This is a genomic window from Rathayibacter sp. AY1A7, assembly GCF_002930845.1.
GTDB lineage: Bacteria > Actinomycetota > Actinomycetes > Actinomycetales > Microbacteriaceae > Rathayibacter.
On record NZ_PSTL01000005.1, the window covers coordinates 1 to 56,164 of the forward strand.

The following is a 56,164-nucleotide window of genomic DNA, read 5'->3' on the forward strand; positions in this document are numbered from 1 at the left end:
GCCCCGCCTCCACACCGCGCCAGCGCCCCCCGAACGGGGAATGCGCGGGCGCTCGCCGCTGTTGTCTACCGATGACGGGACGGGGCTCGGCGCCCCGCCCACCGGACAGCTCGGAGGAGCCAGAGGCAGATGGCAGGAACAGGGATGAACAAGGGTCGAGGGGCGCGCGGCAGTGACGACGAGATCGTCTACCGCCGCCACGCGAACGGACGCGGCATGGTCGCTCCCGGATCGCGCGTCTCGGCGACCGCGTACGTGGAGACCGGCGCCTACGTGGAGCCCGGCGCGACCGTGGGCGAGCGCGCCTGGATCGGCGCGGGCAGCTGGGTCGACCGCGACGCCATGATCGGGCACAGCGCCTTCATCGGCGCGAACGTGCACGTCGGGCCCGAGGCGATCATCGGACCGGGGGCGCGGATCGGGAGCTACTCCCGCATCGGACGCTCGGCCGTGATCGCGACCGGCGCCCGCATCGACCGCGACACCGTGGTGCCCGACGGCGCCCGGAAGGGCATCGACGAGGCGAGCGAGAGCGGCCGCCGCGCGGCCTGACCCCCACGACCCTGTTCCGCCGGCTCCCCGGAGCGGCGGAATAGGGTCGTTCCATGTTCGAACTCCACCACCTCAGCGCCCAGGAGCAGTGGGACTGGCTGCAGCGCGGAGAGGTCACGCCTCTCGAGCTCGCCGATCACTACCTCGCCCGGATCGAGCGGTGGAACGGGGAGCTGGGCGCCTTCGCCACGGTGACCGCCGATCGGGCGCGGGAGCGGGCATCAGCGCTCGGCACCGGGCCCGGAACCGCTCCGCTCTGGGGCCTGCCGAGCGGCGACAAGGACCTCTGGCGGCGCGCGGGCGTGCGGACCGCATCCGGATCCCGGCTGCGCGAGCACCACGTGCCCACCGTCTCCGACGAGATCGTCGAGGTGCTCGACGCGGCGGGAGCGGTCAGCCTCGGCAAGACCGCGGCGCCCGAGTTCGGGATGCCCTCCTACACCGAGACGCGGATCGGCCCGCCCGCTGTCACGCCCTGGGACACCCGCCTCGGGGCCGGCGGATCCAGCGGAGGAGCAGCGGTCGCCGTCGCCGCGGGACTGCTGCCGTTCGCCCCCGCCTCGGACGGCGGCGGGTCCATCCGCATCCCCGCCGCGGCCTGCGGCCTGGTGGGACTGAAGCCCTCCCGCGGACGTGTCGCCGCGCTCTCCGGCATCGGCGGGGTCGGCGGCCTGACGGTCGCCGGGCCGATCACCCGCTCGGTCGCCGACGCGGGCCTCCTGCTCGAGGGCATGCTGGAGCGGACGAACGGCCGCCTCCCGCAGCGCTGGTCGCTCGGCGCGCCCGGTGACGGCGATGGCTCGTTCCTCGGCGCCGCGGTGCGCGGAGAGGGGCGCTTCCAGATCGGCGTGCTGACGGACTCGCCCTGGGACGAGGAGTACGAGATCGCTCTCGCTCCGGAGGCGCGCGCCGCGCTGGACGAGGGGATCGCCGCGCTGGCCGCCCTCGGCCACGGGCTCGAGGAGGCGTCGCTGCCCCCGAGCACCCCGTACCCCGCCGCGTTCCGGACGCTGTGGCAGAGCGGCGCGGCGACCCTGCCCGTCGAGGGCGCGGACCTCGATCTGCTGGAGCCGCTGACCCGCTGGCTGGTGGAGGAGGGACGCCGGCGCTCCGCCCGCGAGATCGTCGAGGCGGCGTCCTGGCTCTCGGGCTACGAGCGCGCGGTGATCGCGGCGTTCTCCGGCGTCGACGCGGTCCTGACGCCGTCGCTGGCGATGACGCCGCGCCCCGTCGGCTGGTACGACCTCGAGGATCCCGAGCGCAATTTCGAGCAGCAGTGCCTCTACACGCCGTACACGTCCTTCGTGAACGTGAGCGGCCTCCCCGCGATCACCCTTCCGCTGAGCACCACGGAGGAGGGCCTGCCGATGGGAGTCCAGCTGATCGGGCGACCCGGCGGCGAGGCGACGCTGCTGGCGATCGGCGCACAGCTCGAGCGGCGGGCGCGCTGGCAGAGGCGGCACCCGCCGCAGTGGTGACGGGCGAGGCCGCAGCGGTGACGGGTCCGGGCGCGGCCGCACGGCGGATGGTCAGGTCCGGCTCTGGTCACTGAGGTAAGCCTTGCCTATACTCGAACGCGATGTGCATGTTCGAGGACCGCGACGGCTCCGCGCCGGTCGACGTGAAGCAGTTCCTGATCGCGGGCGACGAGACCGTCGTGCCGTGGATCCAGAGCATCCTCGACACCCTCCCCGCGAACGCCCGCGGCCAGGTCTTCGTCGAGGTCGACGACGCGCGCGGACTGCCGCCGCTCGCCGCCCCCGGACGGGTCTGCGTCACCTGGCTCGGCCGCTCCGAGCGCTCGGGCGCCCCCGGCACCGGTGAGCGCTGCTCCCGCGGAGTCGCGCTCGACCGCGCGGTCCGGGCCTGGGTCGGCGAGATGTCGGTCGTCGACGGCGACTACCCGTGGGCCGACGGCCGCCACGACTTCTGCGCCTGGATCGGCGGGGCCGGCCCCGTCGTCGCCGAGCTCGCCGCCGACGTCGAGGCGCGCCTGCGCACCTCCGCCGAGCACGCCGCGCGCTGACCGTCCGCCGGGCGTCCCGGCTGAGTGTTAGGCAAGGCTTACCTTCTGTGCGAGACTGAGGCGATGCCTCCGACGACCGCCGCCCCCGCCCGACCGGCCTACCGGCCGTACCTCGCGACCGTCGCCGCAGCGACCCGGATCGCCCCGCACTTCATCCGCGTGACCCTCACCGGCACCGGCCTCGACCACGTCGGCTGCACCGGCCCCGACCAGCGCATCAAGCTCGTCGTCCCCACCGCAGCCTCCGACGCCCCCGCCTTCCTCGCCTCCGTCTCGGACCCCGACGGACCCGACGGACTCGACCCCGACTGGTACGGCCGCTGGCGACAGCTCCCCGACGAGCTCCGGAACCCGCTCCGCACCTACACCATCCGCGCCGTCCGCCCCGAGGACGCCGAGGTCGACATCGACTTCGCCGCCCACGGCGACACCGGACCGGCCTCCGCCTGGGTCGAGAGCGCCCGCGCCGGCGACCAGATCGTCATCATCGCGCCCGACACGCGCTCCGACCTCCCCGGCGGCGGAGTCGAGTTCCACCCCGGCGCCGCCACCTCCCTCCTCCTCGCCGGCGACGAGACGGCCGTCCCCGCCATCGCCGCGATCCTCGAGAGCCTCGACGACGACGCCACCGGAGCCGCGTTCCTCGAGGTCCCCACCGCCCACGACCGCCTCCCGCTCCGCCACCCCGCCGGCGTCCACGTCACCTGGATCGTCCGCGCCGACGCGGCAGCCCCCGGAGCGGCCCTCGGCGACGCGGTCCGCGCCTGGGCCACCCGCTTCCTCACCGCCCACCACCGCGGCGTCGACGTCAGCGACATCGACGTCGACCACGAGATGCTCTGGGAGGTCCCCGACGAGAGCACCGACCCCGGCCTCTACGCCTGGATCGCCGGAGAAGCCGGCGCCGTGAAGCTGATCCGCCGCTGCCTCGTCACCGAGCTCGGACTCGACCGGAAGCGCGTGGCGTTCATGGGGTACTGGCGCCTCGGCCGCCAAGAGTCCAACTGACCCGGAGCGCCGCAGGGCGACGTTCTGCGGCGTTGTCGTCGGGCGCGATACCGCCGGTATCGCTTCCTCCTCCGCCTTGCAGAACGTCGCCCTGCGACGCTCCGGGCGCTGCTCGTAGGGGTGCGGCGCGCCGGGGGCGCGACCGCGGGGGACGGCGCGCCGAGGGGGCGACCGCGGGGGACGGCGCGCCAGGGGCGCGGCCGCGGAGGACGATGCTGATCGAGTGGACCTCGCAGAGGGCGCCTCGAGAGTCATTGCCGACGGATTTCGCGCGTGATCGAGCGGTCCTCGGGTGCCCGGCGAGTCGGGCGATCGCGCCCGGACATGCTGATCGAGCAGCCCTCGGAGAGGGAGTATCGAGATCCACCCCGACCGATCTCGCGGCTGATCGAGCAGCTCGCGGGCACAGACCGAGTCGGGCGACCGCGCGCAGACCTGCTGATCGGGCAGCCCTCGGAGAGGGCGTGTCGAGATCCTCCCGGCGAGCGGGTCGGGTACTCCGCGCCGCCCCGGCGTCGAGTCGGCGGCGGCGGGGAGCGGCAGCGGGCTACAGGGTGGGCGAGACGCCCACGAGGCGGCTGGAGAGGGTCCAGAGGTCGTGGGCGAGAGCGCGGTCTCGGGCCTTGGGGTTCAGGGAGCCGTGCGGCGTCAGCTGGTCGAAGTAGGTGCCGCTGGCGGCGCCGACGTCGGGCTCGGAGGCGAGGGTGATCAGCGGCACCGCACCCGCCTCGGCGGAGATGCCGAAGGAGCCGACCGAGAGGCTCGTCATCAGCTTCATCATCGTGCTGTCGGCGCCGAAGCTCGTCGAGACGACGCCCGGGTGGAACGAGTACGCGTCGACCGACGTCGTCAGCAGCCGCTCCGCCAGCTCGCGGATGAAGAGGATCGTCACCAGCTTCGACGTGCCGTACGCCCGCCAGCCGCCGAGCCACGGACCGCGGCGGTTGTCGAGGTCGTCGAGCCTCAGGCGACCGAAGCGGTTCGCGAGGCTCGCCGTGGAGACGACGCGGACGCCGGCCCGCTCCCTCGAGGTCTCGATCATCCGCGGGAGCAGGAGCCGCGTGAGCAGGAACGGCGCGAGATGGTTGCTCTGGATCGTCCGCTCGTGGCCGTCGACCGTCTCGGCGCGGTGGGAGACGAGCCCGCCCGCGTTGTTCGCCAGCACGTCGATCCGCTCGTAGCGCTCGAGGAGGCCGTCGGCCAGGGCGCGGACGTCGTCGAGCCGGTCGAAGTCGGCCAGGAACGCGTCCCCTCCCACGTCGGCGGCGACCGCGCGGGTGCGCTCGGGGTTCCGCCCGACCACGGCCACGCGGGCACCGGCGGACGCCAGCGCTCCCGCCGCGACCCGGCCGATGCCGGAGCTCGCTCCGGTGAGGACGACGACGCGCCCCGTCATGTCAGTGACCACGGAGATATCCGCCCTTCTCGAGACCGGCTTCGATCTCGAATCGATTGCGCAGCGGATCGCGACCTGCCACCGTGTACGCGAACGGGAACCACATCCCGTAGAGCCGCCACTGCTCCTTGTGCACGGCCTCGTGCTCGAGGACGCTGTCGGAGACGTTGGTGCCCGTGAGGTAGCTCGTGCCGACGCAGGACCCTCCGCGGCCGAACGCCCAGGAGGGCAGACCGGTGAAGACGACGAGGCCGTGGCTGCGCCGGATCGGGCCCGTGCTCCACAGCGCGCCCCAGGCGAGTCCGACCGCGCACGCGAAGAGGTAGCCCGGCCGGGTGATCGCCGGATCCAGGGCCACCGTCGCGACGGCTCGACGGAGCGCGCTCACGCGCTGTCGCGTCCGTAGGTCTCGAGCAGCCGCAGCCAGACCTCGCTAATCGTCGGATAGGAGGGGACCGCGTGCCAGAGGCGCGAGAGAGGCACCTCGCCGACGACGGCGATCGTCGCGGAGTGGATCAGCTCGCCGACCTCCTTGCCGACGAAGGTGACGCCGAGGACGACCTTCCGGTCCTCGTCCACGACCATCCTCGCGGTGCCCGTGTAGCCGTCGGCGGCGAGGGCGGCGCCGGCGACCGAGCCGATCTCGTAGTCGACGACGCGGGTTCGGTAGCCGGCCTTCTCGGCGGCCGCGGCGGTGAGGCCGACCGACGCGACCTCGGGGTCGGTGAAGACGACCTGCGGCACGGCCTCGTGGTCCGCGGTCGCGACGTGCGCTCCCCAGGGGGCGTCGTGGACCTCGGCACCGGTGGCGCGCGCGACGATCACGTCGCCGGCCGCACGGGCCTGGTACTTGCCCTGGTGCGTGAGCAGTGCGCGGTGGTTCACCTCGCCGACCCCGTAGAGCCACGGACGCCCGCCGCCGAGGGGAGCACCGTCGCCGCCCAGCACGAGCATCGTGTCGTCGACCGTCAGCGAGGAGCCGGGCTCGAGGCCCACCGTCTCGAGGCCGACGTCGCGGGTGTGCGGGGCGCGGCCGGTCGCGGCGAGCACCTGGTCGGCCTCGATGACGTCGCCGCCCTCGAGCGTCACGGCCACGGTGCCGTCGGACCGGCGCTCGACCGAGACGGGCGAGTCGCCGAGGCGCAGGTCGACGCCGAGCTCCTGGAGCGCCGAGCCGACGAGCTCGCCGGCGAAGGGCTCGAACGGCGCGAGGAGTCCGCTGCGGGCGACGAGCGTGACGGAGGAGCCCATGCCGGCGTAGGCGGTCGCCATCTCGGTCGCGACGACTCCGCCGCCGATGACGACGAGGCGCGGCGGCACCTCCTCGGCCGAGGTGGCCTCGCGGCTCGTCCAGGGGGATGCCGCGCGCAGGCCAGGGATGTCGGGGACGACGGCGGTGGTGCCGGTCGCGACGGCGACGGCGGAGCGGGCGCGGAGCACGCGCACCTCGCCGTCGGGTCCGGTCACGGTCACCTCGCGCTCGCCGCTCAGGCGGCCGTGCCCGCGGACGAGCTCGATGCCGGCGCCCTCGAGCCACTGCACCTGGCCGTGGTCGTCGAAGTGGCTGGTGAAGGAGTCGCGGCGAGCCAGGAGCGCGGGCACGTCGACTCCTCCGCTCACCGCCTGCGCCGCGCCGGGGAGATCACGGGCGGCGCGGAGCGCCATCGGCGGCCGCAGCAGCGCCTTCGAGGGCATGCACGCCCAGTAGGAGCACTCGCCCCCGACGAGCTCGCTCTCGACGACGGCCGCGGTGAGGCCGCCCTGGACCGCGCGGTCCGCGAGGTTCTCGCCCACCGGCCCTGCTCCGATGACGATGACGTCGAACTCGTCCGTCGTGCTGCTCATGCTGTCTCCCTGGGGTTCTCGGAGGCGTCGAGCCCCGTCGTCGGTGGGTGCCCGGCGCTCAATGCGCCGGCACGATCTCGGCCCGCCAGCCGTCGTAGCGGCCGCCGTGGCTCTCGACCGCCTCGATCACCTGGCGGAGGAACGCGGTGGTCGACTCCTCGTCGACCGCGGCGTGGTGGCTCGCGACGAGGACCTGCCTCAGCCTCAGCCGCGAGATCGCGATCTGGAAGCCGGAGGCCACGAGGACGCGCCCGGCCCGTCGTGCGGTGCTGCGGCGGGAGAAGACGGCGAAGTGGTCGACCTCGCGCAGCTCCCACACCTGGTCGCCGTAGCGGAGCCGGATCTCGAGCTGCTGCGCGGCCCGCTCCTGCTGCGCCTCGAGGGAGGAGCCGCCGGGCGCCGTGACGGTGGTGCTCTCGTCGCTCATCGTCCGGTGAACTCCGCCGTCGTGCGCTGGAGGAAGGCCTCGGTGCCGATGCGCGCGTCCTCGGACGCCGCGAGACGCGCGAGCGCCCCGGGGAGCGCGGCCGCGGCCTCGGCGTCGGACGCGGCGACCGCGAGCCGGGCACTGGCCAGGGCGGCCTGCACGGCGAGCGGCGCCTGCGCGGCGATCCGGGCGGCCAGAGCCCAGGCCGCCTCGGCGACCGTACCGTCCGGGACGACCTGCTGCACGAGGCCGATGCGGTGGGCCTCCTCGGCGTCGAAGAGGTCGCCGGTGAGGATCCAGCGCATCGCGTCGCCCCAGCCGACGGCGCGAGGGAAGCGCAGCGTCGCTCCGCCGAAGGGCAGGATGCCGCGGGCGACCTCGATCTGGCCGAAGCGGGTGGACCGCTCGGCGAGGACGACGTCGCTCGCGAGCGCGAGCTCGATGCCGAGCGTGAGGCAGGTGCCCTGGAGGCCGATGACCACCGGCTTGCTCACGGGGCGGGTCCGCAGGCCCCAGGGGTCGAGACCGCCCTCGGGCACGAAGTCCAGGCCGTCGGAGCCCAGGCGGGGCCCGATGTCGGCGAGGTCGAGCCCGGCCGTGAAGTGCCCGCCCTCGGCGAGGACGACGCCGGCGCGCAGCTCCGGGTCGCGGTCGAGCTCGCCGTACGCGGACGCCAGCTCCGCGAGCAGCCGCAGATCGGCGGCGTTGCGCTTCTCGGGCCGGTCCAGCACGATCGCGAGCACGGTCCCGCGCCGCTCGGTGCGCACGCGCGGTCTCTCGTCGCTCATCGTTCCTCCGCTCGGTCGCGTCCGACCATCTTGCCGGGTGCCGCCGACACGCGCTCGGGCTTGCGCGCCGATGGCAGGGCTCTCTCAGGCCCCGCGGGACAGAGCGCCGAGGAGGCGGAGGATCGTGGGCAGGTCGTCCTCGGCCGCGGTCGGCGACGACGGGGCGAACGAGGTGACGCCGGCGCCCGCGAGCGGGAAGCGGGACCGGAGGGCGTCGAGGCTCGCGACGAGGCGCGAGGCGGGCACGCCGAAGGGCACGGGGTCGAACAGCCCGGCGAGGTCGGCGGGGTCGAGCACGTCCAGGTCGAGGTGCACGTAGACGGAGGCGGCACCGGTCGCCTCGACCGCCGCGACGAGCGACTCCGGGTCGAGGGCGTCCGCGGTCAGCACCGCGGCCCCCCGCTCGACCAGCGGCTCGAGCTCGCCGTCGTCGGCGGAGCGGACACCGGCGAGGACGACGCGCTCGTCGGCCACCCGCTCCTCGGCGCCCGCGCTCAGGAGGCCGACGCCGCGGCCCAGCGCGGCCGAGAGGACCATGCCGCAGAAGGCGCCGCTGGGGGAGGACTCGGGAGTGTGCGCGTCCGGGTGGGCGTCGAGCCAGACCAGCGCGACCGGACCCGGTGCCGAGCGCACGGCGTGCCCGATCGCCGCGAACTCGACGCCGCAGTCGCCGCCGATCGTGATCACGGGATCGGTGCGGCCCGAGAGGGCCTCGCGCACCCGCTCGGCGACGGTGGCGACCGAGGCGTAGCGGCGGATGCCGGTGTCCTGGGCGTCGCCCGCCTCGGCGGGGATGTCGAGGGTCGTGGTGGCGGAGGAGGGCAGATCGCCCCGGATCGCCTCGGCTCCGTCGACGAGGCGCATCGCGCGCGTCGACGCCGAGCCCTGCCACTGGGGGACGACGAGGAAGGAGGCCATGTCCCTCACTATGGCACGCGCGCCGGTGCCGGGTGCCTGCGTGCTCAGGCCGCGGGCAGGCCTCCGGGAACGGCTGCTGGGCGGATCGACGGGGGTGCGCCGTCGAGGTCGACCAGGGCCTCGTCGAGTGCGGAGCGGGCGCGGTCGGCGGCGGCGCGGGCCTCGTCCAGAGCGCCGGCCGGATCGCCTGCCGCACGGCGCACCGCGGTATCCAGCTGCCCGAGCGTCTCCTCGGCGAGGATCCGGGGTGCCGCGGTGATGCGCTCGCCGTGCACGGCGGCCAGGAGCAGCACCGACTCGGCGCCGAGCCGGGCCGCGGTGCGCGCCGCCTCGAACAGCAGGAGCTGGCGCTCGGCCTGGGCGCGCGGCTCGCGGTATCCGGAGACGACGGCGTCCAGAGCGGAGTCGGCGTCGAGCAGCAGGACCAGCAGCGCGGCAGGATCGTGGCGGGCGCCGGCCGACCGGGCGTCGTCGGCGTCGAGGAGGAGCGACCGTGCCGCGGCGCACGCGACGGCCACGTCGGCGGCGGAGGCGAGCTGCGCCGAGGTGCGCAGGTCGGAGAGGGTGGCGGCCCGCTCCAGGTCGTCCCGCACGGAGCGCTCGACGCCGCTCAGCTGCACCTCGGCGCGGGTCACGAGCCCGACCAGCGAGTCGACCGCGTCGAGCAGGGCGCCGGGATCGGGGGAGCCGCCGGCGGCGACGTGCTCGACGGCCTCGCGCAGCGGTCGGACCCGGCGCTCGGGAGTGGTCCCGGCGAGGACGGAGACCTCGGAGCGCGCCTGCTGCACGCGCTCCAAGAGGGACGGGCTCGGCGAGGTCACTCCGTGATCGTACGGCCGGAGTGTGACACCGCGTGACACGGCGGTTCGACCGGCGGCGGCGGCGTGCCCAGGATGGAGTCATGACCCGCTCGCTCGCCATCGTCGAGGTCGCCCGCGTGCGACCGGGCCGCGAGGAGTACCACGCCTACGTGCAGATCCTGAACGGCCGCATCCTCGCCCTCGCGCACGAGCGCGGCTGGCGGGCGGAGCGCTTCGCCGCCGAGGAGCTGGGCACGGAGGAGCTGCTGGCGCGCACGGCGGGGGCGGACGCCCTCGTCCTCGCGGGCGGCGAGGACATCGCTCCCGAGCAGTACGGCGCCGACCGCGGCTACCCGGCCGAGGGCCCCCACGCGGAGCGCGCGGATGCCGCCCAGATCGCGCTGGTGCACCGGGCACTGGCCCGCCGGACCCCGCTGCTGGGCATCTGCCGCGGCCTGCAGATCGTCAACGTCGCGCTCGGCGGCACGCTGGTGCAGGACCTGGGTCCGGAGGCGGAGCACGTCAACGCGGCGGCCCCCGCTCACCAGCGCATGCACCGGCACGAGGTCGGGCTCGCGGCGGGCTCCGTGCTCGGCGGGCTCTTCGGGTCCGAGGCGCTCGCGGTGCAGAGCGCGCACCACCAGGCGGTCGACCTGCTCGCTCCGGGGCTGCGGGTCGTCGCCCGGGCGGAGGACGGCGTGATCGAGGCCGTCGAGCACGTCGCGGCCCCCCTCGTGGGCGTGCAGTGGCACCCCGAGGACCCGGACGCTCCCGCCGGTCAGCTGGCGACGCTGCTCGACGGGCTGGCGCTCGCCGCCGCCCGCGGGGAGTTCGCGCTGCCCCTCGCCGCCTGAGCGGCCGGGGCTCCCCGCGGGCGACCGGGCTCAGCGGGCCAGTCGGGCCATCCACGCCTCGATGTCGTCGGCCGAGCGCGGGATGCCGGCCGAGAGGTTCTCGGCGCCGTCGGCGGTGACGAGCACGTCGTCCTCGATCCGGACGCCGATGCCGCGCAGCTCCTCCGGGACCGTGAGGTCGTCGGGCTGGAAGTAGAGGCCGGGCTCGATCGTGAAGACCATGCCCTCCTCGACCAGTCCGTCGAGGTACATCTCGCGCCGTGCCCGGGCGCAGTCGTGCACGTCGAGCCCGAGGTGGTGGCTGGTGCCGTGGACCATGTAGCGGCGGTGCTGCTGGTTGTCGGCCTCGATCGCCTCCTCGGCGCTGACCGGCAGCAGGCCCCAGTCGGCGGTGCGCCGCGCGATGACGGCCATCGCCGCGGCGTGAACCTCGCGGAAGCGGATGCCGGGTCGGACGATCGCGAACGCGGCGTCGGCCGCCTCCCGCACCGTCTCGTGAACCTGGCGCTGGGCGTCCGTGTAGCGGCCGTCCACCGGGAAGGTGCGCGTGATGTCGGCGGTGTAGTAGCTGTCCTGCTCGACGCCGGCGTCCAGCAGCACCAGCTGGCCGGGGCGCACCGGCCCGTCGTTGCGCGTCCAGTGCAGGATGCAGGCGTGGGGGCCCGCCGCGGCGATGGTGTCGTAGCCGACCGCGTTGCCGTCGGCGCGCGCGCGTCCGTTGAAGACGCCCTCGATCAGGCGCTCGCCCTTCTCGTGGGCGATGATGCGCGGCAGGTCGGAGAGGACGTCCTCGAAGCCGCGGCCCGTCGCGCCGACGGCGGCGCGCAGCTCGGCGATCTCGTAGGCGTCCTTGACCAGGCGGAGCTCGGCGATGTCGCGCTCGAGCGCCGCGTCGCGGTCCGCCCGCTCGTCGGCCTCGATCGCGTCGAGACGGCCGGTCACCGCCGGGTCGGCCTCGCGCAGCACGGCGAGGGGGACGCCGTCGTGCGCGTCGAGGACCGCGTCGAGCTCGGCGATCCCGCGGGTGGCGAGGCCGAGATCGCTCGCGACCTGCGCGAGCGACGGACGCGGCCCGATCCAGAACTCGCCGATCTCGGGGTTGGCGTAGAACTCGTCGGAGTCGCGGCCCGCACGCTCGCGGAAGTAGAGCGTCGCGCTGTGGCCGGACCCGGCGGGCTCGAGGACGAGGACCGCGCCGGGCTCGGAGTCGGAGCCCCAGCCGGTGAGCCAGGTGAAGGCCGAGTGCGCACGGAACGGGTAGTCGGTGTCGTTCGCGCGCTGCTTGAGGCGGCCCGCCGGGACGACGATGCGCACGCCGGTGTGCAGCGCGGAGAGGCGCTCGCGGCGGGAGGCGGCGAAGGACGCCTGCTCGCGCGGAGCAGGCAGCGGCTCCTCCCGCTCGGCCCAGCCGGACGCGATGAAGTCGCGGAAGCGGTCGGAGGCGGGGGTCGTCGAGCGGTTCGCGGTGGCGCGGGGGCGCGGGGCGGCGGCGGGGTCGGGCGTCTGAGCGGCGGTCCGCTCCTCCGTGTTCGTCATGACTCCCATTGTCCTCCTCCGCACGGCCGCGGGGGCCGCCACGGGCCGGGCGGGGGAGGAGGACGGGGAGTCGGCGTCGGGGAGGAACGTCAGGACGCGTCCTTCACCATCCCGCGGACCGAGAGCTGGACGACCAGCGGCCGGTGGTCGCTCCCGGCGTCGTCGCGGTCGTCGACGACCTGGTAGCCCGAGACCTCCCAGCGTCCGGAGAAGAGGACGTGGTCGATCGGGGCGCCGAGCGCGGGCGGGACCGAGGACGGCCAGGTGCCCAGGGCGGCGCCGCCCGCGACGGTCCCCGCGTCGCGGCAGCCGCCCAGCGCGGCCGAGCCCGGCAGCCCGGTCCAGTGGTCGACCGTGGAGTTCAGATCGCCGAGGACCACGACGTCCTCCTCCGCGGAGCAGAGCGCGGAGACCGAGAGCAGATCGCTCCGCCACTCCGCGAGGCGCGAGGGGATCGGCGCCATGGTGTGCACCGCGGCGAGGACGGGGCGCTCGGGAGTGTCGGGGCGTGCGACGAGGGACGGTGTCGATCCGGTGACGACCGCGGCGGTGTCGACGCTGTAGCCGCCGAGCGAGGGGGAGAGCAGCAGGGCCGCCCCGTCGTCGGCGCCCGACCCGGCGTAGTGGAGGGTCATCGACATCCCCTGGGCGCTGAGCGCGTTCACGACGTCCTGCGCGTGCGTCTGCGAGACCTCGAGGAGGGCGATGCCGTCGACCGCGCTCTCCCGGGCGAGCGAGGCGATCGTGTCGACGGGCACGCCGTCGTGCAGCACGTTCCAGGTCGCGAGGCGCACGTCGGCGAGGCGGTGGGCGCGCGGAGCGGCGGAGTCGTAGCCCCGCGCTCCCTGCACTCCCGCGAGCACGAGCGCGAAGACGACGCCGAGCGCCGCGAGGGCCAGCGCGAGGCGCCTGACCGGAGCGACGAGGACCGCGATCACGACCAGGACAGCGGCGAGCCCGACGGCCGCCGCGCCCGTCGCGAGCCGGAACGGCACCAGCTGGGCGAAGGGGGCCTCCCGGGCGATCCCGAAGAAGCCGGGTGCCGCGACCACCAGCAGAGCGATCGCCACGATCACCGCCACCGCGGTCTTCACCAGTCTCGTCCCCATCGCCGCCCAGGCTACTAGGGCATCGGAGGGCTCGCAGGCGGCGCGTCTACGATGAGCGCATGCATGTCGACGGGGGCCGTTACGACCTCCACACCCACTCCGTCGTCTCCGACGGCACCGAGGCTCCGGCCGTCCTGGTGCGGGCCGCGGCTGCGGCCGGGCTCGCCGGAGTGGCGCTCACCGACCACGACACGACCGGCGGCTGGGCCGAGGCGCTCGCCGCGGCCGAGGAGGCGGGCATCGACCTGCTGCCCGGCATGGAGCTCTCCTCCCGCGTCGGCTGGGCCAGCGTCCACGTCCTCGCATACCTCGTCGATCCGGCGGATCCGGGGCTCGTGGCCGAGACCGCGCGCATCCGCTCAGCCCGCACGCACCGCGCGGAGGCGATCGTCACCGCGATCGCGGCCGACTACGACCTCACCTGGGACGACGTCCTCGCCCAGACCAGCCCGGGCACGACCATCGGGCGTCCGCACATCGCCGACGCGCTCGTCGCCCGCGGCCTGGCCACCGACCGCTCCGCGGCCTTCGCGGGGATCCTCGACTGGCGCGGCGGCTACTACCGCCCGCACTACGCGCCCGACCCGGTCGACGCCGTGCGCCTGGTCCGCGCGGCGGGCGGGGTCCCGGTCATCGCGCACCCGGCCGCGAGCGCCCGCGGGATCGCGGTCGAGTCGATCCTCCCGCAGCTCGTCGACGCCGGCCTGTTCGGCCTCGAGGTCGAGCACCGCGAGAACACGGCCGACGGCCAGCGCCGCCTGCGCGAGCTCGCCGAGCAGTACTCGCTCGTCACCACGGGCTCGAGCGACTACCACGGCACGGGCAAGCCCAACCGCCTGGGCGAGAACACGACCGCGCGCGCGACCGTCGACGCGATCCGCTCCTCCGCCCGCTGAGTCGCGGAGAGCCGCTGACAGGCGGAGAGCCGCCGGATCACCGTGACCGCTGAGGGGCGGAGAGCCGCTGAGTCGCGTGGGGACACCGCTGAGTCGCGGGAGAGCCGCTGAGACGCCGAGAGCCCGCCCTCCCGCGACGGATCGCGGGGGGACGGGCTCGGGGCGCGGAGGCTCAGGCCTGCGCGTCGGGGCGCGGCGAGCGGCGGCGCGACCGGGTGCGGCGGCGCGGCTCGCTGTTGCCGTCGTGGTGCTCCTTGCTCTCGCTCGAGGGAGCGGGGCCGGTCTGCTGCGGAGCGGTCGAGTCGGCGGAGTCGGAGCGGGTGCGGCGACGCGGCGGCCGGTCGCCCCGCTCGGAGCGCTCGCCGCGGTCGGAGCGCTCGCCCCGGTCCGGGCGCGCGTCGGCCTTCGCCTCGGCGGGGATCGGGGTCGGCTTCAGCCGTCCCTTGGTCCCCGCGGGGATGTCGAGGTCGGTGTAGAGGTGCGGCGACGACGAGTAGGTCTCGACCGGGTCGGGCTGGCCGAACTCCAGCGCCCGGTTGATGAGGGCCCACTTGTGCAGGTCCTCCCAGTCGACGAAGGTCACCGCGATGCCGGTCTTGCCCGCGCGCCCGGTGCGGCCGACGCGGTGCAGGTAGGTCTGGTCGTCGTCCGGGATCGTGTGGTTGATCACGTGGGTGACGTCGTTCACGTCGATGCCGCGCGCGGCGACGTCGGTGGCGATCAGGATGTCCTTCTTGCCGGCCTTGAACGCCGCCATCGCGCGCTCGCGCTGCTCCTGGTTGAGGTCTCCGTGCACGGCTGCCGCGTTGAAGCCGCGGTCGTTGAGCTCCTCGACGATGCGGGCCGCGGCGCGCTTCGTGCGGGTGAAGATGACGGTCTTGCCGCGGCCCTCGGACTGCAGGATGCGCGCGATGACCTCGTCCTTGTCGAGCGAGTGCGCCCGGTAGACGATGTGCTTGATGTTCGCCTGCGTGATGCCCTCGTCGGGGTCGGTCGCGCGGATGTGGATGGGCTTGTTCATGAAGCGGCGCGCGAGCGCGACGATCGCGCCCGGCATCGTCGCCGAGAAGAGCATGGTGTGGCGGGTGGGCGGCGTCTGCGCGAACAGCTTCTCGATGTCCGAGAGGAAGCCCAGGTCGAGCATCTTGTCGGCCTCGTCGAGGACCATCACCTGCACGTTGGCGAGCGAGAGCAGGCGCTGCCCGGCGAGGTCGAGGAGGCGGCCGGGGGTGCCGACGACGATCTGCGCGCCGGCCTTCAGCTGCTCGATCTGGCCCTCGTAGGCCTTGCCGCCGTAGATCGAGACGATCTTGGTCGGCCGGTTGGAGGCGGCCAGCTCGATGTCCTCGGTGACCTGCACGGCGAGCTCGCGGGTCGGGACGACGATGAGCGCCTTGACGCCCGGCTCCGGGTCGGTGCCGAGGGCCTGGATGAGGGGGAGGCCGAAGCCGAAGGTCTTGCCGGTGCCGGTCTTGGCCTGGCCGATGATGTCCTGCTTCTGCAGGGCCAGGGGGATCGTCTGCTCCTGGATGGGGAACGGCTCGAGGATGCCCTTGGCGGCGAGTGCGGCGACGATGTCGTCGTCGATGTTCAGATCGGAGAAAGTCACGGAGTGAAGCGCCTGTCGTGTCGAACGGTCTACGCCCCTGTACGACTCCGGGCGCAGGGTCACCGATCCAGCGCCGGTGACATCCCGGCGAGTCTACTGCTCCCGGCCCCGCCGGCCCCGGAACCCCGCTCCTCCGGCGCCCTATGCTGAGGAAATGGCTGCCTGGTTCCGACGTCGACGTCCCCTGCTCGAGGTGCCCCGCCTGACGCCCCGCGGGGAGTCGAGCCAGAAGCGCGACCGCGTCGACCTCGCCGACCTCACCCCCGAGGTGCTGCCCTACCTCGGCCAGGTCGCCTACCTCCAGCTCGCGGTGTTCGAGGTGCTGGCGCGCGCCGTCGCCGAGACCGACGACCTCGCGGACAAGGAGGCCATCTCCTCCGCCGCCGGCACGGCGCTCGCGAAGCACCACGCCGTCGTCGCCGAGCTGCGCCGCCGCGACGTGGAGCCCGGCGAGGCCATGGCGCCGTTCCGCCCAGCGATCGACACCTTCGAGCGGCTCACCCGCGGGGCGGACCTCCACGAGACGCTGCTCTCGGCGTACATCACGGCGGGTCTGCTCGACGACTTCTTCATCCGCCTCACCGGCGGGCTGCCCACCGACGTGGGGCCGCGCATCGCGCAGACGCTCGGCGCGGACACGGGCGTCGACGGCGTGATCGCGATCCTCCGCCGCGAGATCGCCGCGGACGAGCGCCTGGGCTCGCGCCTGGCCGTCTGGGGCCGCCGCCTGGTGGGCGACACCCTCCTCGTGGCGCGCTCCGCGCTGATGGGCTCGGGCAACCACGACTCCGACGAGTCGCGGATCGAGCCGGTGTTCACCGAGCTCATCGCCTCGCACACGCGCCGGATGGACGCGCTGGGGCTCACGGCCTGACGGTTCCCGGCGTCGCACTGCGCCGGAATCCGGAACGACGGAGGCGCGGAAGTCCGAGGACTCCCGCGCCTCCGGCTCGGATCAGGGGGCGACGCGTCCCGAGAGCATCGCCTGCAGGGAGGCCTCGTCGCGGCGGGCGCGGCTGCGCCCGAGCGAGAGGCCGATCGGGACGACGACCACGGCGGTCGCGACGAGGGACAGGACCCAGATCAGGCCGCCGTCCCACGGCAGGCCCGCCCAGGTCAGTGCGACCCAGACGACTGCGGCGACGAGGCCGCCGATCGCCGGGACCAGCACGGAGCCGTGCAGGTGCCGGTGCGGCAGCCCGTAGCGCGCGGCGAGACCGATCAGGACCCCGAACAGGGTGATGAAGAGGAGCTCCACGACGTGTCCGCCCGGGACGCTCTAGGCGACGAAGCCGACGCGGCGCGACTCCTCGGAGCCGACCTCGACGAAGGCGATGGTGGCGGTCGGGACGATGTAGATCTTGCCCTTCTCGTCGCGGAGGCGGAGGACGGCGGTGCCGGCCTCGAGAGCGGTGGTCACCGTCTTCTCGACCTCGGTCACGGACATCGACGACTCGAAGTTGAGCTCGCGCGGGGTGTTGACCATTCCAATACGGATTTCCACCAGCAGTGCCTTTCGGGAGGGGACGAGGGTGTCAGGATACGGGACCGCGCTCGGACGACCGCGCCGGTTTCGCGGTGAGCGGAGCGGGCGGCCGGGGCTCCCGGCGGGGACGGGCGGGAGTGTCGGACCCGGTGGCTACCGTGGTCGTGTGACCGCTCCCGCGACCCCCGCTCCCTCCACCGCAGCCTCCGTCGGCGAGGCGCTCCCGGGCGAGCCCGCGGTCGTGCTGGACGACTCCCAGCGCGCGGTGCTCGCGCTGCCCGAGGGCCGCAGCGCCGCCGTGCTCGGGGCGCCGGGGACGGGCAAGACCACGACGGTCGTCGAGCTGGTCGCCGAGCGCGTCCTCGAGCGGGGGTACCCGCCCGAGTCGGTCGTGGTGCTCGCGGCCAGCCGCACCGCCGCCACCGCCCTGCGCGACGTACTCGCCCTGCGGCTGGGAGTGCCGACCCGGGGCCCGCTCGCCCGGACCGCGACCTCGCTCGCGTTCGAGGCGGTCACCTCCGCCGCCAAGGAGCGCGGCCTCGAGCGGCCGACCCTCCTGACCGGCGGCGAGCAGGACGCCCTCCTCTCGGAGCTCGTCGAGGGCCACCTCGAGGAGGGGACCGGCCCGCGGTGGCCGCAGGAGTTCAGCCCCGAGGTGCTGCGGCTGCGGACCTTCCGGACCGAGCTCCGCGAGTTCGGGATGCGGGCGACCGAGCACGGGCTCGACTCGGACGCGATCCGCGCCCTCGGGGTCGACGCCGAGCGAGGGGAGTGGAGCGCGGCGGCCGACGTGCTCGACGAGCTGCGCGAGGTGGTCGAGTGGATGGCGCCCCAGGCGGGCACCCGTCTGGACGCGGCGGAGTTCGCGGCCTACGCGGCCGAGGCGATCCGCGCCGGCGAGGGCGGCGAGCGGATCGACGCGCTGCGCCTCGTCGTCGTCGACGACCTCCAGGAGGCGAGCGAGTCGACGCTCGTGCTGCTGCGGGCGCTGACGGAGCGCGGGGTGACCGTGATCGCGCTGGGCGACCCGGACGTGGCGACCAGCGCCTACCGCGGCGCGGCCTCCGACACGCTCGGCCGGTTCGCCGCGAGAATCGGCGCGTCCGACGTCGAGACGCTGGTGCTCGCGCGCGTGCACCGCCACTCGGCCGCGCTGCGGGCGGTCGTGTCGGCGGCCACCGAGCGGATCGGCACCGCGGCGGCCGGCCGGCAGCGGGCGGCGGTCGCGGCTCCGGCCCCCGAGGCGGGCCCGGCACCCGTCCTGGTGCTGCACGCCCCGACGGCGGCGCGCGAGGCGGCGACGGTGGCGCGGCTGCTGCGCGAGCGGCGGCTGCGCGACGGAGTGCCGTGGCGGCGGATGGCGGTCGTCGTCCGCTCCGGAGCCGCAGTCCAGCCGCTGGTGAAGGCGCTCGCGGTGGCGGAGGTGCCGACCCGCTCCGTGCTCGCCGGGCGGGCGCTGCGCGACGACCACGCGGCCCGGGCGCTGCTCGTGCTGGTCGGCGTCGCGATCGGCGAGCGGTCCCTGGACGCGGAGCTCGCGGCGGAGCTGCTGCTCGGCCCGTTCGGCGGGGTCGACCGGCTGGGGCTGCGCCGGCTCCGGCTCGCACTCCGGGCGGAGGAGCTCGCCGGCGGCGGCATCCGCGCGAGCGACCCGCTGCTGGTCGAGGCCCTCGCCGCGACCGGCCGCTTCGCGACCATCGACTCCGCTCCCGCCCGGCAGGCCGAGCGGCTCGCCGTGACGATCGACCGGGTCCGCCGCCTGCACGAGGAGGGGGGCTCGATCGAGGAGCTCCTGTGGTCGGCGTGGGAGTCCAGCCGCGTCGCGTCCTCCTGGCGCGAGCTCGCCCTCGGCACCGGCCTGACCGCCGCCGAGGCGAACCGCAACCTCGACGGCGTGGTCGCCCTCTTCAGCGCCGCGCGCCGGTTCGTGGAGCGGGCGACCGGGCACTCCGCGGTCGGCTTCGTCACCGAGATCCTCGAGGCGGAGGTCCCCGAGGACACGCTCGCTCCGCGCTCCGTCGAGGACGCGGTCCTCATCGGCACGCCCTCCTCCGTCGTCGGCCTGGAGTTCGACGTCGTGGTGGTGGCGCGGCTGCAGGACGGCGTCTGGCCCAACCTCCGCCAGCGCGGCTCGCTGCTCGATCCGGACGGCCTGCTGCGGCACGCCCGCGGCGAGGGCGGACTGCCGCTCGACGCCCGCAAGGCCACTCTCGACGACGAGCTCCGGATGTTCGCCCTGGCCGCCTCCCGCGCCCGGCGGCAGCTCGTGCTCAGCGCCGTCGCGGGCGAGGACGAGACGCCCTCCCTCTTCTTCCGGCTCACCCCGCCGGACGCGCCGCGGCTCGATCCCGCCTCCGCGGTGCCGCTCACGCTGCGCGGGGCGGTGGCGGCGCTGCGCCGGACCGCCACCACACCGGACTCGACCGAGGCTCCCGCCGCCATCCGAGGGCTGAGCGCCCTGGCGCTCGCGGACGTCCCCGGCGCCGACCCCTCCTCCTGGTCCGGGGTGCTCGAGCCCTCGACCACGGAGCCGCTCTTCGACGTCGGCGACCCCGAGCGTCCCGTCTCCGTCTCGCCGAGCCGCCTCGAGGCCTTCGAGCGGTCCCCTCTGGACTGGTTCGTCGACGCCGTCTCCGGCTCCACGACGAGCACGGCGATGGGGGTCGGCACCCTCGTGCACTGGGTCCTCGAGAACGCCGAGCGGCCCGATCCGCAGGAGCTGTGGGCGGCTCTCGAGTCGCGGTGGCCCGAGCTGGTCTTCGAGTCGCCCTGGCTGGGGGAGCGGCAGAAGCGCGTCACACGGCGGCTGATCGACGGCCTCGCGGGCTACCTCGCCGACTTCGAGCGCGGGGGAGGCGTGGTGCTCGGCCGCGAGCAGCAGTTCGAGCTCGACGTCCCGCCCGCCCGGGTGCGGGGCTCGATCGACCGCGTCGAGCGCGCGGCCGACGGCTCCGTCACGATCGTCGATCTCAAGACGGGCCGCAGCACCCCCCGCAAGGACGACATCGCAGAGCACGCGCAGCTGGGCAGCTATCAGCTCGCCGTCGCCGAAGGGGCGATCGAGGCGGCCGACCCGGCCGACGGGGGAGGCGCGAAGCTGCTCTTCGTGGCGACGGGCGTGCGCGGGAAGCCGTACCGCGAGGTGGTCCAGGAGCGCTTCGGCGAGGAGGAGCTGGAGCGGCTGCGCGATCGCGTCCGCGCCGCGGCCCTGGGCATGGCGGCGGCGGGCTTCTCGGGCCTGCTCGACGCGACCCCGTTCTCCCCCGGCGACGCCCTGCGGTACCGCATCCACGCGGTGCCCGAGGTCCCGGGGGACGGACTCCTGGCGATCGACGAGGTCGACGAGACAGAGGACCTGGAGGACTCCGAGGAGCCGGGTCCCGATGCGCCGGCCGATCCTTCCGGCCCCGCCGACCCCGACCCCTCCGCCGTCCTCGAGGAGGAGCTGCCGTGATCGACGCCCTGACCATCGCCGAGCGCCTCGACCTGCGCCCGCCCACCGCCGAACAGCGCGCCGTCATCGAGGCGCCGCTCGAGCCTGCCCTGGTGGTCGCCGGTGCCGGCAGCGGCAAGACCGAGACGATGGCGAACCGCGTCCTCTGGCTCCTCGCGAACGGCCACGCGGCGCCGTCGGAGGTGCTCGGGCTCACCTTCACCCGCAAGGCGGCGGCCGAGCTCGGCGAGCGCATCGGGCGGAGGATCGACCAGCTCGGCGCGGCGGGCCTGCTCCCGCTCGCGCCCGGGCAGTCGGCGCCCGACCCGTTCGAGGCCGCCACCGTCTCGACCTACAACGCCTTCGCGAACACGATCTTCCGCGACAACGCAGCCCTGATCGGCCGCGAGGGGGATGCGACCGTGCTCTCCGAGGCCTCCGCCTGGCATCTCGCGCGGGGAGTCGTGGCCGACACGGCCGATCCGCGCATCCTCGAGGTGGAGGCAGGCATCGACCGGCTGACCGACCTCGTCGTCTCGCTCGCGCACGACCTCGCCGACAACCTCGCCGATCCGGCCGCGGTCGCCGCGTTCGCCGAGGACTTCCTCCGCCTGGGCGAGCTGCCGCGCGGAGGCAGCGGCTCGGGGCTCTACCGCGAGCTCGAGAAGGCGCTGCAGGCCGTGGGCGCGCTGCCGGTGCTGACGGCGCTCGCCGAGCGGTTCCAGGAGGCGAAGGCCGAGCGCGGCTTCGTCGAGTTCTCGGACCAGGTCGCCCTCGCGCTGCGGATCGTCGACCGGGTGCCGCGGATCGTGGACGAGCACCGCGCGAGGTACCGGGTGGTGCTCCTCGACGAGTACCAGGACACCTCCGTGCTGCAGACCCGGCTCCTCTCGCGGCTCTTCGCCGGGCAGGGAGTGATGGCCGTGGGCGACCCGCACCAGTCGATCTACGGCTGGCGCGGTGCGAGCGCCGAGGGGCTCGGCCGCTTCGGCACCGATTTCGGGGGAGCGGGCCGCTTCTCCCTCAGCACGAGCTGGCGCAACGGCCGCCGCGTGCTGACCGCCGCGAACGCGATCGTGGAGCCGCTGTCGGCGGGGAGCGCGGTCGCGGTCGACACGCTGAGCGCGGGTCCTCAGGCCTCCGAGCACCCGGTCGAGCTCACCTTCCCCGAGACGATCGAGGAGGAGGCGGACGACGTCGCCGCCTGGTTCGCCGGGCGGCTGCGCGAGAACGCCGAGCCGCCGTCGGCCGCGGTGCTCTTCCGGGTGCGCGCGCACATGGACCGCTTCGCCGCCGCGCTGGCGAAGCACGGCGTCCGGTACCACATCCTCGGCATCGGGGGCCTGCTGCGGCAGCCCGAGATCGCCGACCTCGTCGCCGCGCTCACCGTGGTCGAGGACCCGGCCGCCGGCAGCGAGCTCGTCCGCCTCCTGGCCGGCGCCCGCTGGCGTCTGGGCGTCCGCGACCTCAAGGCGCTGCGCGACCTCGCCTCGTGGCTCGCGGCGCGCGACCACGCGCACCGGCTGCTCCCGGAGGAGGTGCGCGAGCGGATGCGCGCGTCCGTCACCGAGGGCGAGGGCGGCTCGATCGTCGAGGCCCTCGACTTCATCGCGGCGCGCCGCCCCGGCGACGACGGGCGGATCGACCACTCCGCGCTCGGCGGGTTCAGCGCCGAGGGCCTGCGGCGCCTGCACGAGGCGGGCACCCTGTTCGCCCGGCTGCGCGCCCGGGCCGGGCTCGACCTCCTCGACTTCGTCACCCTGGTCGAGCAGGAGCTGGGCCTGGACATCGAGGTCGAGGCGAACGAGTCGCGCGGGGACGGCCGCGCCAACCTCGAGGCCTTCCGGGAGGCGGTGGCCGGGTACCTGCAGACGGACGACCGCGGCGCCGGCACCGGCTCCTCCCTCCGCGGATTCCTCCGCTGGCTCGTCCTCGCGGACAAGCGCGACGGCCTGGCCCCGCGACCGGAGGACCCGGAGCCGGGGACGGTGCAGCTGCTGACGATCCACGGCTCCAAGGGTCTGGAGTGGGACCTCGTCGCCGTCCCGCGGATGGTCGAAGGCGAGCTCCCCGGCACGCCGGTCGAGGGCTTCCGCGGGTGGGTCAGACTGGGCGCGATGCCCTACGCGTTCCGCGGCGACGCCGCCGAGCTCCCCGATCTCGCCTGGCGCGGCTGCAGCACGCAGAAGGAGGTCGTCGACGCGATCGGAGCGTTCGGCGACACCCTCCGCGAGCGCAACGAGGCGGAGGAGCGGCGACTCGCCTACGTGGCCGTCACGCGGGCGCGTCACCACCTCCTGCTCAGCGGCTCGTGGTGGGCCGGCCAGGCCAAGCCGCGCGGACCGGGCGTCTTCCTCCGCGACCTCGAGGAGGCCGGCACGATCCCGCCGCTGCCGACCGAGCCCGCGAACGAGGAGAACCCGCTCGAGCGGGCCCCGCGCACGTTCCGCTGGCCCCACGATCCGCTCGGCTCCCGCGGCGACCGGGTCCGCGCCGCCGCCGCCCGGGTCCGCAGCGCCGAGCCCGCTCTGCTCGGAGCGCGCGGCGACGACATCCGCCTGCTGCTCGCCGAGCGGGCGGTGCGGCTGGCCGGGGGCGAGCGCACGCCGCTGCCCACCCGCATCCCCGCCTCCCGGTTCAAGGACATCGTCAGCACGCCGGACGAGGTCGCCGCGCAGCTGCGCCGGCCGATGCCGGAGCGCCCCTACCGGCAGACCCGGCTCGGCACGACCTTCCACTCCTGGGTCGAGAACCGCTTCGGCGTCCAGGGTGGGGCGGAGGCGGTCGACACCTTCCCCGACGAGCTCGACGACGCCGGCCCCGCGTCCGTCGAGCAGGAGCGGCTCGACACCCTGATCGCCACGTTCGAGCGCTCGGAGTGGGCCGACCGGCGCCCGGAGGCGGTCGAGATCGAGATCCACCTCCAGCTCGCCGGCCACGTCGTCGTCTGCAAGCTCGACGCGGTGTACCCGACGGAGGACGGCGTGCAGATCGTCGACTGGAAGACCGGGCGGGCGCCGAAGGACGCCGCCGACCTCGAGCTCAAGCAGTTCCAGCTCGCGCTGTACCGGCTCGCCTACTCGCGCTGGCGGGGGGTGCCGCTCGAGAGCGTCGACGCCGTGTTCTACTTCGTCGCCGACGACCTCGTGCTGCGGCCCGAGCGGTTCTACTCAGAGCGCGAGCTCGCGGAGTCGCTCTCCTCGGCGACGGGAGCGAGCCCGCGGCCGTGAGCGGAGGAGCTCGTGCGGGCTCCCGGCGTGCGGTTGAGCAGCTCCTCGACCTCCGAGACCGCCAGCACCGGGCCGGTGTCGGTCGAGAGGGGCGCGGAGAGGTCGCCGAGCACGCTGTCCACAAGCGTGTCCAGCATGGCGACCGCGTCGTCCACGATGGCGGAGTCGTCGGTCTCGGTGCCGTGCAGCAGCCAGCGGGCGAGCTCGAGCTCGGCGTAGAGCTGGGCGCGCTGGCGGATCGTGCGGTCCACTGCTCCCGCGCGCATCCGGGAGTAGGCGGAGAGCGCCGTCTCCGAGCCCGGGGCGCTCAGCAGCCAGTGCAGGTCGCGCGCCGGGTCGCCGACCCGCAGCGCCGCCCAGCCGAGCACGGCCGCGACGACGTCGCCCGAGCGGAGGAAGGAGTCGGCGGTCATCGAGCCGTTCACCACGGTCGGGTCGAACTGCCAGAGCGCCTCGTCGGAGGAGGCCGACTCCCAGCGCGCGACGAGCGCCGCCGGGACGTGGCCGGTGTCGGCCGCGCGCTCGATCACCGCGACCGTCTCGTTCACGCTGTCGCGCGCGGTCGCGATCGGCAGGCCCGCCTCCTGGACGAACGACACCGGGAGCGAGTGGATCGCCCCGATGGCTCGGCCGATCGAGTCCGCGAGCCCGCTCTGCGCGGCCACGTCGTCGATGAGGACGCGATCTCCCTCGAGGTACTCGTAGACGACCGCGCGGGTGCCGTCGAACGGCGTCTGCCCGACGCTCTCCTGCAGATCGAAGGGCAGGCGGCTGCGGATGCCGGCGGTCAGCGCCCGGAGCGCGACGAGGTCGCCGAGCTGCTCCTGCTCCGCGAGCGCGGACGTGGGCACGCGCACGACGAGGCGGGCGCCCTCGCGCGTCGTCAGCAGGGCGGAGTCGAAGTCGCCGTGCGTCGAGGACGTGAAGGGGCGCGCGGAGCGGACGTCGAGGCCCTCGACGGCCGAGGTGGCCAGCGCGGCTAGAGTGAGATGGGATCTGGCCATGGTTTCCAGGGTAGGCGGCTCGTGCCCGGCCGGCCCGCCGCCACGCGCTGTCCCGCCGATGCCGTCGAAGGCCCGCGACAGCGGTCCTCGCGGCCCCCGTCACGAAATGAGCCCCGGATGTCACTGCCCTTCGCCGATCGCCTCCCGCTCTCGCGACAGGCGGCCGACCGCGACGGCGTCGGACGCTCGCGGCCCGCGCTCTTCGACGAGCTGCTCGCCGATCCCGCCACCCGCGTGCTCGTCCTGCACCACGACCGGACCCTGGTCGAGGCCGACCGCCTCCTCCTGCGCCGCCCCGAGGACGTGACCGCCGGCACCCTCCGGATCTACCTCGGCCGCACGCTCGCCGAGGCCCCCGGCGAGCCGGTCGGAACCCCCGTCATCGCGACCGTCCTCACCGACGCGGCCGCCGCCGAACTCGAGCCCGACGAGGAGCGGTGGAGCGGCCTGCGCCCGATCGCCGAGCGCCTGAGCGACCGCGACGCGGGCCTGTTCACCGAGGCTCTCGCCATCGCGAACTGGCACGCCTCGCACGGCTACTCGCCCCGCAACGGCGACCCGACCGTCGTCGAGCAGGGCGGCTGGGTCCGCCGCTCGCCCACCGACGGCAGCCAGGTCTTCCCGCGCACGGATCCGGCGATCATCGTCTGCGTCCTCGACGCGGACGACCGCCTCCTCCTCGGCTCGAACGCGATGTGGGGCACCGGCCGCTTCTCCCTGCTCGCCGGCTTCGTCGAGCCGGGCGAGTCGCTCGAGGCCGCCGTGATCCGCGAGATCGGCGAGGAGTCGGGCATGCGCGTCGTCGACCCGCAGTACCTCGGCTCGCAGCCCTGGCCCTTCCCCGCCTCCCTCATGGTCGGCTTCACCGCCCGCCTCGCCGGGGACCAGTCCCCGGAGGATCTGCTCCCGGACGGCGAGGAGATCGTCGAGCTGCGCTGGTTCACCCGGCAGCAGCTGCACGACTCGCTCGAGTCCGTGCTGCTGCCCGGCCGCTCGTCCATCGCCCGCGCGATGATCGAGGACTGGTACGGAGGCGAGCTGGAGAACGGCCCGATCGCGTGACCCTGCTCGACGGACTCGACGAGGGGCAGCGCGAGGCTGCGGAGGCGCTGCTGGGGCCGGTCTGCGTCCTCGCGGGAGCGGGTACGGGCAAGACCCGGACGATCACGCACCGCATCGCGCACGGAGTGGCGACCGGCGTCTACACGCCCGGCCGCGTCATGGCCCTGACCTTCACCAGCCGCGCCGCGGCCGAGCTGCGCTCGCGCCTGCGGGTGCTCGGCGCCGGCGGCGTCCAGGCCCGCACCTTCCACGCCGCCGCCCTCTCGCAGCTCGGCTACTTCTGGCCGCAGCTGGTGGGGGGCACGATGCCCCAGCTGCTCGACGGCAAGGCGCGCCTGCTCGGGCACGCGGCCGAGCGGCTCCGCCTGAAGCTCGACACAGCGACGCTCCGCGACCTCTCGGCCGAGATCGAGTGGCGGAAGGTGTCCGCCCTCTCGCTCGAGCAGTACGCCGTCGCCGCCCGCACGCGCCCCCTGCCCGGACGGCTCACCCTGGAGCAGACGGTCGCGCTCGTGGACGAGTACGAGGGGCTGAAGGACCAGCGCCGCCAGATCGACTTCGAGGACGTCCTGCTCGTGACCGCCGGGATGCTCGAGTCCGAGCCCGCGATGGCGATGCAGGTGCGCGAGCAGTACCGCTTCTTCGTCGTCGACGAGTACCAGGACGTCTCGCCGCTGCAGCAGCGGCTCCTGGAGCTCTGGCTCGGCGACCGGAGCGACCTCTGCGTCGTCGGCGACGCCAGCCAGACCATCTACTCCTTCGCGGGTGCGCGGGCCGACTACCTCCTCGACTTCCCGTCCCGCTGGCCGACCGCCACCGTGGTGCGCCTGGAGGAGAACTACCGCTCGGCCGTGCCGATCGTCCAGACCGCGAACCGCCTCATGCGGGGCAGGCCCGGCGCCCTCTCGCTCCACGCCGTCGCCGCCGCCGAGGCGCCGGAGCCCGCGATCGACGCCTACCCGGACGACATCGCGGAGGCGCGCGGGATCGCGGCGCGGGTCGCGGCCGACATCGAGGCGGGGGTGCGCCCCTCCGACATCGCGGTCCTCTTCCGCACCAACAGCCAGTCGGCGGTCATCGAGCACGCCCTGCACGAGCGGGGAGTGAGCGCGCACATGCGCGGCGGCAAGCGCTTCTTCGACCTCCCCGAGGTGAAGCAGGCCGTGATGCAGCTGCGCGCGGCGTCCGTGTCGATCAGCGGCGAGCCGTTGTTCAAGTCGGTGAGCGACGTCCTCCGCTCGCTCGGCTGGAGCGCCGAGCCCCCGTCGGCGCCCGGTGCGGTGCGCGACCGGTGGGAGTCGCTGGACACGCTGGCCCGCCTCGTCGACGAGGCCCCTGCCGGATGGACCTTCCGGCAGTTCACGGACGACCTGATCGCACGCCAGCAGGTGCACCACGAGCCGGACCGCGGCGCGGTCACCCTCGCCACGCTGCACTCGGCGAAGGGCCTCGAGTGGGAGTCGGTGCACCTGATGGGGCTCGCCGAGGGACTGCTGCCGATCTCGTACGCCGCCGGCCTCGAGGCGATCGACGAGGAGCGGCGCCTCCTCTACGTCGGCATCACCCGGGCCCGCCGGCGCCTGCGCCTCTCGTGGGCGCGCTCGACGGTCGGCCGCGTCACGCGGAGGGAGCCGTCGCGCTTCCTCGAAGAGCTCGGCACGCGCACTCGGGGTGCGGCTCCCGCTCCCGCACGGTGAAGGCTCCGGAGGCGTCGCTGTAGATCCGCTCGGCCGCGCGGAGCCCTCGCCAGCCCGCGAGCAGCCGCCGCAGCGCGGCGTCGGCGGCCGCCACGGCGATCGCGGCGCTCGCGAGCGGCGTGCGGGTGGGGGCCGTGCGGCCGAGCACCTGGATCACGAGGCGCGCGCGATCCGGGTCGAGGTCCATCCGGTCCCGCTCGGCGCAGTGCAGGCACGGTCCGGAACCCGGCTCCACCAGGGGCCCGAGGCGCACCGATTCGTCGCCGAACACCACCGCCAGGTGTGGCACATCGGCCGCGAGCCAGTGCGCGGCGCGGGCGGGGGCGACCGCGAAGTCGGCGATCAGCACGGCGAGGTCCGGCGTCCCGTCGTCGGCGACCAGCGAGCAGCCCTCGCTCCGGAGCAGCGTGCGCAGTGCGTCCGGTGCCGCGCCCGTCCCCTCGACGACGACCCGCGGTGCCGGGGGAGGGCCGCCGGGCTCGACGCTGCGCAGCAGGACCGGCCGGAGCGCCTCGAGCACCTCGTCGACCCGCGCCTCGCTCGCTCCGGCGCGCGCCGCGATCAGGCGGACGGTGCCGGCGCTGGTGCCCACGCGGAGGGCGTCGAGCAGCAGCTCCTCCGGGTAGCCGACGCCGTCCAGGACCGCGTGCGGCCGGTCGAGGCCGAGCTGCACCGCGGTCGCGGAGCGCCAGAGCAGAGGGAGTCGGGGATCGAGCCGGAGCACCATCCGGCGATCATGGCCGAGACCGGCCCGGCGCCGCGCGAGTTGTCCACAGGCGGGCGCCGGACGGGGGGTCAGACGGGGCGGTCGCCCGTGGGGGAGGAGCCGCGGTCGTCGTCGTCCGGCGAGCCGGCGTCGTCGGTCGTGTCCGGAGCGTCTCCGGAGGCGCCGTCGCCCTCGCGCGGCATCGTGCCGTTCAGCAGGTCCTCCAGCGCGCGGTCCATCTCGTCGGGCTCCGGGGTCTCGCCGCGGGCCTCGGCCGTGAGCCGGGCGACGAGCGCGCTCGGGTCGTCCAGGTCCTCCGAGCCGGGGAGCAGGTCGGGGTGCGACCAGAGGGAGTCGCGGGCCTCGGGTCCGACGGCGTCGGTCACGGCCTGCCACATCGCGGCGGCCTCGCGGAGGCGGCGCGGGCGCAGCTCCAGGCCGACGAGGGTGGCGAAGGCGGATTCGGCCGGCCCGCCGGAGGCGCGGCGGCGGCGGACCGTCTCGGCGATCGCCCCGGCGCTGGGCAGGCGGGTGGTCGCCGCCGCGGTGACGACGTCGACCCATCCCTCGATGAGGGCGAGGACGGTCTCGAGGCGGCCGTGCGCGGCGAGCTGCTCCTCCGTCTTCGGCGGGATGAGCGCGCCGGAGGTCATCGCGTCGCGGAGCTCCTCGGGGTTCGACGGGTCGAAGCCCTCGGCCAGCTCCTCGAGGCGGGTGGTGTCGATGCTGATCCCGCGCGCGAAGTCGGTGATCTGCGAGATGAGAGCGAGACGGAGCCACTTGCCGTGCCGGAAGAGGCGGGCGTGCGCGAGCTCGCGGACCGCCAGGTACAGCTGCACCTGGTCCAGCGGGATGTCGAGGCCCTCGCCGAACGCGGCGACGTTCTGCGGCAGGATCGCCGCGTCGTTCTCCTCCAGCAGCGGGATGCCGATGTCGCCGCCCGAGACGACCTCGGCGGCGAGCTGCCCGACGACCTGGCCCAGCTGCAGGGCGAACAGGGTGCCGCCGATCCCGCGCATCATGCCCTCGGCACCGGCGATCATCGCCTGCATCTCCTCCGGGGCCTGCTCGCGGAGCACGCGGGTCAGCGCGTCCGAGATGCTCAGCGCCACCGGCTCGGCGAGCTGGGTCCAGACCGGCATCGTCAGGGAGATCCACTCGAGGCGGCTGATCGAGCGCGGCGTGCGGCTCAGCTCGGAGACGTACGCGACCTCGTCGAGCCAGAGCGCGGCGACGCCGAAGGCCGCGTCGATCGGAGCCCGCACGGAGTCGGACACCGGCGCGGACTCGGCGCGCGCGAGCTGCTTCGCCTGCTCGAGCGAGAGCGTCCAGTTGACGCCGCCGTCGCCGTTCTGCTGCATCGCGCTCTGCAGCTGCGAGAGCAGGTTCTGCAGGGCCACCGGGTCGTTCGGCAGTCCCGCCGCTCCGGCGAGCTGCGAGGGGTCGACCGGGCCGTTCCCCGAGAGGAACTGCCGCAGCATCTCCCGGAACTCGTCCTCGGAGCCGCCGCCCGCTCGGTCCGCACTGTCGCCATCGGCCATCGGGATCAGCCCTCCGTCGCTCACGTGAATCCGGTCGCCGCACCGCCTCCGCGGCCCTGCACAGGGCGCCGGTTCCGGCGCGACTCCCAGTCGTGCAAGCTACGTTAGCCCGAGCGCCCGGGGCCTCGGCGTGCAGAGCACCGCTCGGGCCCAGCCCGCTTCCGCCCGCCGCGAACATCCCGGCGGAGCCGCTCCACCCGTTGCCAGAAAGGCCCCCGTGTCGCTGTTCTCCGACGACCCGCGCCCCTCCTCCTCCCCGCGCCGCCCGTGGGTCGGACCGGTCGTCCTCCTCTCGGGTGTCGCCGTCGTGGTCGGTCTGGGCGTCGCGCCCGCCCCCTACGTGATCGAGCAGCCCGGCCCCGTGTTCGACACCCTGGGCAGCAGCAAGGACGTGCCCCTCATCTCGATCCCGGACCGCACCACCTATCCCACGGCCGGCACGCTCGACATGCTCACCGTGTCGGTCGTCGGCAACCCGCAGAGCCTGCCCACCTGGGTCGAGGTCGCGAGCGCCTGGTTCGACAGGACCAAGGCGGTCGTCCCGGTCGACGCGATCTTCCCTCCCTCCTCCACGGTCGAGGAGCGCGACGAGGCGAACCAGGCCGAGATGACCGACTCCCAGCAGGAGGCGATCGCCGCCGCGCTCACCGAGCTCGGCTACCCCGTCGAGCAGCGCGTCTCGGTCGTGCAGGTGCCCGAGGGTTCCCCGGCCGAGGGCGTCCTGGAGGCGGGGGACGAGATCCTCGCGGTCGCGGGCACCCCCGTCGCCGACGCGACCGCCCTGCGCGCGACCCTGCAGACCCTCGGCACCGGCTCCCCGGTGCAGGTCAGCATCGAGCGCGAGGGCGTCCGGCAGGAGGTGGAGGTCACGCCGCGCGACTCGAACGGCGCCGCCGTCATCGGCGTCCTCCCCGGAGCGGCCTTCGACTTCCCGTTCGAGGTCGACATCCAGCTGGACGACGTGGGCGGGCCGAGCGCGGGCATGATGTTCGCCCTCGGGATCATCGACAAGCTCACCGAGGGCGAGCTCAACGGCGGGCGGAGCGTCGCCGGGACCGGCACGATCGACGCGGCCGGCGAGGTCGGCGCCATCGGCGGGATCCGCCAGAAGCTCTACGGGGCGGAGGGCGCCGGAGCCGAGTACTTCCTCGCCCCCGCGACCAACTGCAACGAGGTCGTCGGCCACGTCCCCGACGGGCTCGACGTGCTCGCGGTCTCGACCCTCGACGACGCCCTCGCCGCACTGAAGGGCATCGCCGCGGGCGACACCTCCGGGCTGCCGGACTGCAGCACCGCCGCTCCCCTCGACTGATCCCGCCCGCCGACCCCGGGTCGACGCCCAGGTGAGCCGGACAGCCGTCGCATAGCATGGGTGGCCTCCCCTCACATCTCGACAGCAAGAGGCCCTCACGTGAGTTCCACAGCAACCGAAACCCCGCCGCGGAAGAGACGGAGCGTCCTCGCCGTCACTGTCGTGGTGGTGGCCGTCCTGGTGGTGGCGTTCTTCGTCTTCGCCGGTCTGTACACCGACATCCTCTGGTACGACCAGCTCGGCTTCCTCTCCGTGCTCACGACGCAGTGGGCGGCGGCGGGCGGTCTCTTCGTCATCGGCTTCGTCGCCATGGCGGTGCCGGTGTTCATCAGCCTGATGCTGGCTTACCGCCTCCGGCCGGTCTACGCGAAGCTCAACTCGCAGATCGACCGCTACCAGCAGGTCGTGGAGCCGCTGCGGCGCCTGGCCACCTTCGGGATCCCCGCGGTGCTCGGCCTCTTCGCCGGCGTCTCCTCCGCCACCCGCTGGCAGACGAGCCTCACCTTCTGGAACCGCACGCCCTCGGGCACCACGGATCCGCAGTTCGGCCTCGACACGTCGTTCTACCTCTTCGAGCTGCCCTTCTACCAGAGCATCGTCGGCTTCGCGTCGGCCGTCCTGCTGATCTCGGCGTTCGCGACCCTCGCCACCGGCTACCTCTACGGAGCGATCCGGGTGAACGGCCGCGAGATCCGCATCTCGAAGGCCTCGCGCATCCAGCTGGCGGTCATCGCCGCCCTCTACCTCGCCGTGCAGGCGGTCAGCCTCTGGCTCGACCAGTACGCGACGCTCGCGCAGCAGGGGCCCCGCATCACCGGCGCCACCTACTCCACCGTCAACGCGACGATCCCGGGCCTGCAGATCCTGGCCGGCATCGCGGCGCTGGTCGCGATCCTCTTCGTCGTCACCGCCTTCATCGGCCGCTGGCGCTTCCCGGTCATCGGCACCGCGCTGCTGATCGTGTCGAGCCTGCTCGTCGGCTCCCTCTACCCGTGGATCGTGCAGAAGTTCCAGGTCGAGCCCAACGAGCGCACGCTCGAGCAGCCCTTCATCCAGAACAACATCGATATGACGCGCCAGGCCTACGGCGTCAGCGACGTCGACGTCATCCCCTACGACGCGACCACCGACGCGGAGCCGGGCGCCCTGCGCTCGGACGCCGAGACCACCGCGAACATCCGCATCCTCGACCCCGCCGTCGTCACCGACGCGTTCTCGCAGCTGCAGCAGTTCCGCCAGTACTACAAGTTCGGCGACACGCAGAACGCGCTCGACGTCGACCGCTACTCCATCGACGGATCGACGCAGGACGCCGTGGTCGGCGTCCGCGAGCTGAACCTCAACGGCCTCGGCACCAACCAGACCTGGTACAACCAGACGCTGGTCTACACCCACGGCTACGGCCTGGTCGCCGCGTACGGCAACCAGCGCTCGGCCGACGGAGAGCCGGTGTTCATCGAGTCCGGTGTCCCGACGACGGGCGACCTCGGCGACTACGAGCCGCGGATCTACTTCGGCGAGAACTCCCCGCCGTACTCGATCGTGGGCGGCAACGACTCGCGCGACATCGAGCTCGACTACCCCTCGGGCACCGACGGCGCGCAGCAGACCTACACGACCTTCGACGGCGAGGGCGGCCCCGCTCTCGACAACGTCTTCAAGAAGCTCGTCTACGCGATCAAGTTCCAGTCCGAGCAGATCTTCCTCTCGGACGGCGTGAACGACGACTCGCAGATCCTCTACGACCGCGATCCCGTGCAGCGCGTCCAGAAGGTCGCGCCGTACCTCAAGCTCGACTCCGACGCCTACCCGACCGTCGTCGACGGCCGCGTGAAGTGGGTCGTCGACGGGTACACCACCTCGGCCGACTACCCGTACTCGGAGGTGCAGAGCCTCTCGCAGGCGATCGCCGACACGAACACGCAGCAGCAGTTCCCGACCGACGACGTCAACTACATCCGCAACTCGGTGAAGGCGACCGTCGACGCGTACGACGGCAGCGTCACGCTCTACGCGTGGGACACCGAGGACCCGATCCTGCAGACCTGGCAGAAGATCTTCCCGACCACGGTGAAGCCCGTGAGCGACATGTCGGGCGAGCTGCTCAGCCACGTCCGGTACCCGGAGGACCTCTTCAAGGTCCAGCGCGCGGTCCTCGGCACCTACCACGTCACCGACGCGGGCTCCTTCTACTCCCGCGAGGACGCCTGGGCGACGCCGAACGACCCGACGAGCGGAGCCGCGACCACGGCCGCCGCGACCGGCACCAGCCTGCAGCCTCCGTACTACCTGACGCTGCAGACGCCGGATCAGGACGTGCCGTCGTACTCGCTCTACTCGACGTACATCCCGGCGAGCGTCCAGGGCGCGCAGGCCAGCCGCAACGTGCTGACCGGCTACCTCGTGGCCGACTCCGACGCCGGCTCGACGGCGGGCTCCGTGGCCGACGGCTACGGCACGCTCCGCCTGCTCGAGCTGCCGAAGGACGACACGGTGCCCGGCCCCGGCCAGGTGCAGAACGCGTTCACCACCGACCCGACGGTCGCGAACGAGCTGAACATCCTCTCCCGCGGCGACACCACCGTCACGAGGGGCAACCTGCTCACGCTGCCGGTCGGCGGCGGCCTGCTCTACGTCCAGCCGATCTACGTGCGCTCCAACGGAGACACGAGCTTCCCGCTCCTGCAGAAGGTGCTGGTCGCGTTCGGTGACGACATCGCCTTCGAGGACACCCTCGACGCGGCCCTCGACAGCCTCTTCGGCGGCGACTCGGGAGCCGACGCGGGCGACACCGGCACGCCGACGACTCCGGACGCCGGCACCGGCACCTCGGGCGGCGACACCGGAGGCGACGCGGGCGGCACGACCGGCGGCACCGGCTCCACGCCGGCCACGGGCGACCAGACGGCGCTGCAGCAGGCGCTGAACGACGCGCGGGACGCACTCACGGCTCGCGAGAACGCCCTCAAGGCGGGCGACCTCACCGCCTTCGCGGCGGCGGACGAGCAGCTGACCGAGGCGCTCTCGCGGGCGCTGCAGGCCGAGGGCGGCCAGTAGCCCGCATGGTGCAGGTCGACCGCGGCGAGCACCTCCGCTCGGGGGAGTGGCTCGAGCTGAACCGCACGTACTGGGAGGAGCGCACCGGCGAGGGTGCGCTCCACCCGGAGCTCGTCACCGCGGCGCTCCTCGACCCCGGGCCGAGGATCCTCCAGCTCGGCTCGGGCGACGGGCTCGACGCGCTCGAGCTCGCCGAGCGCGGCGCCCGCGTGGTGGGCGTCGACTTCTCGATGCCCGCGGTGCGCCGAGCACGCGCCGCCGCCGCGGACAGGGACCTCGCCGGCTCCGCCCGCTTCGTCTGCGCGAACCTCTACGAGCTGCGGCACATGCTGCCGGAGCCCGACTCGTTCGACGTCGTGCTCTGCAGCGCCGGCGTCGTCTCGTGGCTCCCCGACCTGGAGGAGTGGGCGCGGCTGGTGGAGTGGTTCGTCGCCCCCGGCGGAGCGGTGCTCGTCGCCCCGTCGTCGTCCGCTCCCGTCGGCGCCGACGTCCGCACCTGGTCGCGCACCTCGTCCGAGCTCGCCGCCGCCCTGACGGCGGTCGGGCTGAGCGTGGACGAGAGCGTCGTGCTGCGCGCCGCCAAGCCCGCCTGAGACCGGAGCCCGCTCCCACCGCCGCGTCGATTTGCATCGGCGCCGGAACGCGTGTAACGTCTCTTCTTGTGCCGCGGGGTGGAGCAGTTCGGTAGCTCGCTGGGCTCATAACCCAGAGGTCGTAGGTTCAAATCCTGCCCCCGCAACAAGAAAGCGAAAGCCGGTCCGGAGAAGGGCCGGCTTTCGTCGTTAACACCGGTCGCGGACGTGCTCCCCGCGGCTGACAGTGCGCGGGCCGAGACCTCAGTCGCCCTCGATCACGCTCAGCACGTTGCCCGCCGGATCGCGGAACCAGCAGATAGTCGGCCCGTGGCCGCGCATCACTCCGTCCGCATCGGTCGGCAGCGACGGGTCGTCGTAGATCGCCGTGGTGACGCCTGCCGCGTGCAGCTCGGCGACCGCCGCGTCGATGTCCTCCACCGAGAAGTTCAGGATCGTGAACGACGCCGGCTCGTGGTCCGGCTTCGGGTACGCGATCGCGCGGCCTCCGCCCGGCAGCCGGATGTCGAGGATCCCCATCGCGTTCAGCTCGACCTCGAGCCCCAGCACTCCGCCGTAGAAGGCCCGCGCCGCCTCCACGTCGTCCACGCTGAAGCCGCTGAAGGCCCTCTCGCTCCGGATCATCGCCGTCCTCCGTCCCGCGGCCGCACCGTCGCGCCCGCTCCGCTCCGGACGCTACTCCGGTCGCCCGTCCGCGTCACCGTCGGATCCGCCCGCGGCGCCGCCGACCGCGAGCCGGTCTCGCGCGACCCGCATCCGCGGACCGGCCTCCCGACGCTCCGCGCCGACGCGTGTGCCGGACCGGCCCGCACGTTAGGCTCGACCCCGATGCGAGGGGTGCTGCTGTGAGGGACGAACGCGGAGACGACGGCTCGAACGAGGGGCTCGGCGGCCGCCCGACCCGGCGGAGCCCGCGGCAGGCGCCGCACGCGCTGCCCGCGGCACGCGTCGCCACTCCGGTCCTCACGCCCGTCCGCCCCGTGCGGCGCCGCCGGGGCCGTGTCTTCCGCGCGACCGTCAGCACGGTCGCCCTCGCCGCCATCGCGGGCCTCGTGGCGGTCTCCGCGCTCCCCGCCTACTCCTTCGACCCGGCACCCGATTCGCAGGCCGCCGTCGAGGCCGCCGCCCGCGTGCAGGCGCTCGGTAACCAGAAGCTCACCGTCGCGGCGACCGCGGTCCAGGAGCAGGTCATCCGCGACTCCTTCACCGCACCGACCCAGGCCCAGCTCGACGAGGCGGCCGCCCAGGCGCGCGCGCTCGCCGTCGCCGAGCAGGCCGCCCGCGACGCCGAGACCGCCCGCCTCGCCCAGGAGGCGCAGGCCGCGGCAGGCACGACCGGCGCGGACGGCGCCGCCGCGGGCAGCGGCGGCACCAGCACCTCGGTCACGCCCCGCGAGGAGGGCGACGACTACCCCTGGCGCGACCAGCTCACCGACGACCAGGGCGGCGGCCTCTCGCCGCTGCGGTACTACTACCGCGAGTGCGTCGACTTCGTCGCCTGGCGGATCAACCGCGACCAGGGCTCGACGAGCGCACCCTTCAAGTGGACCTGGGGCAACATGACCCCGGGCGGGGGCAGCGCCTACGCGTGGGCCGGCCAGTGGGCCTCCCACGGCTGGGTGACCAGCAGCACGCCCGTCCCCGGCGCGGTCGCCTGGTTCACCGGCAACCACGTCGCGTACGTGCAGGCCGTCAACTCCGACGGCACGGTCTCGCTCGAGGAGTACAACTGGGGCAACGACCACGCGTACCACAAGCGCACCATCCCGGCCTCCCAGGTCGCCCTCTTCCTCTACCCGCCGAGCTGATGACCGGCGCCGTCGGCATGGCCGTGGCGCAGTTCGCCCCCTCGACGGACCGGGAGGCGAACATCGCGACGATCGAGCGCCTGGCCCGGATCGCCGCCGAGCGCGGCGCGAGCATGGTGGTGCTGCCGGAGTACAGCTCCGCCTTCACCGATCCGCTCGGGCCCGAGCTGGTCGCGGCGGGCGAGGCGCTGGACGGCCCGTTCGTCACGGCTCTCGCGGCCCTCGCGCGCGAGCTCCGGATCCATCTCGTGGCAGGCATGGTCGAGGCGGTGGACGGACGCCGCATCGCGAACACGCTCGTCGCGCTCGACCCCGAGGGCGCGCTCGTGGCCCGCTACCGCAAGCTCCACCTGTACGACGCCTTCGGTCAGACCGAGTCGGAGTGGGTCGCCGCGGGGGAGATCGCCGCACCCGAGACGTTCGAGGTCGGCGGCCTCGTCGTCGGGCTGCAGACCTGCTACGACCTGCGCTTCCCGGAGGTCAGCCGCTGGCTGGTCGACGCCGGGGTCGACGTCATCGCGGCACCGGCCGAGTGGGTGCGCGGCCCGCTCAAGGAGGCGCACTGGCGGACGCTGGTCACCGCCCGCGCGCTCGAGAACACGGTGTACCTCGTCGCAGCCGACCAGACCCCGCCGATCGGGGTCGGCACGAGCATGATCGTCGATCCGATGGGCGTCGAGACCGTCACCCTCGGCGAGGTCGAGGACGTCGCCGTCGCCTGGGTCTCGCGCGAGCGGATCGACGCGGCGCGCGCGAAGAACCCCGCTCTGGCGCTGCGGCGCTTCCGGGTGCTGCCGCTCTGACCGCCGCCCCCGGCCCGACGGCGCCGGGCATCCGACCGCATCCGCTGAGGCCGGCTCCTCAGCGCGCCATGCGGGCGAGGCCCGCGACCGCGGTCTCCAGCACCTCGAACCGCTTGCAGAAGGCGAAGCGGACGAGCGAGCGGTAGGGAGCGGCGTCCTCGGGGCGGCAGAACGCCGACACGGGCACCGCCACCACTCCCGCGAGATCCGGGAGCGCCCGGCAGAGCGCGACCCCGTCGTCGTAGCCGAGCGGTGCCGCGTCCGCGACGACGAAGTAGCCGCCCGAGGAGGGCGCGACGCCGAAGCCCGCAGCAGCCAGGCCCGCCGACAGCAGGTCCTTCTTGGCCGCAAGAGTCTGCGCCGCGCCGGTGAAGAAGGCGTCCGGGAGCCCGAGCCCGAGGGCGACGGCCCCCTGGAACGGCGAGCCGCTGACGTAGGTGAGGAACTGCTTCACGGCGAGGACGGCCGTGATCAGCTCGCGCGGGCCCGTGACCCAGCCGATCTTCCAGCCCGTGGTGCTGAAGGTCTTGCCCGCCGAGGAGACGGAGAGCGTCCGCTCGAAGGCTCCGGGAAGGGAGGCCAGCGGGACGTGCGGGGTGTCGAAGCGCAGGTGCTCGTAGACCTCGTCCGTCAGGATCACGGCGTCGTGCCGCTCGGCGAGCCGCACGATCAGCTCGCGGGTCTCGGCCGGGAGGACGGCACCGGTCGGGTTGTGCGGGTCGTTCACCAGGATGACGCGCGTGCGGTCGCTCACTGCGGCGGTCAGCTCGTCGTGGTCGACCGCGAAGGAGGGGCCGCGCAGGAGCACGGTGCGATGCACCCCTCCGGCGAGGGCGATCAGGGCTCCGTAGGCGTCGTAGTGGGGCGTGAAGGTGACGACCTCGTCGCCCGGCTCGAGGAGGGCCAGCAGAGCCGCGGCCAGGGCCTCGGTGGCGCCCGTGGTGACGAGGACCTCGCCGTCGGGGTCGAGAGAGATCCCGGAGAAGCGCAGCCGGTGCGCGGCGATCGCCTCGCGCAGGACGGGGAAGCCGGGACCCGGCGGGTACTGGTTGAGCCCGGACGCGATGGCGTCGCGCGCGGCGTCGAGGATCTCGCGCGGGCCGTCCTCGTCCGGGAAGCCCTGGCCGAGGTTCACCGCTCCGGTGCGCAGGGCGAGCGCGCTCATCTCGCTGAAGACGGTGGCGGCGACCTCGCCACAGGGGCCGAGGAGGCCGGCGCCCGCCGCGGCGCGCGACCAGGATCCGGGAATGCTCACGTGCCCAGTGTGCCCGCTCGAGCAGTCCGGCCGGTTTCATTTCCCGCTCGCAGGCCCGTCATAAGAAACCCCCAGGTACGATCGCCAAGCTATCCCCGCTTGGAAGGAGCAGCACCCATGACCGAGAGTCACGAGGGTCCTCGTCAGCCGGAGGAACCCACCACGCCGACGGAGTCCGGCGCCCGAGAGGCGACCGAGCGCACCCCCGGCGAGAGCTCCGGAGAGTCGTCCTCGACCACCGGGCCCACCGAGCCGATCCACCGGGGCGGAGCGCACCGCGAGAGCGAGAACCCGACCGTCCGCTACCCCTCCTCCTCGGCCACCCAGCCGCCGTACACGCCGAACGCGACGGCCGGCAACGAGGCGCAGCCCGTCTCCCAGCCGGCCCGCTACGGGCAGTACGCGCCGCCCGCGGCGAACACCCTGCACGGCTCCGAGGAGCCGCCCTCCTCGAGCCCCTTCGGCCCGGGCGCCGAGTACACCCCCGCCCCCACCGCCACGAAGCGCCGAGCCGGAGTGGGCGTCGTCGCGGCGCTCGCCATCGGCGCGGTCGTGGGCGGAGTCGCGGGAGCGGGCGTGTTCGGCCTCTGGTCCGCCTCCAACGGCGGCGGGACCCGCGTGGTCTCCGCCGGCGGCTCGCAGACGATCACGGTCAACAACGCCGAGGACGCCACGACCGCCACCGCGGTCGCCGCCAAGGCCACTCCGAGCGTCGTCACCATCGCGGTGAGCGGCAGCTCGTCCGCCGGCACCGGCTCCGGCATCGTGCTCTCGAAGGACGGCTACGTCCTGACCAACACCCACGTGGTCACCCTCGACGGCGAGATCGCGAACGGCACCGTCTCGGTCACGACCAGCGACGGCCGGATCTTCGACGCGACCGTCGTCGGCACCGACCCGACCCTCGACCTCGCCGTCATCAAGCTGACCGGCGCGACCGACCTCAGCCCGATGACGTTCGCGGACTCCACCAAGATCAACGTCGGCGACACGGCGGTCGCCATCGGCGCCCCGCTCGGCCTCTCCGGAACCGTGACCGACGGCATCGTCAGCGCGCTCAACCGCAGCATCCAGGTCGCCTCCTCGGCGGCTCCGGACGACTCGGGCGACAGCTCGAGCGGCGGCACCGAGAGCCCGTTCAACTTCGACATCCCGGGCCAGCAGGCGCCGACCCAGGCGAAGAGCACCATCTCGCTGCCCGTCATCCAGACCGACGCGGCGATCAACCCGGGCAACTCCGGCGGCGCGCTGCTCGACAGCGACGGCGAGCTGATCGGCGTGAACGTCGCGATCGCGAGCGCCGGCCAGTCCTCCTCGAGCGGCCAGTCCGGCAACATCGGAGTCGGATTCGCGATCCCCAGCGCGATCGCCGAGCGCATCGCGAAGGAGATCATCGCGAACGGCTCCGCCTCGCACGGCCTGCTCGGCGCGAGCGTCTCCGACTCGACCGCGGACGTCCTCGGCGCCCGCATCGAGGAGGTCTCCGGAGGCGGTGCCGCGCAGGCGGCCGGTCTCGCCAAGGGCGACATCATCACCGCGATCGACAGCACTCCGATCACGAGCGCGTCCGACCTCACCGCGCAGGTCCGCGCGCAGGCCGCGAACGCCGCGGTCGAGCTGACCTACGTCCGCAACGGCCAGAGCTACCAGGCGAAGGCGACGCTCGGCCAGATGGCCGCCGGCTGACCCTCCGCCGCCGCGCACAGCCCCTCGAGGATCCGTCCCCGGGGGGCTTTTCCGCGTCCGGGCCCGGCCCGGGGCGCGGTGCTCCCCGCTGGTAGGGTGGTGGATCCCTGCGCCCGCGCTCCTCCCGCACGAACTGGACCCATGCAGCACGAGATCCCGGAAGACGACCTCTCCGACCTGCCCGGCGTCTCCTACGTCATGCCCGTCCTCAACGAGGTCGCCCACGTGCGCGCCGCGGTCGACTCGCTGCTGCATCAGGACTACACCGGCCCCTTCGACGTCGTCCTCGCCGTCGCCCCGAGCATCGACGGCACGGAGCAGCTCGTCGCCGAGCTGAGCGCGGCCGACCCGCGGATCCGCGTCGTGCCGAACGAGGTCGGCTCCACTCCTGCGGGCCTCAACGCCGCGATCCGCGCCTCGCGCCACCCGGTCGTCGTCCGGGTCGACGCGCACTCCGTCCTGCCGCCCGAGTACGCGCGCACGGCGGTCGAGGCGCTGCAGCGCTCCGGAGCGGCGAACGTCGGCGGAGTGATGGCGGCGGAGGGCCTCACCCCGTTCCAGCGCGCGGTCGCCCGGGCGTACGGCTCCCGCATCGGCCTGGGCGGCACGCCCCACCACGTGGGAGGCGAGGAGGGCCCGGCCGACACGGTGTACCTCGGCGTCTTCCGCCGCTCCGCCCTCGAGCGCGCCGGCCTGTTCGACGAGCGCTTCAAGCGCGGGCAGGACTGGGAGCTGAACCGGCGGCTGCGCGAGCGCGGCGAGGTCGTCTGGTTCACTCCGCGCCTCACCGTCACCTACCGGCCGCGGCCCTCGATGCGCGCGCTGCTCCGGCAGTTCCTCTCGACCGGGATGTGGCGCGGCGAGCTCACCCGGATGTTCCCGGCCTCGCGGTCGCTGCGCTACTTCGCTCCGCCCGTGCTCGTCGCGATGCTCGCGATCGGGCTGCTCGTCGGGCTGGCGGGAGTCGTCCAGGCGCTCGTCGGAGCCGCGCCCTGGCTCCTGCTGGGGTTCGCGGTGCCCGCCGCCTACCTCCTCCTGGTGGCGGCGGCCACTCTCGTGGTCGCGCGGCCGGACGGCGCGCGTGCGATGCTGTGGTTCGCCGTGGTCATCCCGGCGGTCCACGTGGCCTGGGGGACCGGCTTCGTGCTCGGCTTCGCCGGGCTGACCAGCAACATCTCCGCCCACCGCCACCAGCCGCGGTCCGACTCGCCGAGGGGCGCATGACCACGACGACGAGACCCCGCTCCATCGCCGAGCTGCGCGCCGTCGCGCAGCCCCCGGAGGTGCGCGGGCGCCGCAACGCCGAGCACTGGACGGCGTCGCTCTACCTGCGCCGCTTCTCGCCCTACCTGACCTGGCTGCTGCTGAAGACCTCGATCTCGGCGAACGGCGTCACCGGGCTGATGATCCTGGTCGGCTGGAGCGCGGCGGCAGCCCTCCTGATCCCGGGGATCGCCGGAGCGGCGCTGGCGCTGCTCCTCGGCCAGCTGCAGATGCTGGTGGACTGCTGCGACGGCGAGGTCGCGCGCTGGCGCCGCACGTCCTCGCCGGCGGGCGTGTTCCTCGACAAGGTCGGGCACTACACGACCGAGGCGCTGATCCCGATCGCGCTCGGGCTGCGAGCGGCGGGCGTCCCGTTCGAGGCGCCGGCGGACTTCCTCTGGACCACGATCGGCTTCGCCCTGGCCCTGGTGATCGTCCTCAACAAGGCGCTCAACGACATGGTGCACGTGGCGCGCGCGAACGCCGGTCTCACGAAGCTGGCCGACACGAAGGGTGAGGCTGTGCCGTCCTCGTCCGGGCTGGCGGGGCTTCGCCGCGCGGCCCGCTTCCTGCCCTTCCACCGCCTCTACCACTCCGTCGAGCTGACGATGCTGGCCTTCGCGACCGCCCTCGTGGGCCTCGTCGTCGGAGCGGGCACGGCCGACCGGGTCCTCGTCGGGGCGCTGCTGCCGCTCGCCCTCCTCGCCCTGGTCGGCCACTTCGTCGCGATCATGGCGTCCAAGCGTGTCCGCTCCTGAGCCGAGGGTCGGCGTCGTCGTCCTGACGCAGGGGACCCGGCCCGACGACCTCGCCGCGGGGCTGGCCGGCGTCCTCGCGCAGGAGGGCGTCGAGCTGGACGTCGTCTGCGTCGGCAACGGCTGGGAGCCCGACGGCCTGCCCGAGGGAGTGCGCGCCCTGGCGCTGCCCGAGAACCTCGGCATCCCCGCGGGCCGGAACGCCGGAGTCGACGCCGTCGCGGGGGAGTACCTCTTCTTCCTCGACGACGACGCCCGGATCCCGTCTCCCCGCTTCCTCGTCGACGCGATCGCGCTGCTCGCCTCGAACCGCCGCATCGGCCTGGTGCAGCCCCGCGTCGACAGCACGGACGGCACGCCGAGCCCGCGGCGCTGGATCCCGCGGATCCTCAAGGGCGACCCCCGCCGCTCCGGCCCCGTCTTCTCGGTCTGGGAGGGAGCGGTCGTGCTGCGGCGCGACGTGTTCGCCCGGACGGGCGGCTGGGCGGGTCCGTTCTTCTACGCCCACGAGGGCATCGAGCTGGCCTGGCGGGTCTGGGACACGGGCCGCACCGCCTGGTACGCGGGAGAGCTCGTCGCCCAGCACCCGGTCATCCAGCCGACCCGGCACGCCGACTACTACCGGCTGAACGCGCGCAACCGCGTCTGGCTCGCCCGCCGCAACCTCGCCGCACCTCTGGCGCTCGTCTACGTGGGGTCCTGGACCGCGATCCAGTGCCTCCGCTGGCGGCGCGACCCGGCCGCCCTGCGCGCCTGGTTCGCCGGCTGGCGGGAGGGATGGCGCTCGGATCCGGGCGGTCGGCGCGTCCTCTCGGCCCGCACGGTGCTCCGGATGGCGTTCGCCGGGCGTCCGCCGATCGTCTAGCATCGGGGAATCCGCCCCCGCCGGGGCCCCCGAAAGGACGACGGTGTTCGATTCGACCCAGCTCTCCCCGCCCGAGCGCGCCGAGGCGGAGGCGACCCCTGCCGGACCGGACCTCCTGACGGCGGTCCGCGAGCGCCTCGGCGCCGTCGACGACGAGTTCTCCGGCCGCCTCGACGAGCACCTCCCGCGCCTGGTCGATCTGCTCGCCACGGTGTACGCCGGCCGCGACGACCTAGAGGACCAGCTGGTCGCGATCGTCGAGCTCGCCGCCGCCTCCTGGGAGGAGCGGCCCGAGGAGCTCCGCGCGCTCGACCGCGCCCGCGAGCAGCACCCGACCTGGTTCCTCTCGAACAAGGCTCTGGGCGGGGTCTGCTACGTCGACCGCTACGCGGGCGACCTCGAGGGGCTGCGCGCCGAGATCCCGTACCTCCGCGAGATCGGCCTGAACTACCTGCACCTGATGCCGCTCTTCGATGCGCCCGAGGGCGAGTCGGACGGGGGCTACGCGGTCTCGAGCTACCGGCGCGTGCGACCGGACCTCGGCGACATGGAGCAGCTCCGCGGGCTGGCCTCCGAGCTGCGCGAGCAGGGCATCGCACTCGTGGTCGACTTCGTCTTCAACCACACCTCGAACGAGCACGAGTGGGCGCAGCGCGCGCTCGCCGGCGAGCAGCGCTTCGAGGACTACTACTGGATCTACCCGGACCGGGAGCAGCCCGACGCCTTCGAGCGCACGACGCGCGAGATCTTCCCGGACGACCATCCCGGCTCCTTCGTTCAGCTGGAGGACGGGCGCTGGGTCTGGGCCACGTTCCACCGCTACCAGTGGGACCTCAACTACTCCAACCCCGAGGTGTTCCGGGCGATGGCGGGAGAGATGCTCTTCCTCGCCAATCAGGGCGTCGACGCCCTGCGGATGGACGCGGTCGCGTTCATCTGGAAGGAGCTCGGCACCACCTGCGAGTCGCAGCCGCAGGCGCACCTGCTGCTGCGCGCGTTCAACGAGGTCTGCCGCCTGGCCGCTCCGGCGCTGCTGTTCAAGTCCGAGGCGATCGTGCACCCCGACGAGGTGATCGAGTACATCGACGTCGAGGAGTGCCAGCTCTCGTACAACCCGCTGCAGATGGCGCTCACCTGGGAGGCGCTCGCCACCCGCGACGTCCGTCTCCTCTCGCAGGCCCTCGAGCGCCGGCACGCCCTCCCCGAGGGCACGGCCTGGGTCAACTACGTGCGCGGGCACGACGACATCGGCTGGACCTTCGCCGACGAGGACGCCGCCGAGCTCGGGATCGACGCGGCCGGCCACCGCCGCTTCCTCAACGACTTCTACACGGACCGGTTCGACGGCACCTTCGCCCGCGGAGTGCCGTTCCAGGAGAACCCGCGCACCGGCGACCGCCGCGTCTCGGGCACCACCGCGTCCCTCGCCGGAGTGGAGGCGGGCGACGCCTACGGGATCGACCGCGTGCTGCTCGCGCACTCGATCGCCCTGAGCACCGGCGGGCTGCCGCTGCTCTACCTCGGCGACGAGGTCGGCCAGCTCAACGACCACGGCTACCTCGACGACCCGACGACGGCCGGCGACTCGCGCTGGGTGAACCGGCCCCGCCGCCCCGCGGAGCGCTACGACGAGCGCGAGGTCCCGGGGACGGCCGCGAGCGAGGTCTTCGGCGGGCTGCTGCACCTCATCGCCGTGCGCAAGGCCGTGCCGATGTTCGCGGGCACCGAGCTGAGCGTCTTCGACCCGGTCAACGACCACGTGCTCGGCTACCAGCGCCCCGGCGACGGGGAGTCGGTGCTCGTGCTCGCGAACGTGTCGGACGAGGTCCAGGAGGTCGCGGCCGAGCGGTTCGGCGGGTTCGCCGCGGAGGCGGTCGACCTGGTCACCGAGATCGCGGTCGACCTGCGCGAGGGCTTCCGTCTCGCGCCGCTGCAGTTCGTCTGGCTGAGGGTGACCCCGGCCTGATCGGACCGCGCGAGGCCCTCGGCGCGGGGGCCGTCGCCGGTACCCTGGGGCGGATGACTCCCGCTCCCCGCGCCCTCCTCGCCCGCCTCCGCACCGACGCGCGACTCGCGCGCAAGGTGGGCGGCGAGCTTCTCGCGGCCCGCCGGGCCCGCCACGCGGTGACCCGGCTGCTCGCGGAGCGCGGGCCGCTGCCCGAGGGCCGGTTCGAGATCGGCGTCTACTTCGCCGACGGCGACATCAACCTGTACCAGCTGCGGCAGTGGTACCGGCCGCTGGCCGAGCTGGCGGAGACGCACCCGGTCGTGCTGCTCAGCCGCAACGCCGGCGCCGCGGAGGTGCTGCTGCGCGAGAGCCCGGTCCCCGTCGCCTACGTCCGCTCCGTCGCCGACCTCGAGAGCACCATCGCGAGCCAGCCGCTGCGGATCGTGCTCTACGTCAACCAGAACGCCCGCAACTTCCAGATGATGCGCTACGGGCGCCGCTGGCACGTCTTCGTCAATCACGGCGAGAGCGACAAGATGTACATGACGACGAACCAGTTCAAGGCGTACGACTACAGCATGATCGCCGGGGACGCCGCCCTCGCCCGGCTGCGCCGCGTGCTCTGGGACTACGACTTCGACAGGCGCGCCCTCGCCATCGGCCGTCCTCAGGCGGACCACTTCGCCGGCGCCGTGCCGTTCACGCCCGACGAGCGTCGCGTGGTGCTCTACGCGCCGACCTGGGAGGGCGACCGCCCCGCCGCGGGCTACGGCTCGATCCGGAGCCACGGCACGGCCCTCGTGCGCGGGCTCCTGGCCGACCCGCGATTCCGGCTCGTCTACCGCCCACATCCCCGCAGCGGCGCGGTCGACTCCGACTACGCCGCGGCCGACCGGGCGATCGTCGCGATGATCGCCGCCGCCAACGCCGCCGATCCGCGAGCCGGTCACGTGCACGACACCGGTGCCGAGCTCGGCTGGCAGCTCGCCGCCGCCGACCTCGCGATCCTCGACGTGTCGGCGATGGTCTACGACCGGCTGGCCACGGGGCGCCCGCTGCTGGTCACCCGGCCCGTCAGCGCCGAGGCCGAGGTCGACGAGAGCGGCTACCTCGGCGACGCGGAGTGGCTGCACGCCGAGGACGCCTCCGCGATCATCGCGCGGATCGACAGCGCCGAGCACGATCCGGAGTCGGTCGAGCGGCTGGAGCGCTGGGTGCACCGCTACTTCGGCGACACGTCGCCCGGAGCGGCCACGCGGCGCTTCCACGAGGCGATCGAGCACCTGCTCACCGAGTGGGAGCGGCACGCCGCTCTGCACCGGGGCGACGGCGCGGTCGACGACCACGATCCGGAGGGCTGAGCGGGCGGGAGCACCGCTCGAACGGCCGCGTCAAGGGTGGGCCGGTCGCCGGGCGGCCTCCCGGCGCCCCGCTACGCTCGTCCCATGATGACCCCGCGCGCCTTCGCCCGCTCCCGCCGGGGCCGCTCGGCACCCGCCAAGCCCGCGGTCGAGCCGGACATCGCGGTCTCCGCCGACCCGGAGAAGCCGGTCTTCACGATCCGCTCCTTCCGCATCGGCCTGTTCGGCGGGCTCGGCGTGCTGGTGGCGCTCGTCCTGGGCGGCCTCGTCGTGCAGCTGGGCACGGTGCTGACCTACATCTTCGTGGCGCTGTTCTTCGCGCTCGGCCTCGATCCGCTGGTCTCCTGGCTCGAGAGCAAGCGCCTGCCGAGGCCGCTCGCGATCACAGCGGTATTCGCCGCGGTGGTGCTGATCTTCGCCGGCCTGCTGGTCTACATCATCCCGATCCTGGTCGAGCAGCTGACGATTTTCGTCACGAGCGCCCCGCAGATCGTCACCGACATCGCCTCGCAGCAGTGGGTGCTCGACCTCGAGCAGCAGCTGCGCGGCGTGATCGACATCGACGAGCTGATCGAGAGCGTCCAGAGCTTCATCGGCAACCCCAACAACCTGCTCTCGCTCGGCGGCGGACTGATCGCGGTCGGGACCGGGATCGCCAGCGGCGTGACCGGCGCCGTCATCGTGCTGATCCTGACGCTGTACTTCCTCGCGTCGCTGCGCTCGATGAAGGCCGTCGCCTACCGCTTCGCCCCCGCCTCGCACCGCGCGAAGGCGCACGAGGTCGGCGACGAGATCACCGGCGCCGTGGGCCGCTACGTGGTCGGCCAGGTCTCGCTCGCCGGCGTGAACGGCGTGCTCACGTTCATCCTGCTGCTCTCGATCGGCGCCCCGGTGCCGGCGCTGCTGGCCTGCGTCGCGTTCCTCGGCTCCCTGATCCCGCTGGTCGGCACTCTCTCGGGTGCCGTGATCATCTCGCTCGCCTGCCTCCTGGCCTCGCCGCTGACCGCGCTGGTCGCCGCGATCTACTACCTCGTCTACATGCAGGTCGAGGCGTACCTCCTCAGCCCCCGCATCATGAACAAGGCCGTCTCGGTCCCCGGTGCGGTCGTCGTGATCGCGGCGGTCGCGGGCGGCACCATCGCGGGCGTGCTCGGCGCCCTGGTCGCGATCCCGGTCGCGGCCTCGGTGATCATCGTCGTGCAGAAGGTCGTCTTCCCCCGTCAGGACGCCAAGTAGCGGACCGCACCGCGACGGCCGGTCCGCTCAGCGCCAGGGCGGCACCGCGCCGTCGACCGCGGCGCTGAAGCGGCGGACCGACTCCGGGACCGCGACGCCCTCCTCCGCCGGCACCGGCGCGAGCGTGCGGGTGACCAGGGGCACGACGCCCGCCCAGACCCCGGCCTCCGGCTCGTCGCCCGCTCCGTGCGCGCGCACCTTCAGGCTCGCCTCGGCCAGGGGGAGGCGCAGCACCAGCGTGGCCGCGATCTCGCGGGCGGTGCTCGCTCGCACCTCCTCGTCGCGCCCCGGCAGGAGGCGTGCCACCAGCAGATCGAGGGCCCGCGCCTTCTCCTCGCCCTCCAGCACCTCGGCCCGGCCGATCACCATCGCCGAGCGGTAGTTCATCGAGCTGTCGAAGGTGGAGCGGGCGACGACCAGTCCGTCGACCAGCGTGACGGAAGCGGTGAGGAGCGAGTGCCGCGCCGCCTCCCGCAGCAGTCCTCCGCCGCTCGACCCGTGCAGCAGGAGGGAGTCGCCGTCGCGGGCGAAGAGGATCGGCAGCACGATCGCGGCGCCGTCCCGCACGACGGCGACGTGGGCGACGAGCGCCTCGTCGAGCAGGGCGTGCAGCTCGGCGGGATCGGTGCGCTGGCGGTCGCGGAGACGGGAGACGCGGGTGCGGTCGGTGACGGGGAGGCTGTCCATGTCGGAATCGTCCCGCGCCGACTGGATCTGCCAGGATGCCACTGGGCCGCGATCGGAGTGGTCCAGAGCGGAGCGGTCGATGGCGTCGGGCGATCTGGAGATCCCGCTCCTCCTCGGGCCGTCGCCGCGCGGCTCGGTCCGCGCCGGGCTCGCCGAGGCGCTGCGCCAGGCGGTGCTGGACGGGCGCTACCGGGCGGGCGATCCGATCCCGTCGAGCCGCGTGCTCGCCGAGCGGCTCGGCGTCTCGCGGGGCTCCGTCGTCGCCGCGGTGGACCAGCTGGTGGGGGAGGGCTACCTCGTCGCCCACCCGCGCGCGGCGGTGACGGTCGCCTCCGACGGACTGCTGGCGCCGGCGCCGGAGGAGCCGCGGCCGGAGTCCGGGGAGACCGTCGTCCCGCCCGCCGCGGCGGACCTGCGGCCCGGCAGGCCGGACACCCGCGCCCTCGACACCCCGGAGTGGCGGGCCGCCTGGCGCCTGGCGCTCGCCTCGCCGCCCTCGGCGCCTCCTCGGGGTTCCGGGGACCCGGCCCTGCGGGAGCAGATCGCCGAGCAGCTGCGCCGGTCCCGCGGCGTCGACGTGCAGGTGTCGGACGTAGTGGTGACCAGCGGCACCGCGGGCGCCGTCGCGCTCCTGGCCCGCGCAGCCTCGGCCTCGCTCGGACGCGAGGTGCGCGTGGCCGTCGAGGACCCCGGCTACCCGGCCGTCCGGCGCCGCCTGCGCGCCGACGGGCACGAGGTCGTCGGCGTCCCGGTGCGCGGCGACGGCATCGACCTCGACGCTCTCGCGAGCTCCGGCGCGGACGTGGTCGTCGTCACTCCGTCGCACCAGTACCCGACCGGCGGCAGGCTCGCCCTCGCCGAGCGCCTGGAGCTGGTGCGCCGCGCGTCGGCCGGCCCCCTGCTCGTGGTGGAGGACGACTACGACAGCGAGTTCCGCTACGTCGGCGCCCCGCTGCCCGCGCTCGCCTCGCTCGACTCCGGCGGCGGAGTCGCCCATGTCGGGTCGTTCTCGAAGACCGTCTCGCCGTGGCTCCGCATCGCCTACCTGGCCGTTCCGCGGGCGTCCTGGCTCCGCGGGGCGCTGACCGGCCTCGACGACGAGAAGGACGCCTCCGCCTCGGGTCCGACGCAGGCGGCGCTCGCGCAGTTCATGGCGAGCGGGGCGTTCCGGAGGCATCTCACGCGCTCGAGACGGCGCTACGCCCACCGCCGCGAGCTGGTCCACGCCTTCGGGGAGTCGGTGCCGTGGGGGCGCGCGAGCGGACTCGACGGGGGTCTGCACGTCGTCCTCTCCCTGCCCGCGCCTCTGGACGCGCACGCCGTCGCGGCCGCGCTGCTCCGGGAGGGACTGCTCGTCGCCACTCTGCACGAGTACGCCCTGTCGGGACGGGCTGCGACCGAGGCGCTGGTCCTCGGCTACGGCCATGTCGGCGACCTCGAGCTCGCTGCGGCGCTGGACCTCGTCGACCGGACCGTCCGCGCGCTCGCCGCCGGGGCCGTCCGTGGTATCCCTGGAGGATGACCCGCGACTCCGCCCTGCACATCACCGACGATCCCGACGCCGACGCGCTGCTCAGCCGCGACCCGCTGGCCCTGCTGATCGGGATGCTCCTCGACCAGCAGGTCGCGATGGAGACGGCCTTCTCCGGGCCCCGCAAGATCGAGGAGCGCCTCGAGGCGGAGGGCGCCTCGTTCGACGCCGCGTCGATCGCGGGCTTCGACGAGGACGCGTTCTCGGAGCTCTGCCGGACTCCGCCCGCGATCCACCGCTACCCGGCGAGCATGGCGGGGCGCGTGCAGGTCCTCTGCCGCGCTCTGGTCGACGACTGGGACGGCGACGCCGCGGCCGTCTGGACGCGGGACGAGCCCGACGGCCGCACGGTCCTCGCGCGTCTGAAGGCGCTGCCCGGCTTCGGCGAGCAGAAGGCGCGGATCTTCCTCGCCCTGCTCGGCAAGCAGCGCGGATTCCCGGGGGAGGGCTGGCGCTCGGCCGCGGGCGCCTACGGAGAGGAGGGCGCCTTCCGCTCGGTCGCCGACATCGTCTCTCCGGAGTCGCTGACGAAGGTCCGCGCCACCAAGCAGGCCGCGAAGGCCGCCGCCAAGGCGGAGAAGTAGGGCCGGGGGCGGCGGCCGGATGGATCGAGCGCTCGACGACGGTCCCGGTCGCCGTCTCCGCAGTCGCAGGCCGAGCAGCCCGACCCGATGATCCCCGCCGCCACCGCCCGGCTGCGCTTCCGCGAGATGACCGCCGAGGACCTCCCCGACATGGCGGATCTGCTCGGCGACCCGGTCGTGATGCGGTACTACCCCGCGCCGAAGGACCGCGAGCAGGCAGCCGCCTGGATCGAGTGGAACCGGCGCAACTACCGCGAGCACGGCTTCGGGCTGTGGATCGTCGAGACCCTCGACGGCGAGTTCGTCGGCGACTGCGGGTTGACCTGGCAGCGCGTCGACGGCGGGATCGAGCTCGAGGTCGGCTACCACGTGCGGGCCGGGCTGCACGGCCGCGGCTACGCCACCGAGGCGGCTGCGGCCTGCCGCGACCTCGCGCTCGCCCACCGCCTCGCGGGACGACTCGTGGCGCTCGTGCACCCGGCCAACGCCGCCTCGAGGCGCGTCGCCGAGAAGACCGGCCTCCGTGTGATCGCCGAGGACCGCGACGGCGGCGGACTCCTCCGCACCGTGCTCGGGATGCCGCTCGTCGGGCCCGGGCGCCGGCCTCGGGAACGCTGACCGAACGCCTCCGACGGCTCCGGACCACCGCGCGCGGAGCAGGCCCTGGGCTGGAGCAGATCCTGAGCTAGATCCGGTCCTCCAGCGCCGCGATCAGCGCCGCGCGGTCCTCGCGGAGGATCGAGGCCCCGCCCCCCGGCACGGTCCGCACCTCGACGCCGCGGCCGGCGAGGACGCCGCCCAGCGAGCCGTGGCCCAGCGGGTCCTCCGGCATCACGGCGAGCGTCGCCACGGGGAACGTCTCGGGGGCCTCGGCCGCACCCCGTGCCGTCAGCCCGACGGCGGAGTCCTGCTCCCAGAGCGCGTGGGCCGACACGTCGAGCTCGATCTGCACGTCCGTCCAGATCGGGTGGCGGTGGCGGAGGGAGTCGGCGTCGCCCTTCTCGACGTGCGCGACCGAGCCGCCGCGGTGGAGCGCGCTCGTCAGTCCCCGGGCGTCCGAGAACGCGGGGTCGAGCAGGACGAGCCGGTCGGCGCCGTACTCGGGGGCGAGCCGGGCGGCGACGACGGCGCCGAGGCCGTGGCCGATGACGAGGTCGGGGGTCTGCAGCACCGAGGCGCGGACGTCCGACGCCCAGCGCTCCGGCGAGTACACGGGCGATGCCGGCGAGCCGCCGTGACCGGCGAGATCGGGGGCCACCACGCGGTAGCCGTGCTCGTGCAGCGTCGGGACCAGGGCGTACCAGATCCGGGAGTCGGAGCCGAGGCCGTGGAGGAGGAGCGCCGTCCGCTCGCCCGTTCCGCCGTAGTCGCGGACGAACAGCGCCAGCGGCTCGGCCGGCGCGGCGGCCAGCGCCTTCCGCTCGGCGCGGGTCGGCTCGAGCACGAGGGTGTTGCCGAACGCCTGCGGTGCCGGCCCGAACGCATCGCGCGCGCTGTGGATCACCTTGCGGCCGAGCATCGCGTTGCCGACGCCGCCCAGTGCCGCTCCGATCCCGAACGGCATCGCCCGGCCGACCAGGCCCGCGCCCTGCTGGGCGAGGAAGTGCTTGGCGAAGGACTTCTTCGCGCGGTCCGCCAGCTCGCCCACGAGGAAGGACGGCAGGCCCTTCGTGACCACGGAGCCCCAGTACTGGTTGAGGCCGCTGCCCCCGCCGACGGCCTGCCCGGCCACCTGGCGCACCATCTCGCTGCCGGAGGAGCCCATCATCAAAGTGAGCACGAGGGCCCGCGCGCGGTCCGGGTCCTCGAGCGGGATCCCGTGCACCTCCGTCACCGACTGCGCGAAGAGCGCGCTCGCCTCCAGGAACCCCGCCGCTCCCGCGCCGGAGAGGGCCACCGAGGCGGCCGTGCCGATGCCGGGGACGACGGCGGTCGCCCCGATCGCCGCGCCTCCCGCGGCCACGCTCGAGAGGTACTGCCGCTCGAGCGACGTGATGATCTGCTCCGGAGTCGCCCCGGGACGCCGGCGCCGCAGCAGGCGGATGTTCGCCAGCACGGCCGGGCGCTGCACCGCGAGGAGCCGGTCGAGCAGCTTCGCCAGCTGCGCGTTCTCGGAGCCGTCGGCCTGCTCCACCTCGCCGGCCCTCTCCACGGCGCGCTCGCGCTTGCGGTCCTTCTGGGCCATGTCGTGCACTCCTGCGTCCTCGGGCGCCGCGTGCGGGAGGGGTCAGTCGTCGGAGACGGTGCCCTGGACGGGCGGGCCCTCGGCCGGCGCCGTGCTGCTCCGCGGTGTCGGCGCGTAGTCCTCAGCGTAACGCGCGAGCACCTCCTCGATCGGCGCGTCCAGCACCAGGCGGCCCTTGTCCAGGTAGAGGCCGCGCGTGCAGAAGCGGCGGAGGTCGCGCTCGTTGTGCGAGACGAAGAAGAGGGTGCGGCCGGAGGCGAGCAGCTCCTCGATCCGCGCGTAGCACTTCTCGCGGAAGGCCCTGTCGCCGACCGCGAGCACCTCGTCCACCAGGATGATCGGCTCCTCGAGCCGCGACACGACGGAGAAGGCGATGCGCACCTTCATCCCGCTCGAGAGGTGCTTGTAGGGGGTGTCGAGGAAGTCGCCGATCTCGGCGAACTCGATGATCGAGTCGAAGCGCGCGTCGACCTCGCGCTTGGACATCCCGTGGAGACCCGCGGTCAGGTAGACGTTCTCGCGGACGCTCAGGTCGGCCACGAAGCCGCCGGTGATCTCGATGAGCGGAGCGACGCCCCCGCGCACCTCCACCGCGCCCTCGTCCGGCAGCACCACGCCGGCGACGAGCTTGAGCAGCGTCGACTTGCCCTGACCGTTCCGGCCGACGACACCGATGGCCTCGCCCGCCCGCACCTGCACGTCGAGCCCGCGGAGCGCCCAGAACTCGCCGGGCCGCGAGCGGCGGGAGCGGCCGGCGAAGAGGTCCTTGAAGGAGCGGCGGCCCCGCCGGTTGCGGCGGAAGCGGATCCCGAGGCCGCGGCACTCGATGACCACCGGGGCGTCGGCCATCACAGCTCCTTCAGCACCGCGCGCTCGGAGCGGCGGAAGACGACGAGGCCCAGCGCCAGCACGAGCACCGAGATGCCCGCGGAGGCGAGGATGAGCGGGACGTCGAGCTCGCTCTCGAAGAACGCGGAGCGGTAGAGGGCGAAGATCCCGCTGAGCGGGTTGAGCGCCGCGAGCGGCCGGATCTGCTGAGGCAGGTTGGCCGTGGAGTAGATGATCGGCGACGCGTAGAAGAGGAACCGGAGGACGAGCTTCACGGCCCGCTCCAGATCGCGGAAGAACACCACGAGGGGGGCCACCAGCAGACCCACGCCGAGCGTGAGCACCGCCTGCAGCAGGATCGCCACGGGGAACAGCAGCGCCGCCCAGGTCAGGTGCGCGCCGGCGATCACGGCGAAGAGCACCAGCACCGGCAGGCTCGCCACGAACTCGATGCCCTTCGAGAGCACGATCCGCCCGACCCAGATGGTCCGCGGGATCGACGTCGACCGCACCAGCTTCGCCTCGCGGAGGAACGCGCGGGTCGCGTCGGAGGTCGCCTGGTTGAACCACATCCACGGCAGCAGGCCTGCGAGCAGGAAGACGATGTACGGGTCCTCGCCGACGGTCCGCTGGAAGACGACGGTGAAGACGAAGAAGTAGATGCCCGACATGACGAGCGGGTCGAGAACCGACCAGACGTAGCCGAGCGCGCTCGTGGCGTACCGGACGGTGAGGTCGCGCCTGGTGAGCAGCCAGAGGGAGTGGCGGTAGCGCCAGGCCCGGGAGCGCCGGTGGCGCAGGGCCGTCTCGGTCGCGAGGGTGTCGGCCGTGCTCACTGCGCGACTCCTCCCGTCGGCTTCGCTCGAGCCGGGGGAGGAGCCGGGAGCGTCAGACGAAGAGGTTCGCGCGCTCGAGGTCCTCGGCGAAGTCCACCTCGACGGCGTAGAGGTCGGAGATGTCCATCGGCTCGACGAGCAGGCGGTCCTGCTCGATCGCCAACTCTATGCCACGCTCGAAGTAGTCCTGGGCGTCGACCCGGGCGAGCTGGCGCACCAGCGCGGCCTTGTCGGAGGCGGACACGTAGTTGATCCCGACCGCCTCGCCGAGGCCGCCGCGCACCGTCTTGGAGAGCTCCTGGATGAAGCCCTCGGCGCTCGTCGTGTACTTGACCTCCTCGTCCGACACCTTCGAGGTGTTGACGGTGACGAAGGAGACGTCCTTCGCGATCAGCGCGGCTGCCCGGTCGAGGATGCGCGGGTCGAAGACGACGTCGCCGTTCATCCACAGCACGCCGCCCTGCCCGCTCGCCTGCAGCGCGCGGAGGAGGCTCTTGGAGGTGTTGGTCTGGTCGTACTGCTCGTTGTAGACGAACGTCGCCGAGGGGAAGGCCTCGATGATGTGCTCGAGCTTGTAGCCGACGACGATGCTCACCGGGACCTTCGTGCCGAAGGCGTGGTGGATGTTGTCGAACTGCTGCTGCATGATCGTGCGCCCGTCGCTGAGCGGCGTGAGCGGCTTGGGGAGGGAGCGGCCGAGCCGGCTGCCCATCCCTGCGGCGAGGATGACGACGGTGGCAGGGCTGCTGCTCGTCGAACCTGTGTGCATCATCGTGTGTTCTCCTCGAATTAACCGCTGCGTCTCGATCTGGTCGACTCCTCGGGTAGAGACCTAGTGTACAGTTCACGCCCCCCGGGGCCAGGGTGGTTGACCTCTCGCCGTGTCGCCGGGTGTCGGCGCTGGCGCCGGGGGCCCGCGGGCGAGTTGGTACCGTAGCCGGATGACGTCCGTGACGAACGCCGAGCCCGCTGAGGGTGCCGCGGATCCGGACGGCGCCTCGCCCGTCGTCTTCGAGCTGCACCAGCTGACCCGGACCTTCGGGAGGACGGTGGCGGTCGACCGCATCGACCTGGCCGTCCGCGCGGGGACCTTTTACGGGATCATCGGCCCGAACGGCGCGGGCAAGACCACCACGCTCTCGATGATGACGGGCCTTCTTCGACCCGACACCGGCCGCGTCCTCGTGCACGGCGTCGACGTCTGGAAGGACCCGTCGGCCGCGAAGCCGCTGATCGGGGTCCTGCCCGACCGCCTCCGGCTGTTCGACCGGCTCACCGGCGCCCAGTTCCTCGCCTACTCCGCCGCGCTGCGCGGCATCGACCTCGCCACGGCGAAGCAGCGCACGGTCGAGCTGGCCGAGGCGCTCGGCCTCTCCGACGCGCTGGAGCGCCTGATCTCGGACTACTCCGCGGGGATGGCGAAGAAGGTCGCCCTCGCGGCGGCGATGATCCACGCCCCGCGCGTGCTGGTCCTCGACGAGCCGTTCGAGTCGGTGGACCCGGTCTCCTCGGCCGCCGTGATCACCGTGCTGCGCCGCTTCGTCGAGGGCGGCGGCACCGTCGTCCTCTCCAGCCACGGGCTCGACTTCATCGAGCGCGTCTGCGACGACGTGGCCGTGATCGTCGGCGGGCGCGTGCTCGCCTCCGG

49 protein-coding genes and 1 tRNA gene (1 of these 50 cut by a window edge) are annotated in these 56,164 nt (G+C 73.9%); 28 read left to right on the forward strand and 22 right to left on the reverse strand.

Features of this window, described 5'->3' with window-relative positions; all coding sequences use genetic code 11:
* The first annotated feature begins 144 nt into the window (after positions 1-144).
* The 4 genes from C5B95_RS05930 to C5B95_RS05945 all read left to right on the forward strand — a co-directional run bounded on the left by C5B95_RS05930 (position 145) and on the right by C5B95_RS05945 (position 3,586).
* Entirely contained in the window at positions 145-552 is a 408-nt protein-coding gene (locus tag C5B95_RS05930; protein WP_104334124.1) for a transferase, read from the forward strand.
* Positions 553-605: 53 nt separating this feature from the next.
* Positions 606-2,030 carry an amidase gene (locus C5B95_RS05935; RefSeq protein ID WP_104348694.1) on the forward strand — a complete coding sequence of 475 codons (1,425 nt, stop codon included), beginning with the start codon at positions 606-608 and terminating at the stop codon, positions 2,028-2,030.
* Positions 2,031-2,131: 101 nt separating this feature from the next.
* Positions 2,132-2,578 carry an SIP domain-containing protein gene (locus C5B95_RS05940; RefSeq protein WP_104248226.1) on the forward strand — a complete coding sequence of 149 codons (447 nt, stop codon included), beginning with the start codon at positions 2,132-2,134 and terminating at the stop codon, positions 2,576-2,578.
* Between the two features lie 63 nt (positions 2,579-2,641).
* Entirely contained in the window at positions 2,642-3,586 is a 945-nt protein-coding gene (locus C5B95_RS05945) for a siderophore-interacting protein (RefSeq protein WP_104256203.1), read from the forward strand.
* Between the two features lie 547 nt (positions 3,587-4,133).
* Here the strand turns inward: C5B95_RS05945 and C5B95_RS05950 are convergent.
* The 7 genes from C5B95_RS05950 to C5B95_RS05980 form a co-directional block, all read right to left on the reverse strand.
* Entirely contained in the window at positions 4,134-4,994 is an 861-nt protein-coding gene (locus C5B95_RS05950; protein WP_258059835.1) for an SDR family NAD(P)-dependent oxidoreductase, read from the reverse strand.
* Positions 4,984-5,370, reverse strand: a complete 387-nt coding sequence (locus tag C5B95_RS05955) for a Fe-S oxidoreductase (RefSeq protein WP_104227423.1) — start codon at positions 5,368-5,370, stop codon at positions 4,984-4,986. The genes C5B95_RS05950 and C5B95_RS05955 overlap by 11 nt, the downstream gene beginning before the upstream one ends.
* Complete coding sequence (locus C5B95_RS05960; protein WP_104348696.1) at positions 5,367-6,827, reverse strand: NAD(P)/FAD-dependent oxidoreductase; 1,461 nt, start codon at positions 6,825-6,827, stop codon at positions 5,367-5,369. The genes C5B95_RS05955 and C5B95_RS05960 overlap by 4 nt, the downstream gene beginning before the upstream one ends.
* 58 nt (positions 6,828-6,885) lie before the next feature.
* Complete coding sequence (locus C5B95_RS05965; protein ID WP_104225032.1) at positions 6,886-7,254, reverse strand: ribonuclease E inhibitor RraB; 369 nt, start codon at positions 7,252-7,254, stop codon at positions 6,886-6,888.
* The gene (locus C5B95_RS05970; RefSeq protein ID WP_104256199.1) at positions 7,251-8,042 is read right to left on the reverse strand and encodes a crotonase/enoyl-CoA hydratase family protein; all 792 of its coding nucleotides are present in this window, start codon (positions 8,040-8,042) and stop codon (positions 7,251-7,253) included. The genes C5B95_RS05965 and C5B95_RS05970 overlap by 4 nt, the downstream gene beginning before the upstream one ends.
* Before the next feature lie 84 nt (positions 8,043-8,126).
* Positions 8,127-8,960, reverse strand: coding sequence for an arginase family protein (locus C5B95_RS05975; protein WP_104256198.1), 834 nt, complete (start codon positions 8,958-8,960; stop codon positions 8,127-8,129).
* A 44-nt stretch (positions 8,961-9,004) separates the two neighbouring features.
* On the reverse strand, positions 9,005-9,781 hold the full coding sequence (locus C5B95_RS05980) for a hypothetical protein (protein WP_104348697.1): 777 nt from the start codon (positions 9,779-9,781) through the stop codon (positions 9,005-9,007).
* Between the two features lie 80 nt (positions 9,782-9,861).
* On the opposite strand from C5B95_RS05980, the gene C5B95_RS05985 reads away from it, so the two are divergent.
* Entirely contained in the window at positions 9,862-10,614 is a 753-nt protein-coding gene (locus tag C5B95_RS05985; protein WP_104225036.1) for a gamma-glutamyl-gamma-aminobutyrate hydrolase family protein, read from the forward strand.
* Between the two features lie 30 nt (positions 10,615-10,644).
* On the opposite strand, the gene C5B95_RS05990 is transcribed toward C5B95_RS05985, so the two are convergent.
* Together C5B95_RS05990 and C5B95_RS05995 are read right to left on the reverse strand one after the other, a co-directional pair.
* A complete protein-coding gene (locus C5B95_RS05990) occupies positions 10,645-12,150 on the reverse strand; it encodes an aminopeptidase P family protein (protein WP_258059838.1) in 1,506 nt (501 codons plus the stop codon).
* Positions 12,151-12,239: 89 nt separating this feature from the next.
* Positions 12,240-13,259, reverse strand: a complete 1,020-nt coding sequence (locus tag C5B95_RS05995) for an endonuclease/exonuclease/phosphatase family protein (RefSeq protein WP_104256196.1) — start codon at positions 13,257-13,259, stop codon at positions 12,240-12,242.
* 59 nt (positions 13,260-13,318) lie between these two features.
* On the opposite strand from C5B95_RS05995, the gene C5B95_RS06000 reads away from it, so the two are divergent.
* Positions 13,319-14,155, forward strand: coding sequence for a PHP domain-containing protein (locus tag C5B95_RS06000; RefSeq protein WP_104348699.1), 837 nt, complete (start codon positions 13,319-13,321; stop codon positions 14,153-14,155).
* Positions 14,156-14,327: 172 nt separating this feature from the next.
* On the opposite strand, the gene C5B95_RS06005 is transcribed toward C5B95_RS06000, so the two are convergent.
* On the reverse strand, positions 14,328-15,764 hold the full coding sequence (locus C5B95_RS06005) for a DEAD/DEAH box helicase (RefSeq protein ID WP_104224844.1): 1,437 nt from the start codon (positions 15,762-15,764) through the stop codon (positions 14,328-14,330).
* A gap of 154 nt (positions 15,765-15,918) precedes the next feature.
* Here C5B95_RS06005 and C5B95_RS06010 point away from each other — a divergent pair, with 154 nt between their 5' ends.
* Complete coding sequence (locus C5B95_RS06010) at positions 15,919-16,638, forward strand: ferritin-like fold-containing protein (protein WP_104247820.1); 720 nt, start codon at positions 15,919-15,921, stop codon at positions 16,636-16,638.
* A gap of 81 nt (positions 16,639-16,719) precedes the next feature.
* On the opposite strand, the gene C5B95_RS06015 is transcribed toward C5B95_RS06010, so the two are convergent.
* Positions 16,720-17,022 carry a hypothetical protein gene (locus tag C5B95_RS06015; RefSeq protein WP_104348700.1) on the reverse strand — a complete coding sequence of 101 codons (303 nt, stop codon included), beginning with the start codon at positions 17,020-17,022 and terminating at the stop codon, positions 16,720-16,722.
* 21 nt (positions 17,023-17,043) lie between these two features.
* A complete protein-coding gene (locus tag C5B95_RS06020) occupies positions 17,044-17,268 on the reverse strand; it encodes a DUF3107 domain-containing protein (protein WP_104224841.1) in 225 nt (74 codons plus the stop codon).
* A gap of 148 nt (positions 17,269-17,416) precedes the next feature.
* On the opposite strand from C5B95_RS06020, the gene C5B95_RS06025 reads away from it, so the two are divergent.
* Complete coding sequence (locus C5B95_RS06025; RefSeq protein WP_104348701.1) at positions 17,417-20,704, forward strand: ATP-dependent DNA helicase; 3,288 nt, start codon at positions 17,417-17,419, stop codon at positions 20,702-20,704.
* Entirely contained in the window at positions 20,701-23,913 is a 3,213-nt protein-coding gene (locus tag C5B95_RS06030; RefSeq protein WP_104348702.1) for an ATP-dependent DNA helicase, read from the forward strand. Before C5B95_RS06025 ends, C5B95_RS06030 begins: the two co-directional genes overlap by 4 nt.
* On the opposite strand, the gene C5B95_RS06035 is transcribed toward C5B95_RS06030, so the two are convergent.
* Positions 23,850-24,917 carry a phosphotransferase gene (locus C5B95_RS06035; RefSeq protein ID WP_104317473.1) on the reverse strand — a complete coding sequence of 356 codons (1,068 nt, stop codon included), beginning with the start codon at positions 24,915-24,917 and terminating at the stop codon, positions 23,850-23,852. The genes C5B95_RS06030 and C5B95_RS06035 overlap by 64 nt on opposite strands.
* Before the next feature lie 117 nt (positions 24,918-25,034).
* Between C5B95_RS06035 and nudC the strand changes: the two genes are divergently transcribed.
* Both nudC and C5B95_RS06045 read left to right on the forward strand, forming a co-directional pair.
* Positions 25,035-25,979, forward strand: a complete 945-nt coding sequence (gene nudC, locus C5B95_RS06040) for an NAD(+) diphosphatase (RefSeq protein WP_104348703.1) — start codon at positions 25,035-25,037, stop codon at positions 25,977-25,979.
* Positions 25,976-27,676 (forward strand): ATP-dependent helicase, encoded by a 1,701-nt coding sequence (locus C5B95_RS06045; RefSeq protein ID WP_104291998.1) that lies wholly within the window; start codon positions 25,976-25,978, stop codon positions 27,674-27,676. Before nudC ends, C5B95_RS06045 begins: the two co-directional genes overlap by 4 nt.
* Here C5B95_RS06045 and C5B95_RS06050 read toward each other — a convergent pair.
* Entirely contained in the window at positions 27,597-28,403 is an 807-nt protein-coding gene (locus tag C5B95_RS06050) for a hypothetical protein (RefSeq protein ID WP_104348704.1), read from the reverse strand. The two genes, C5B95_RS06045 and C5B95_RS06050, sit on opposite strands and share 80 nt — an antisense overlap.
* Positions 28,404-28,471: 68 nt before the next feature.
* A complete protein-coding gene (locus tag C5B95_RS06055) occupies positions 28,472-29,923 on the reverse strand; it encodes a zinc-dependent metalloprotease (protein WP_104238192.1) in 1,452 nt (483 codons plus the stop codon).
* 217 nt (positions 29,924-30,140) lie between these two features.
* On the opposite strand from C5B95_RS06055, the gene C5B95_RS06060 reads away from it, so the two are divergent.
* From C5B95_RS06060 to C5B95_RS06075, 4 genes are all read left to right on the forward strand, one after another.
* On the forward strand, positions 30,141-31,235 hold the full coding sequence (locus C5B95_RS06060; RefSeq protein ID WP_104233183.1) for a PDZ domain-containing protein: 1,095 nt from the start codon (positions 30,141-30,143) through the stop codon (positions 31,233-31,235).
* A 99-nt stretch (positions 31,236-31,334) separates the two neighbouring features.
* On the forward strand, positions 31,335-34,292 hold the full coding sequence (locus C5B95_RS06065; protein ID WP_181027225.1) for a UPF0182 family protein: 2,958 nt from the start codon (positions 31,335-31,337) through the stop codon (positions 34,290-34,292).
* A 5-nt stretch (positions 34,293-34,297) separates the two neighbouring features.
* Entirely contained in the window at positions 34,298-34,885 is a 588-nt protein-coding gene (locus C5B95_RS06070; RefSeq protein ID WP_104348705.1) for a bifunctional 2-polyprenyl-6-hydroxyphenol methylase/3-demethylubiquinol 3-O-methyltransferase UbiG, read from the forward strand.
* Positions 34,886-34,957: 72 nt separating this feature from the next.
* Positions 34,958-35,031 (forward strand) — tRNA-Met (locus tag C5B95_RS06075).
* Positions 35,032-35,128: 97 nt separating this feature from the next.
* Here the strand turns inward: C5B95_RS06075 and C5B95_RS06080 are convergent.
* Positions 35,129-35,509, reverse strand: a complete 381-nt coding sequence (locus C5B95_RS06080; RefSeq protein WP_104348706.1) for a VOC family protein — start codon at positions 35,507-35,509, stop codon at positions 35,129-35,131.
* A gap of 221 nt (positions 35,510-35,730) precedes the next feature.
* Here C5B95_RS06080 and C5B95_RS06085 point away from each other — a divergent pair, with 221 nt between their 5' ends.
* A complete protein-coding gene (locus C5B95_RS06085) occupies positions 35,731-36,693 on the forward strand; it encodes a CHAP domain-containing protein (protein ID WP_104348707.1) in 963 nt (320 codons plus the stop codon).
* Positions 36,693-37,496 (forward strand): carbon-nitrogen hydrolase family protein, encoded by an 804-nt coding sequence (locus C5B95_RS06090; protein ID WP_104257272.1) that lies wholly within the window; start codon positions 36,693-36,695, stop codon positions 37,494-37,496. Before C5B95_RS06085 ends, C5B95_RS06090 begins: the two co-directional genes overlap by 1 nt.
* 58 nt (positions 37,497-37,554) lie before the next feature.
* On the opposite strand, the gene C5B95_RS06095 is transcribed toward C5B95_RS06090, so the two are convergent.
* Complete coding sequence (locus C5B95_RS06095) at positions 37,555-38,751, reverse strand: aminotransferase class I/II-fold pyridoxal phosphate-dependent enzyme (RefSeq protein ID WP_104233187.1); 1,197 nt, start codon at positions 38,749-38,751, stop codon at positions 37,555-37,557.
* Positions 38,752-38,868: 117 nt separating this feature from the next.
* Between C5B95_RS06095 and C5B95_RS06100 the strand changes: the two genes are divergently transcribed.
* The 7 genes from C5B95_RS06100 (at position 38,869) to C5B95_RS06130 (ending at position 47,865) form a co-directional block, all read left to right on the forward strand.
* Entirely contained in the window at positions 38,869-40,437 is a 1,569-nt protein-coding gene (locus C5B95_RS06100) for a S1C family serine protease (RefSeq protein WP_104348708.1), read from the forward strand.
* A 141-nt stretch (positions 40,438-40,578) separates the two neighbouring features.
* On the forward strand, positions 40,579-41,661 hold the full coding sequence (locus C5B95_RS06105; protein ID WP_181068005.1) for a glycosyltransferase family 2 protein: 1,083 nt from the start codon (positions 40,579-40,581) through the stop codon (positions 41,659-41,661).
* Entirely contained in the window at positions 41,658-42,458 is an 801-nt protein-coding gene (locus C5B95_RS06110) for a CDP-alcohol phosphatidyltransferase family protein (RefSeq protein ID WP_104223579.1), read from the forward strand. The genes C5B95_RS06105 and C5B95_RS06110 overlap by 4 nt, the downstream gene beginning before the upstream one ends.
* A complete protein-coding gene (locus tag C5B95_RS06115; protein ID WP_104308142.1) occupies positions 42,445-43,320 on the forward strand; it encodes a glycosyltransferase family 2 protein in 876 nt (291 codons plus the stop codon). Before C5B95_RS06110 ends, C5B95_RS06115 begins: the two co-directional genes overlap by 14 nt.
* A gap of 115 nt (positions 43,321-43,435) precedes the next feature.
* Positions 43,436-45,286, forward strand: a complete 1,851-nt coding sequence (locus tag C5B95_RS06120; protein ID WP_104328584.1) for an amylosucrase — start codon at positions 43,436-43,438, stop codon at positions 45,284-45,286.
* A 53-nt stretch (positions 45,287-45,339) separates the two neighbouring features.
* Positions 45,340-46,629 carry a hypothetical protein gene (locus C5B95_RS06125; protein WP_258059840.1) on the forward strand — a complete coding sequence of 430 codons (1,290 nt, stop codon included), beginning with the start codon at positions 45,340-45,342 and terminating at the stop codon, positions 46,627-46,629.
* 84 nt (positions 46,630-46,713) lie between these two features.
* Positions 46,714-47,865, forward strand: coding sequence for an AI-2E family transporter (locus C5B95_RS06130; RefSeq protein WP_258059841.1), 1,152 nt, complete (start codon positions 46,714-46,716; stop codon positions 47,863-47,865).
* A gap of 27 nt (positions 47,866-47,892) precedes the next feature.
* Here the strand turns inward: C5B95_RS06130 and C5B95_RS06135 are convergent, their stop codons facing one another.
* On the reverse strand, positions 47,893-48,552 hold the full coding sequence (locus C5B95_RS06135; protein ID WP_104233190.1) for a pyridoxamine 5'-phosphate oxidase family protein: 660 nt from the start codon (positions 48,550-48,552) through the stop codon (positions 47,893-47,895).
* Positions 48,553-48,631: 79 nt separating this feature from the next.
* Between C5B95_RS06135 and C5B95_RS06140 the strand changes: the two genes are divergently transcribed.
* The 3 genes from C5B95_RS06140 (at position 48,632) to C5B95_RS06150 (ending at position 51,285) form a co-directional block, all read left to right on the forward strand.
* A complete protein-coding gene (locus tag C5B95_RS06140) occupies positions 48,632-50,074 on the forward strand; it encodes a PLP-dependent aminotransferase family protein (protein WP_181068006.1) in 1,443 nt (480 codons plus the stop codon).
* Positions 50,071-50,667, forward strand: coding sequence for an HhH-GPD-type base excision DNA repair protein (locus C5B95_RS06145; protein WP_104292007.1), 597 nt, complete (start codon positions 50,071-50,073; stop codon positions 50,665-50,667). The genes C5B95_RS06140 and C5B95_RS06145 overlap by 4 nt, the downstream gene beginning before the upstream one ends.
* Positions 50,668-50,754: 87 nt before the next feature.
* The gene (locus tag C5B95_RS06150; RefSeq protein WP_104348710.1) at positions 50,755-51,285 is read left to right on the forward strand and encodes a GNAT family N-acetyltransferase; all 531 of its coding nucleotides are present in this window, start codon (positions 50,755-50,757) and stop codon (positions 51,283-51,285) included.
* Positions 51,286-51,352: 67 nt separating this feature from the next.
* On the opposite strand, the gene C5B95_RS06155 is transcribed toward C5B95_RS06150, so the two are convergent.
* Genes C5B95_RS06155 through C5B95_RS06170 form a run of 4 tightly spaced genes read right to left on the reverse strand, consistent with a single transcriptional unit; the run spans position 51,353 to position 55,285 of the window.
* A complete protein-coding gene (locus C5B95_RS06155; RefSeq protein ID WP_104348711.1) occupies positions 51,353-52,852 on the reverse strand; it encodes an alpha/beta fold hydrolase in 1,500 nt (499 codons plus the stop codon).
* A 42-nt stretch (positions 52,853-52,894) separates the two neighbouring features.
* A complete protein-coding gene (locus C5B95_RS06160) occupies positions 52,895-53,701 on the reverse strand; it encodes an ABC transporter ATP-binding protein (RefSeq protein WP_104223571.1) in 807 nt (268 codons plus the stop codon).
* The gene (locus C5B95_RS06165; RefSeq protein WP_374954252.1) at positions 53,701-54,516 is read right to left on the reverse strand and encodes an ABC transporter permease; all 816 of its coding nucleotides are present in this window, start codon (positions 54,514-54,516) and stop codon (positions 53,701-53,703) included. The genes C5B95_RS06160 and C5B95_RS06165 overlap by 1 nt, the downstream gene beginning before the upstream one ends.
* A 52-nt stretch (positions 54,517-54,568) precedes the next feature.
* Entirely contained in the window at positions 54,569-55,285 is a 717-nt protein-coding gene (locus C5B95_RS06170) for an NTP transferase domain-containing protein (protein ID WP_104226983.1), read from the reverse strand.
* Between the two features lie 172 nt (positions 55,286-55,457).
* Between C5B95_RS06170 and C5B95_RS06175 the strand changes: the two genes are divergently transcribed.
* Positions 55,458-56,164, forward strand: the 5' portion of a protein-coding gene (locus tag C5B95_RS06175; protein ID WP_104223570.1) for an ABC transporter ATP-binding protein. 112 nt of this gene lie beyond the right edge of the window; the window shows 707 of its 819 coding nt (coding positions 1-707); the start codon lies at positions 55,458-55,460; the stop codon falls past the right edge of the window.

Bases quoted from the DNA above. Each gene is read 5' to 3' on its own strand.
- C5B95_RS05930 (WP_104334124.1), top strand. From the start codon at position 145: ATGAACAAGGGTCGAGGGGCGCGCGGCAGTGACGACGAGATCGTCTAC.
- C5B95_RS05935 (WP_104348694.1), top strand. From the start codon at position 606: ATGTTCGAACTCCACCACCTCAGCGCCCAGGAGCAGTGGGACTGGCTG.
- C5B95_RS05940 (WP_104248226.1), top strand. From the start codon at position 2,132: ATGTGCATGTTCGAGGACCGCGACGGCTCCGCGCCGGTCGACGTGAAG.
- C5B95_RS05945 (WP_104256203.1), top strand. From the start codon at position 2,642: ATGCCTCCGACGACCGCCGCCCCCGCCCGACCGGCCTACCGGCCGTAC.
- C5B95_RS05960 (WP_104348696.1), bottom strand. From the start codon at position 6,827: ATGAGCAGCACGACGGACGAGTTCGACGTCATCGTCATCGGAGCAGGG.
- C5B95_RS05965 (WP_104225032.1), bottom strand. From the start codon at position 7,254: ATGAGCGACGAGAGCACCACCGTCACGGCGCCCGGCGGCTCCTCCCTC.
- C5B95_RS05970 (WP_104256199.1), bottom strand. From the start codon at position 8,042: ATGAGCGACGAGAGACCGCGCGTGCGCACCGAGCGGCGCGGGACCGTG.
- C5B95_RS05975 (WP_104256198.1), bottom strand. From the start codon at position 8,960: ATGGCCTCCTTCCTCGTCGTCCCCCAGTGGCAGGGCTCGGCGTCGACG.
- C5B95_RS05985 (WP_104225036.1), top strand. From the start codon at position 9,862: ATGACCCGCTCGCTCGCCATCGTCGAGGTCGCCCGCGTGCGACCGGGC.
- C5B95_RS05990 (WP_258059838.1), bottom strand. From the start codon at position 12,150: ATGACGAACACGGAGGAGCGGACCGCCGCTCAGACGCCCGACCCCGCC.
- C5B95_RS05995 (WP_104256196.1), bottom strand. From the start codon at position 13,259: ATGGGGACGAGACTGGTGAAGACCGCGGTGGCGGTGATCGTGGCGATC.
- C5B95_RS06000 (WP_104348699.1), top strand. From the start codon at position 13,319: ATGCATGTCGACGGGGGCCGTTACGACCTCCACACCCACTCCGTCGTC.
- C5B95_RS06010 (WP_104247820.1), top strand. From the start codon at position 15,919: ATGGCTGCCTGGTTCCGACGTCGACGTCCCCTGCTCGAGGTGCCCCGC.
- C5B95_RS06035 (WP_104317473.1), bottom strand. From the start codon at position 24,917: ATGGCCAGATCCCATCTCACTCTAGCCGCGCTGGCCACCTCGGCCGTC.
- nudC (WP_104348703.1), top strand. From the start codon at position 25,035: ATGTCACTGCCCTTCGCCGATCGCCTCCCGCTCTCGCGACAGGCGGCC.
- C5B95_RS06050 (WP_104348704.1), bottom strand. From the start codon at position 28,403: ATGGTGCTCCGGCTCGATCCCCGACTCCCTCTGCTCTGGCGCTCCGCG.
- C5B95_RS06055 (WP_104238192.1), bottom strand. From the start codon at position 29,923: ATGGCCGATGGCGACAGTGCGGACCGAGCGGGCGGCGGCTCCGAGGAC.
- C5B95_RS06070 (WP_104348705.1), top strand. From the start codon at position 34,298: ATGGTGCAGGTCGACCGCGGCGAGCACCTCCGCTCGGGGGAGTGGCTC.
- C5B95_RS06080 (WP_104348706.1), bottom strand. From the start codon at position 35,509: ATGATCCGGAGCGAGAGGGCCTTCAGCGGCTTCAGCGTGGACGACGTG.
- C5B95_RS06090 (WP_104257272.1), top strand. From the start codon at position 36,693: ATGACCGGCGCCGTCGGCATGGCCGTGGCGCAGTTCGCCCCCTCGACG.
- C5B95_RS06100 (WP_104348708.1), top strand. From the start codon at position 38,869: ATGACCGAGAGTCACGAGGGTCCTCGTCAGCCGGAGGAACCCACCACG.
- C5B95_RS06105 (WP_181068005.1), top strand. From the start codon at position 40,579: ATGCAGCACGAGATCCCGGAAGACGACCTCTCCGACCTGCCCGGCGTC.
- C5B95_RS06110 (WP_104223579.1), top strand. From the start codon at position 41,658: ATGACCACGACGACGAGACCCCGCTCCATCGCCGAGCTGCGCGCCGTC.
- C5B95_RS06125 (WP_258059840.1), top strand. From the start codon at position 45,340: ATGACTCCCGCTCCCCGCGCCCTCCTCGCCCGCCTCCGCACCGACGCG.
- C5B95_RS06130 (WP_258059841.1), top strand. From the start codon at position 46,714: ATGATGACCCCGCGCGCCTTCGCCCGCTCCCGCCGGGGCCGCTCGGCA.
- C5B95_RS06135 (WP_104233190.1), bottom strand. From the start codon at position 48,552: ATGGACAGCCTCCCCGTCACCGACCGCACCCGCGTCTCCCGTCTCCGC.
- C5B95_RS06140 (WP_181068006.1), top strand. From the start codon at position 48,632: ATGGCGTCGGGCGATCTGGAGATCCCGCTCCTCCTCGGGCCGTCGCCG.
- C5B95_RS06145 (WP_104292007.1), top strand. From the start codon at position 50,071: ATGACCCGCGACTCCGCCCTGCACATCACCGACGATCCCGACGCCGAC.
- C5B95_RS06150 (WP_104348710.1), top strand. From the start codon at position 50,755: ATGATCCCCGCCGCCACCGCCCGGCTGCGCTTCCGCGAGATGACCGCC.
- C5B95_RS06155 (WP_104348711.1), bottom strand. From the start codon at position 52,852: ATGGCCCAGAAGGACCGCAAGCGCGAGCGCGCCGTGGAGAGGGCCGGC.
- C5B95_RS06160 (WP_104223571.1), bottom strand. From the start codon at position 53,701: ATGGCCGACGCCCCGGTGGTCATCGAGTGCCGCGGCCTCGGGATCCGC.
- C5B95_RS06170 (WP_104226983.1), bottom strand. From the start codon at position 55,285: ATGCACACAGGTTCGACGAGCAGCAGCCCTGCCACCGTCGTCATCCTC.